At 65.0% G+C, this 57,244-nt stretch carries 55 protein-coding genes (1 of these 55 cut by a window edge); 31 read left to right on the top strand and 24 right to left on the bottom strand.

From position 1 onward, the window contains the following. From QOH60_RS23165 to QOH60_RS23155, 3 genes are all read right to left on the bottom strand, one after another. Positions 1-432, bottom strand: the 5' portion of a protein-coding gene (locus tag QOH60_RS23165; RefSeq protein WP_526424216.1) for a peroxiredoxin. The gene continues 30 nt to the left of window position 1, outside the view; the window shows 432 of its 462 coding nt (coding positions 1-432); its start codon is at positions 430-432; its stop codon lies off the left edge, out of view. Next, positions 432-860 carry a DUF3052 family protein gene (locus QOH60_RS23160; RefSeq protein ID WP_526424215.1) on the bottom strand — a complete coding sequence of 143 codons (429 nt, stop codon included), beginning with the start codon at positions 858-860 and terminating at the stop codon, positions 432-434. The genes QOH60_RS23165 and QOH60_RS23160 overlap by 1 nt, the downstream gene beginning before the upstream one ends. Positions 861-944: 84 nt before the next feature. Further along, entirely contained in the window at positions 945-1,517 is a 573-nt protein-coding gene (locus QOH60_RS23155) for an Rv2240c family protein (RefSeq protein ID WP_526424214.1), read from the bottom strand. A gap of 92 nt (positions 1,518-1,609) precedes the next feature. Between QOH60_RS23155 and aceE the strand changes: the two genes are divergently transcribed. From aceE to QOH60_RS23115, 8 genes are all read left to right on the top strand, one after another. Continuing rightward, entirely contained in the window at positions 1,610-4,399 is a 2,790-nt protein-coding gene (gene aceE / locus QOH60_RS23150) for a pyruvate dehydrogenase (acetyl-transferring), homodimeric type (RefSeq protein WP_526424213.1), read from the top strand. A gap of 42 nt (positions 4,400-4,441) precedes the next feature. Further along, positions 4,442-5,689: a PucR family transcriptional regulator gene (locus QOH60_RS23145; protein ID WP_526424212.1), complete on the top strand. Its 1,248-nt coding sequence runs from the start codon at positions 4,442-4,444 to the stop codon at positions 5,687-5,689. 162 nt (positions 5,690-5,851) lie between these two features. Further along, entirely contained in the window at positions 5,852-6,760 is a 909-nt protein-coding gene (locus QOH60_RS23140; protein WP_526424211.1) for an ACP S-malonyltransferase, read from the top strand. Positions 6,761-6,814: 54 nt separating this feature from the next. Further along, the gene (gene acpM, locus QOH60_RS23135) at positions 6,815-7,117 is read left to right on the top strand and encodes a meromycolate extension acyl carrier protein AcpM (protein ID WP_526424210.1); all 303 of its coding nucleotides are present in this window, start codon (positions 6,815-6,817) and stop codon (positions 7,115-7,117) included. Next, positions 7,114-8,364: a 3-oxoacyl-ACP synthase KasA gene (gene kasA / locus QOH60_RS23130; protein ID WP_526424209.1), complete on the top strand. Its 1,251-nt coding sequence runs from the start codon at positions 7,114-7,116 to the stop codon at positions 8,362-8,364. Before acpM ends, kasA begins: the two co-directional genes overlap by 4 nt. Positions 8,365-8,416: 52 nt before the next feature. Then, on the top strand, positions 8,417-9,670 hold the full coding sequence (gene kasB, locus QOH60_RS23125; RefSeq protein WP_526424208.1) for a 3-oxoacyl-ACP synthase KasB: 1,254 nt from the start codon (positions 8,417-8,419) through the stop codon (positions 9,668-9,670). A gap of 13 nt (positions 9,671-9,683) precedes the next feature. Further along, positions 9,684-11,105 (top strand): acyl-CoA carboxylase subunit beta, encoded by a 1,422-nt coding sequence (locus QOH60_RS23120; protein WP_526424207.1) that lies wholly within the window; start codon positions 9,684-9,686, stop codon positions 11,103-11,105. Between the two features lie 23 nt (positions 11,106-11,128). Further along, positions 11,129-11,851, top strand: coding sequence for a TIR domain-containing protein (locus QOH60_RS23115; protein ID WP_526424206.1), 723 nt, complete (start codon positions 11,129-11,131; stop codon positions 11,849-11,851). A 3-nt stretch (positions 11,852-11,854) separates the two neighbouring features. Here the strand turns inward: QOH60_RS23115 and QOH60_RS23110 are convergent, their stop codons facing one another. Next, entirely contained in the window at positions 11,855-13,393 is a 1,539-nt protein-coding gene (locus QOH60_RS23110) for a glycerol-3-phosphate dehydrogenase/oxidase (RefSeq protein WP_526424205.1), read from the bottom strand. Next, complete coding sequence (locus QOH60_RS23105) at positions 13,386-13,970, bottom strand: TetR/AcrR family transcriptional regulator (RefSeq protein ID WP_526424204.1); 585 nt, start codon at positions 13,968-13,970, stop codon at positions 13,386-13,388. The genes QOH60_RS23110 and QOH60_RS23105 overlap by 8 nt, the downstream gene beginning before the upstream one ends. Positions 13,971-14,017: 47 nt before the next feature. Between QOH60_RS23105 and QOH60_RS23100 the strand changes: the two genes are divergently transcribed. The 3 genes from QOH60_RS23100 to QOH60_RS23090 all read left to right on the top strand — a co-directional run bounded on the left by QOH60_RS23100 (position 14,018) and on the right by QOH60_RS23090 (position 17,133). Then, the gene (locus QOH60_RS23100; RefSeq protein WP_526424220.1) at positions 14,018-15,598 is read left to right on the top strand and encodes an FAD-binding oxidoreductase; all 1,581 of its coding nucleotides are present in this window, start codon (positions 14,018-14,020) and stop codon (positions 15,596-15,598) included. Continuing rightward, complete coding sequence (locus QOH60_RS23095) at positions 15,595-16,506, top strand: diacylglycerol kinase (protein ID WP_526424203.1); 912 nt, start codon at positions 15,595-15,597, stop codon at positions 16,504-16,506. Before QOH60_RS23100 ends, QOH60_RS23095 begins: the two co-directional genes overlap by 4 nt. Positions 16,507-16,617: 111 nt before the next feature. Continuing rightward, complete coding sequence (locus QOH60_RS23090; protein WP_526424202.1) at positions 16,618-17,133, top strand: hypothetical protein; 516 nt, start codon at positions 16,618-16,620, stop codon at positions 17,131-17,133. Here QOH60_RS23090 and QOH60_RS23085 read toward each other — a convergent pair. The 3 genes from QOH60_RS23085 to QOH60_RS23075 all read right to left on the bottom strand — a co-directional run bounded on the left by QOH60_RS23085 (position 17,130) and on the right by QOH60_RS23075 (position 19,621). Beyond that, complete coding sequence (locus QOH60_RS23085; protein ID WP_526424201.1) at positions 17,130-17,642, bottom strand: DUF3145 family protein; 513 nt, start codon at positions 17,640-17,642, stop codon at positions 17,130-17,132. The genes QOH60_RS23090 and QOH60_RS23085 overlap by 4 nt on opposite strands. 105 nt (positions 17,643-17,747) lie before the next feature. Then, positions 17,748-18,572, bottom strand: coding sequence for a serine hydrolase domain-containing protein (locus QOH60_RS23080; RefSeq protein ID WP_526424200.1), 825 nt, complete (start codon positions 18,570-18,572; stop codon positions 17,748-17,750). After that, complete coding sequence (locus tag QOH60_RS23075) at positions 18,569-19,621, bottom strand: class I SAM-dependent methyltransferase (RefSeq protein WP_526424199.1); 1,053 nt, start codon at positions 19,619-19,621, stop codon at positions 18,569-18,571. The genes QOH60_RS23080 and QOH60_RS23075 overlap by 4 nt, the downstream gene beginning before the upstream one ends. A gap of 42 nt (positions 19,622-19,663) precedes the next feature. Here QOH60_RS23075 and QOH60_RS23070 point away from each other — a divergent pair, with 42 nt between their 5' ends. Genes QOH60_RS23070 through QOH60_RS23060 form a run of 3 tightly spaced genes read left to right on the top strand, consistent with a single transcriptional unit; the run spans position 19,664 to position 22,460 of the window. Then, complete coding sequence (locus QOH60_RS23070; RefSeq protein ID WP_526424198.1) at positions 19,664-20,749, top strand: S-(hydroxymethyl)mycothiol dehydrogenase; 1,086 nt, start codon at positions 19,664-19,666, stop codon at positions 20,747-20,749. Continuing rightward, on the top strand, positions 20,749-21,372 hold the full coding sequence (locus QOH60_RS23065; RefSeq protein ID WP_526424197.1) for an MBL fold metallo-hydrolase: 624 nt from the start codon (positions 20,749-20,751) through the stop codon (positions 21,370-21,372). The genes QOH60_RS23070 and QOH60_RS23065 overlap by 1 nt, the downstream gene beginning before the upstream one ends. A gap of 5 nt (positions 21,373-21,377) precedes the next feature. Then, a complete protein-coding gene (locus tag QOH60_RS23060; protein ID WP_526424196.1) occupies positions 21,378-22,460 on the top strand; it encodes a class I SAM-dependent methyltransferase in 1,083 nt (360 codons plus the stop codon). An 83-nt stretch (positions 22,461-22,543) separates the two neighbouring features. Here QOH60_RS23060 and QOH60_RS23055 read toward each other — a convergent pair whose 3' ends face one another. The 3 genes from QOH60_RS23055 to QOH60_RS23045 all read right to left on the bottom strand — a co-directional run bounded on the left by QOH60_RS23055 (position 22,544) and on the right by QOH60_RS23045 (position 26,327). After that, positions 22,544-23,266: an SHOCT domain-containing protein gene (locus QOH60_RS23055; RefSeq protein WP_526424195.1), complete on the bottom strand. Its 723-nt coding sequence runs from the start codon at positions 23,264-23,266 to the stop codon at positions 22,544-22,546. Between the two features lie 20 nt (positions 23,267-23,286). Then, entirely contained in the window at positions 23,287-25,176 is a 1,890-nt protein-coding gene (locus tag QOH60_RS23050) for an Hsp70 family protein (RefSeq protein ID WP_526424194.1), read from the bottom strand. Positions 25,177-25,256: 80 nt separating this feature from the next. Further along, positions 25,257-26,327: an NAD(P)H-dependent amine dehydrogenase family protein gene (locus QOH60_RS23045; protein ID WP_526424193.1), complete on the bottom strand. Its 1,071-nt coding sequence runs from the start codon at positions 26,325-26,327 to the stop codon at positions 25,257-25,259. A 55-nt stretch (positions 26,328-26,382) separates the two neighbouring features. On the opposite strand from QOH60_RS23045, the gene QOH60_RS23040 reads away from it, so the two are divergent. Next, positions 26,383-27,660: a cytochrome P450 gene (locus tag QOH60_RS23040; RefSeq protein ID WP_526424192.1), complete on the top strand. Its 1,278-nt coding sequence runs from the start codon at positions 26,383-26,385 to the stop codon at positions 27,658-27,660. On the opposite strand, the gene QOH60_RS23035 is transcribed toward QOH60_RS23040, so the two are convergent. Further along, positions 27,661-28,080: a hypothetical protein gene (locus QOH60_RS23035; protein WP_526424191.1), complete on the bottom strand. Its 420-nt coding sequence runs from the start codon at positions 28,078-28,080 to the stop codon at positions 27,661-27,663. Positions 28,081-28,215: 135 nt separating this feature from the next. Between QOH60_RS23035 and QOH60_RS23030 the strand changes: the two genes are divergently transcribed. Continuing rightward, positions 28,216-28,974 (top strand): deoxyribonuclease IV, encoded by a 759-nt coding sequence (locus tag QOH60_RS23030; RefSeq protein WP_526424190.1) that lies wholly within the window; start codon positions 28,216-28,218, stop codon positions 28,972-28,974. Here QOH60_RS23030 and QOH60_RS23025 read toward each other — a convergent pair. The 4 genes from QOH60_RS23025 to QOH60_RS23010 form a co-directional block, all read right to left on the bottom strand. Next, positions 28,968-29,951, bottom strand: coding sequence for a hypothetical protein (locus tag QOH60_RS23025; RefSeq protein WP_526424189.1), 984 nt, complete (start codon positions 29,949-29,951; stop codon positions 28,968-28,970). The genes QOH60_RS23030 and QOH60_RS23025 overlap by 7 nt on opposite strands. Before the next feature lie 41 nt (positions 29,952-29,992). Then, on the bottom strand, positions 29,993-30,805 hold the full coding sequence (locus tag QOH60_RS23020) for a hypothetical protein (protein WP_526424188.1): 813 nt from the start codon (positions 30,803-30,805) through the stop codon (positions 29,993-29,995). Positions 30,806-30,946: 141 nt separating this feature from the next. Continuing rightward, the gene (locus QOH60_RS23015) at positions 30,947-31,453 is read right to left on the bottom strand and encodes a hypothetical protein (protein WP_526424187.1); all 507 of its coding nucleotides are present in this window, start codon (positions 31,451-31,453) and stop codon (positions 30,947-30,949) included. Positions 31,454-31,494: 41 nt separating this feature from the next. Beyond that, complete coding sequence (locus tag QOH60_RS23010; RefSeq protein ID WP_526424186.1) at positions 31,495-32,178, bottom strand: DUF4185 domain-containing protein; 684 nt, start codon at positions 32,176-32,178, stop codon at positions 31,495-31,497. A gap of 95 nt (positions 32,179-32,273) precedes the next feature. Between QOH60_RS23010 and QOH60_RS23005 the strand changes: the two genes are divergently transcribed. Next, positions 32,274-36,539, top strand: coding sequence for an nSTAND1 domain-containing NTPase (locus tag QOH60_RS23005; protein ID WP_526424185.1), 4,266 nt, complete (start codon positions 32,274-32,276; stop codon positions 36,537-36,539). Positions 36,540-36,547: 8 nt separating this feature from the next. Here the strand turns inward: QOH60_RS23005 and QOH60_RS23000 are convergent, their stop codons facing one another. Next, on the bottom strand, positions 36,548-36,997 hold the full coding sequence (locus QOH60_RS23000) for a hypothetical protein (RefSeq protein WP_526424184.1): 450 nt from the start codon (positions 36,995-36,997) through the stop codon (positions 36,548-36,550). 36 nt (positions 36,998-37,033) lie between these two features. On the opposite strand from QOH60_RS23000, the gene QOH60_RS22995 reads away from it, so the two are divergent. The 4 genes from QOH60_RS22995 (at position 37,034) to QOH60_RS22980 (ending at position 42,526) form a co-directional block, all read left to right on the top strand. Continuing rightward, positions 37,034-37,489: an SRPBCC family protein gene (locus tag QOH60_RS22995; RefSeq protein WP_526424219.1), complete on the top strand. Its 456-nt coding sequence runs from the start codon at positions 37,034-37,036 to the stop codon at positions 37,487-37,489. A gap of 58 nt (positions 37,490-37,547) precedes the next feature. Next, complete coding sequence (locus QOH60_RS22990; protein ID WP_526424218.1) at positions 37,548-38,927, top strand: FAD-binding oxidoreductase; 1,380 nt, start codon at positions 37,548-37,550, stop codon at positions 38,925-38,927. A gap of 277 nt (positions 38,928-39,204) precedes the next feature. Further along, positions 39,205-39,633, top strand: coding sequence for an MmpS family transport accessory protein (locus QOH60_RS22985; RefSeq protein ID WP_526424183.1), 429 nt, complete (start codon positions 39,205-39,207; stop codon positions 39,631-39,633). A 13-nt stretch (positions 39,634-39,646) separates the two neighbouring features. Beyond that, positions 39,647-42,526 (top strand): MMPL/RND family transporter, encoded by a 2,880-nt coding sequence (locus QOH60_RS22980; protein WP_526424182.1) that lies wholly within the window; start codon positions 39,647-39,649, stop codon positions 42,524-42,526. Between the two features lie 11 nt (positions 42,527-42,537). On the opposite strand, the gene QOH60_RS22975 is transcribed toward QOH60_RS22980, so the two are convergent. From QOH60_RS22975 to QOH60_RS22965, 3 genes are all read right to left on the bottom strand, one after another. Further along, entirely contained in the window at positions 42,538-42,693 is a 156-nt protein-coding gene (locus QOH60_RS22975; protein WP_526424181.1) for a hypothetical protein, read from the bottom strand. Between the two features lie 275 nt (positions 42,694-42,968). Further along, a complete protein-coding gene (locus QOH60_RS22970) occupies positions 42,969-44,306 on the bottom strand; it encodes a cytochrome P450 (protein WP_526424180.1) in 1,338 nt (445 codons plus the stop codon). Between the two features lie 86 nt (positions 44,307-44,392). Beyond that, complete coding sequence (locus tag QOH60_RS22965) at positions 44,393-45,211, bottom strand: SDR family oxidoreductase (RefSeq protein WP_526424179.1); 819 nt, start codon at positions 45,209-45,211, stop codon at positions 44,393-44,395. 58 nt (positions 45,212-45,269) lie between these two features. Here QOH60_RS22965 and QOH60_RS22960 point away from each other — a divergent pair, with 58 nt between their 5' ends. After that, complete coding sequence (locus QOH60_RS22960) at positions 45,270-45,542, top strand: hypothetical protein (protein WP_526424178.1); 273 nt, start codon at positions 45,270-45,272, stop codon at positions 45,540-45,542. A 229-nt stretch (positions 45,543-45,771) separates the two neighbouring features. Here QOH60_RS22960 and QOH60_RS22955 read toward each other — a convergent pair whose 3' ends face one another. Continuing rightward, on the bottom strand, positions 45,772-46,341 hold the full coding sequence (locus tag QOH60_RS22955) for a hypothetical protein (protein WP_526424177.1): 570 nt from the start codon (positions 46,339-46,341) through the stop codon (positions 45,772-45,774). A 240-nt stretch (positions 46,342-46,581) separates the two neighbouring features. On the opposite strand from QOH60_RS22955, the gene QOH60_RS22950 reads away from it, so the two are divergent. The 7 genes from QOH60_RS22950 to QOH60_RS22920 all read left to right on the top strand — a co-directional run bounded on the left by QOH60_RS22950 (position 46,582) and on the right by QOH60_RS22920 (position 55,196). Then, a complete protein-coding gene (locus tag QOH60_RS22950; protein WP_526424176.1) occupies positions 46,582-48,099 on the top strand; it encodes an ABC transporter substrate-binding protein in 1,518 nt (505 codons plus the stop codon). After that, positions 48,096-49,043 (top strand): ABC transporter permease, encoded by a 948-nt coding sequence (locus QOH60_RS22945; RefSeq protein WP_526424175.1) that lies wholly within the window; start codon positions 48,096-48,098, stop codon positions 49,041-49,043. The genes QOH60_RS22950 and QOH60_RS22945 overlap by 4 nt, the downstream gene beginning before the upstream one ends. Beyond that, the gene (locus tag QOH60_RS22940) at positions 49,040-49,858 is read left to right on the top strand and encodes an ABC transporter permease (protein WP_526424174.1); all 819 of its coding nucleotides are present in this window, start codon (positions 49,040-49,042) and stop codon (positions 49,856-49,858) included. Before QOH60_RS22945 ends, QOH60_RS22940 begins: the two co-directional genes overlap by 4 nt. After that, positions 49,855-51,459: a dipeptide ABC transporter ATP-binding protein gene (locus tag QOH60_RS22935; RefSeq protein WP_526424173.1), complete on the top strand. Its 1,605-nt coding sequence runs from the start codon at positions 49,855-49,857 to the stop codon at positions 51,457-51,459. The genes QOH60_RS22940 and QOH60_RS22935 overlap by 4 nt, the downstream gene beginning before the upstream one ends. Before the next feature lie 339 nt (positions 51,460-51,798). Then, positions 51,799-52,458 (top strand): PIG-L family deacetylase, encoded by a 660-nt coding sequence (locus QOH60_RS22930; protein WP_526424172.1) that lies wholly within the window; start codon positions 51,799-51,801, stop codon positions 52,456-52,458. 89 nt (positions 52,459-52,547) lie between these two features. After that, entirely contained in the window at positions 52,548-54,464 is a 1,917-nt protein-coding gene (locus tag QOH60_RS22925) for an ABC transporter ATP-binding protein (protein ID WP_526424171.1), read from the top strand. A gap of 102 nt (positions 54,465-54,566) precedes the next feature. After that, positions 54,567-55,196, top strand: coding sequence for a DJ-1/PfpI family protein (locus QOH60_RS22920; RefSeq protein ID WP_526424170.1), 630 nt, complete (start codon positions 54,567-54,569; stop codon positions 55,194-55,196). 8 nt (positions 55,197-55,204) lie between these two features. Here the strand turns inward: QOH60_RS22920 and QOH60_RS22915 are convergent, their stop codons facing one another. Together QOH60_RS22915 and QOH60_RS22910 are read right to left on the bottom strand one after the other, a co-directional pair. Further along, entirely contained in the window at positions 55,205-55,465 is a 261-nt protein-coding gene (locus QOH60_RS22915) for a hypothetical protein (protein ID WP_526424169.1), read from the bottom strand. Next, positions 55,462-55,920: a DUF5078 domain-containing protein gene (locus tag QOH60_RS22910; protein WP_526424168.1), complete on the bottom strand. Its 459-nt coding sequence runs from the start codon at positions 55,918-55,920 to the stop codon at positions 55,462-55,464. The genes QOH60_RS22915 and QOH60_RS22910 overlap by 4 nt, the downstream gene beginning before the upstream one ends. Before the next feature lie 120 nt (positions 55,921-56,040). On the opposite strand from QOH60_RS22910, the gene QOH60_RS22905 reads away from it, so the two are divergent. Both QOH60_RS22905 and QOH60_RS22900 read left to right on the top strand, forming a co-directional pair. Beyond that, positions 56,041-56,406 (top strand): DUF732 domain-containing protein, encoded by a 366-nt coding sequence (locus QOH60_RS22905; protein WP_526424167.1) that lies wholly within the window; start codon positions 56,041-56,043, stop codon positions 56,404-56,406. A gap of 175 nt (positions 56,407-56,581) precedes the next feature. Next, positions 56,582-56,920, top strand: coding sequence for a hypothetical protein (locus QOH60_RS22900; protein WP_526424166.1), 339 nt, complete (start codon positions 56,582-56,584; stop codon positions 56,918-56,920). 130 nt (positions 56,921-57,050) lie between these two features. On the opposite strand, the gene QOH60_RS22895 is transcribed toward QOH60_RS22900, so the two are convergent. After that, positions 57,051-57,244: hypothetical protein (locus QOH60_RS22895; RefSeq protein ID WP_526424165.1), on the bottom strand; the 194-nt coding region annotated here is incomplete at its 5' end.

Below are 57,244 nucleotides of genomic sequence, written 5' to 3'. Positions count from 1 at the left end.
CCAGAGGCTTTGGTCCCGCGCCTCGCCGGGCTGCTTCATCTCCGCGAAGCGGATGACACCTGACGGGTCGACGACGAACGTGCCGCGATTGGCGAAGCCGGCGTCGTCATTGAACACGCCATAGGCCGAAGCAACTGCGCCGTGCGGCCAGAAATCCGACAACACTGGGAAAGTGAACTCATTCTGCGTCGCCCAGACCTTGTGCGTCGGAGGCGGGCCGACCGAGATCGCAAGCGTCGCAACGCCGTCGTTCTCGTAATCGGCCAAATGGTCGCGTATCTCGTCGAGCTCACCTTGACAGATGCTGGTGAAGGCCAGCGGGAAGAACACCAGCAGCACGCTGCGGCGGTCACGGAAATCGCTCAGCGAAACCTCTTGCTGGTTCTGGTCGCGGAGCGTGAAATCCGGTGCGGCAGCGCCTACCTCGAGCATCAGTGCCCTTTCTTGGCGGCCCGAGACTTCGGTTGCACCAATCGACTCGCGCTCCAGTCACCGAGATTGGCCGAGGAGGTTTGCATCAACCCCGCAGTCGGCGCCGATTCCGAGATCTCGGCTGGCTGAACGTGACCGGGCTTGCCCGTCTTAGGAGTAAGCACCCAGATCACGCCGTCGTCGCCGAGCGGGGTGATCGCGTCCATCAACGCGTCGACGAGGTCGCCGTCATTGTCGCGCCACCACAGCAACACGACGTCAATGACTTCGTCCGCCTCCCAATCGAGCAGCTCGGCGCCGCAGGCTTCCTCGACATCGGAGCTGATGTCGACGCCGGAGTCTTCGTCCCACCCCAACTCCTGAACAACCTGACCTTTCTGGATGCCCAGCCTTTGGGCGTAGTTCGGGGCGTCACCCGCCGCGACCACCGTCGGGACCTCCTTCGTCCGTGTGCCTTCGTTCCTATCGTCGCACGCTACGGCGTTGCGCCGTAGCTTCAATGCTTGGGTATATCAGCCCGAACCTCCGCACGTATTCAACGCATCGTTGTTGGCCTGGTTGAACTTGTCGACATCAGCGTTGAATTCCGGCTGGGCGTAGCGCTCCCCGATGGCTTTGCTGACGGCACGGGTGGCGTCGACCCATCGCCGGAACGCATCGGCCATTGCAGGCAACAGCGGCGTGTTCAGGCTGCTCCCAACAGAGTCCGCCGCTCGGTTCAGCACATCCACTGCGGCTTGGGCCTTGGTCTGCACGTCGGCCTCGTCGCCCCGACCTGACGCGTTCACGTAAGCATTGATCGCGGTCACGACATCCACGCTGGAGGAACTGAACAGCTCGCACCCATTGGCGACGGCCTCGGCGGTCATCGAATCCCTGCGCGTCGATTCCCGCGCGCTTGCCTCCGACGCCGACCGCGACGACGAATCAGCCGCCCATGCGCGGTAGCTGGCGGCGTCGCCGCCGTTCACGGCAGGAGCCCCTGCGGTAATGCTGGTGCAGCCCACCACCACCAGCAGTGAGGCCGCGGTCATGCCGACTGCCTGCGCGGCGATGCGCGAGCGCTCATTGCCGGCCCCCAGCACAGCCGATGACGTTACGCCACCGTGGGGGGTGCAGATGGGGCACGATAGGGGACGATGGTAGATGCCATGCACCGCCTGATGAGGAGCGGAAGTTGACCACCGAGTTCGCGCGCCGCGATCTGGCCCAAACATCAATGAGCCCAAACGAATCCGACCGGGTACGGGTGATACGTGAGGGCGTCGCGTCATACCTGCCGGACATCGACCCGGAAGAAACCGGCGAGTGGCTGGAATCGTTCGACGATGTGCTGGCCCGGTCGGGCCAGGCGCGGGCCCGCTACATCATGCTGCGGCTGCTCGAACGGGCCGGCGAACAGCGCGTCGCAATTCCCGCCCTCACGTCAACCGACTATGTCAATACGATCCCCACCGAGCTGGAACCCTGGTTCCCCGGCGACGAGGACATCGAACGCCGCTACCGGGCCTGGATCCGCTGGAACGCGGCGATCATGGTGCATCGCGCCCAACGCCCCGGCGTCGGCGTCGGGGGCCACATCTCGACGTACGCGTCGTCAGCGTCGCTCTATGAGGTCGGGTTCAATCATTTCTTCAGGGGCAAGTCGCATCCCGGTGGTGGCGACCAGGTCTTCATCCAGGGCCACGCCTCGCCCGGAATCTATGCCCGCGCGTTTCTGGAGGGGCGGCTCACCGCAGACCAACTCGACGGCTTCCGCCAAGAACACAGTCACCCCGGTGGCGGCATTCCGTCCTACCCCCACCCGCGGCTGATGCCGGACTTCTGGGAATTCCCGACGGTGTCGATGGGCCTGGGACCTCTCAACGCGATCTACCAAGCCAGGTTCAACCACTACCTGCACGATCGCGGCATCAAGGACACCTCCGACCAACACGTGTGGGCGTTCGTCGGCGACGGCGAGACGGACGAGCCGGAGAGCCGCGGCTTGGCGCACGTGGCCGCGTTGGAGGGACTGGACAACCTCACATTCGTCATCAACTGCAACCTGCAGCGCCTCGATGGCCCAGTACGCGGCAACGGCAAGATCATTCAGGAACTCGAGTCGTTCTTTCGCGGCGCGGGATGGAACGTCATCAAGGTGGTGTGGGGTCGCGAGTGGGATGCACTGCTGCACGCCGACGGCGACGGCGCCCTGGTCAACCTGATGAACACCACGCCCGACGGCGACTACCAGACGTACCGGGCCAACGACGGCGGATTCATCCGGGAACACTTCTTCGGCCGCGACCCGCGCACCAAAGAACTGGTGAAAGGCCTTTCCGACCAAGACATTTGGAACCTCAAGCGCGGTGGTCACGACTACCGCAAGCTCTACGCCGCCTATCGCGCGGCGATAGAACACAAGGGCCAGCCCACCGTGATCCTCGCCAAGACCATCAAGGGCTACACGCTGGGCAAGCACTTCCAGGGCCGCAACGCCACCCACCAGATGAAGAAGCTTGCGCTCGACGACCTGAAGGCGTTCCGCGACACCTCGAGAGTGCCGATTTCCGATGCCCAGCTCGAGGAAAATCCTTATCTTCCACCGTATTACCATCCCGGACCAGACGCACCGGAGATTCGCTACCTGCTGGACCGTCGGCGCACTCTGGGTGGGTTTGTTCCCGAACGACGCACGAAGTCAAAGGTTTTGGCTCTGCCGTCGCGGGACACGTACAAGTCGATCAAGAAGGGCTCCGGCCAACAAGAGGTCGCGACCACGATGGCAACGGTCCGCGTCTTCAAAGAATTGTTGCGCAACAAGGAAATCGGCCCCCGGATCGTCCCAATCATCCCCGATGAAGCGCGCACCTTCGGCATGGACTCGTGGTTTCCGTCGCTAAAGATCTACAACCCGCACGGCCAGCTGTACACGTCCGTCGACGCCGAGCTGATGTTGGCGTACAAGGAAAGTGAGTCCGGACAGATCCTTCACGAAGGCATCAACGAGGCCGGGTCCACCGCGTCGTTCACCGCGGCAGGCACGTCGTACTCGACGCACAACGAGCCGATGATCCCGATCTACATCTTCTATTCGATGTTCGGATTCCAGCGCACCGGCGACGGGTTCTGGGCCGCCTCCGACCAGATGGCGCGCGGATTCGTGCTCGGCGCCACCGCCGGGCGAACGACCCTGGTCGGCGAGGGGCTGCAACACGCCGACGGCCACTCGCACCTACTCGCGTCGACGAATCCCGCTGTGGTGGCGTACGACCCGGCGTTCGCCTACGAGATCGCCTACATCGTCGAAAGTGGTCTTGCCCGAATGTTCGGCGAGGACCCGGAGAACGTCTACTTCTACATCACTATCTACAACGAGCCGTATGTGCAGCCGGCCGAGCCGGAGAACGTCGACGTGGAGGGTCTGCTGCGGGGCATCTACCGATACCGGCCCGCCGGTCAGGAACGGAAGTACGGCGCGCAGATCCTGGCATCCGGGGTTGCGATGCCCGAGGCGTTGCGTGCGGCGGACCTGCTGGCCGCGGACTGGGACGTGGCAGCCGACGTCTGGTCGGTCACCAGTTGGAACGAACTCAACCGCGAGGGCGTGGCGATCGAAAAGGAAATGCTGCGCCATCCCGACCATTCGGCGCGGACGCCGTTCATCACACAGGCGCTTTCCAACGCACGGGGTCCGGTGGTCGCGGTGTCGGACTGGATGCGGGCGGTGCCAGAGCAGATCCGCCCCTGGGTGCCTGGCACCTACGTCACGCTGGGCACCGACGGCTTCGGGTTCTCCGACACCCGGCCCGCGGCCCGGCGCTACTACAACACCGACGCAGAATCCGTCGCGGTCGCGGTCCTCGAGGGACTGGCGCGCGACGGTGAGATCGACAAGTCGGTCGCCGTAGAGGCTGCGAACACCTACAAGATCGACGACGTGCTTGCGGCGCCGGAGCAGACATCCGACCCGGGCGTCGCATAACCGTTGGAGGTAATGGCCAGAAAAGTGGCGTAGGTTTTAGGGATGACCAACAATGGTCCAGCCCCTGCCCCTCCGAAATCCACCCTCGAGCTGCTTGAGAACGTCCCCGAGTCGCTGCTCAAGAAGCTCAAGCACTATTCGGGGCGGTTCGCCACCGAGGCTGTGGCCACCATGGAGGACAGGCTGCCGTTCTTCGCGGACCTCGAGGCGTCACAGCGCGCGAGCGTCCACCTGGTTGTGCAAGCGGCGGTGGTCAATTTCGTCGAATGGATGGCGAACCCGCACAGCAACGTCGCCTACACCGTGCAGGCCTTCGAAGTAGTTCCTCAAGAGCTGACGCGGCGTATCGCGCTGCGCCAGACCGTGGACATGGTCCGCGTGACGATGGAGTTCTTCGAGGAAGCCGTGCCGCTGCTGGCGAAGTCCGAGGAACAGGCGACAGCGCTGACAACAGGGATCCTGCGGTACAGCCGCGATCTCGCGTTCACCGCGGCGTCGGCCTATGCCGATGCCGCCGAGGCACGCGGCGCATGGGACAGCAGAATGGAGTCCAACCTCGTCGATGCGCTGGTGCGAGGCGACGCCGGACCTGAGTTGCAGTCGCGCGCGGCCGCGTTGAATTGGGACACCACCGCGCCCGCGACCGTCGTCGTCGGCGTGCCCCGCGCGGAACGCATCGACCTCGCCGCGGACGACGTCCGCGAAATCGCCGGGGTGCACGGCAGATCGGCGCTGTCAGACGTGCACGGAACGTGGCTCATCGCGATCGTGTCAGGGGCAGCACTGTCGCCCACCGACAAGTTTCTGCGCGACCTCATCAACGTCTTCGCCGACGGTCCCGTCGTGATCGGGCCGACGGCCCCGACCTTCACCGCGGCACACACCAGCGCGACCGAGGCCATCGCCGGGATGAACGCCGTGGCCGGCTGGCGCAGCGCGCCGCGACCGGTTTTGGCCCGCGAACTGCTTCCCGAACGCGCGTTGCTCGGGGACGCCTCGGCCATCGCGGTGCTTGACGCCGAGGTGATGCGCCCGCTCGCCGACGCGGGGCCGGCGCTCACCGAGACGCTGGACGCCTACCTGGATTCCGGCGGGGCCATCGAGGCCTGCGCACGGAAGTTGTTCGTTCATCCAAATACCGTCCGCTACCGGCTCAAGCGGATCACCGATTTCACAGGCCGCGATCCAACGACGCCGCGAGACGCGTACGTCCTGCGAGTGGCGGCGACGGTCGGGAGGCTGTCCTCACAGGCAGCGAATCCCACCTCGGTATATTCTCCTGTCGCGTAGATCACACTGTCGCGTGGTGAGCATCGCGCGGGTGAGGGTTGCAATTTCATTTCGATGGAGTCGCATCACATGCCGATTTGTGGGTCCTCCACAAAAACATAAGACGAGGTTCATAATCTCTTACACCGCGTAAACCCGTTCTCACAGTGTTTTCTTAGAGATGTGATCGCGCTGCTCGCTCCCGGACAGGGTTCGCAGACCCCCGGCATGCTCGCCCCATGGCTCGAGCTGCCCGGGGCGTCCGAGCAGCTTGCCGCATGGTCCGAGGTCGCCGGCCTGGATCTGGTTCGCCTGGGCACCACCGCATCGGCGGACGAGATCACCGACACCGCGGTGACCCAGCCCCTTGTGGTGGCCGCGACGCTCCTGGCCCATCAGGAGCTGACGCGGCGCGGCCTGCTGGCCACCGCCGACATCATCGCCGCAGGCCATTCGGTCGGTGAGATCGCGGCCTACGCGATCGGCGGGATCCTCTCCGCCGACGACGCCGTCGCGCTCGCCGCCACCCGCGGCGCAGAGATGGCCAAGGCGTGCGCGCTGGAGCCGACCGGCATGTCGGCGGTGCTCGGCGGCGATGAAGCCGAGGTGCTGGCGCATCTCGAAGACCTCGAGCTGGTACCAGCCAACCGCAACGCGGCCGGTCAAATCGTCGCGGCGGGTCGCATCGAGGCGCTGGAGAAGCTGGCCGAGAACCCTCCTGCCAAGGCACGAGTACGTCAGCTCGCCACTGCCGGGGCCTTCCACACCGCCTTCATGGCGTCCGCACTGGACGGGTACGCGGCCACTGCCGCCGCCGTCGCGACCAGTGAGCCGAGCGCGGTCGTGGTGTCCAACGCCGACGGACAACCAGTAACCTCGGCGTCCGACGCGATGACCAAGCTGGTGGCCCAGCTGACGCGGCCCGTGCGCTGGGACCTGTGCACCGACACGCTTCGTGCGCGCGGTGTCACGGCGATCGTCGAGTTCCCGCCCGCGGGAACGCTCGTCGGCATCGCCAAACGAGAACTTCGGGGCATCCCGACGCATGCCGTCAAATCGCCGGCTGACCTGGACGGACTTACAGAGTTGTAGTCCGCGCCGATAACCGCAGTACCTAAGTAACACCATCACTAAGAAGGAGCCAGAGTGTCCACCTCGCAAGAAGAAATCATCGCCGGTATCGCCGAGATCATCGAAGAGGTGACCGGTATCGAACCGTCGGAGGTCACCCCCGAGAAGTCGTTCGTCGACGACCTCGACATCGACTCGCTGTCGATGGTGGAGATTGCGGTCCAGACCGAGGACAAGTACGGCGTGAAGATTCCCGACGAGGATCTTGCAGGCCTGCGCACCGTGGGTGACGTGGTCGCCTACATCCAGAAGCTCGAGGAAGAGAACCCGGAGGCTGCCGAGGCCATCCGGTCGAAGATCGAAGCTGACCGCACATGACCAAACCCTCCACTGCTAACGGCGGTTTCCCCAGCGTTGTGGTAACCGCCGTCACGGCGACGACGTCGATCGCCGGCGACATCGAGAGCACGTGGAAGGGTCTGCTGGCCGGCGAGAGCGGCATCCGTGTCCTCGAGGATGACTTTGTCGAGAAATGGGATCTGAACGCCAAGATCGGCGGGCACCTCGCTGAGGCGGTCGACGACCAGATGACTCGGCTGGACATGCGGCGCATGTCCTACGTGCAGCGGATGGCCAAGCTGCTGGGTGGCCGGATATGGGAGGCCGCGGGTACGCCCGAGGTCGACCCAGACCGGTTCTCAGTGGTTATCGGCACCGGTTTAGGTGGCGGCGAGAAGATCGTCGAGATGTACGACGCCATGAACGAGGGTGGCCCCCGCAAGGTGTCGCCGTTGGCCGTTCAGATGGTCATGCCGAACGGTGCTGCCGCTGTCGTCGGGCTCCAGCTCGGCGCGCGGGCCGGGGTCATCACGCCGGTGTCGGCGTGCGCGTCGGGCTCGGAGGCCATCGCCCACGCGTGGCGCCAGCTCGTCATGGGCGATGCTGAGATCGCCGTCTGTGGTGGCGTCGAGGGCATGATCGAGGCGCTGCCGATCGCGGCGTTCTCGATGATGCGCGCGATGTCCACCCGCAACGACGATCCGGAGAGCGCTTCGCGGCCCTTCGACAAGGACCGCGACGGCTTCGTGTTCGGCGAGGCCGGTGCGCTGATGACCATCGAGACCGAGGAGCACGCCAAGGCCCGCGGCGCGACGATCCTGGCCCGGCTCATGGGTGCGGGCATCACGTCGGACGCGTTCCACATGGTCGCGCCCGCGGCCGACGGCCAACGCGCCGGACACGCGATGAAGCGGGCGATGGAGACGGCGGGCTTGTCCCCCAAGGACATCGACCACGTCAACGCGCACGCGACGGCCACTCCGATCGGTGACACCGCGGAGGCCAACGCCATCCGCGTGGCCGGTGTGGAGCATGCCCCGGTCTATGCGCCGAAGTCGGCGCTCGGCCACTCCATCGGCGCGGTGGGAGCGCTCGAGTCGGTGCTCACTGTGCTCTCGCTGCGTGACGGCGTCATTCCGCCGACATTGAACTACGAGACCCCCGATCCGGAGATCGACCTCGACGTCGTTGCCGGCGAGCCACGGTACGGCGACTACAAGTACGCCATCAACAACTCGTTCGGGTTCGGCGGGCACAATGTCGCGCTCGCGTTCGGGAAATACTGAGGCACAGACGGCTTTTGAAAGCTGAACCCGCGGAAGGAATTTCGGAGCAATCATGACACGGCTGTCTACGGGGAATGGCTTCCCGAATGTGGTCGTCACCGGGGTTGCGATGACGACTGCTCTGGCAACCGACGCCGACGGCACCTGGAAGAAGCTGCTCGACGGGCAGAGCGGCATTCGCAAGCTCGACGATCCGTTCGTCGAGCAGTACGACCTGCCCGTGCGGATCGGCGGCCATCTGCTGGAGGATTTCGACTCCGAGCTGACGCGCGTGGAGCTTCGGCGGCTCGCGTACATGCAAAAGATGGCCACGGTGCTGAGCAGGCGGCTCTGGACGAGCGCCGGCGACCCGAAGGTCGACACCAAACGATTGATGGTGTCGATCGGCACCGGATTGGGCTCGGCCGAGGAACTCGTCTACGCGTACGACGACCTGCGTACCAAGGGCATGAAGGCGGTCTCGCCGCTGGCGGTGCAGAAGTACATGCCCAACTCGCCGGCCGCCACTGTCGGTTTGGAACGCAACGCCAAGGCCGGCGTGAACACGCCCGTGTCGGCATGTGCTTCGGGCTCCGAGGGTATCGCGCAGGCGTGGCGCAACATCGTGCTCGGCGAGGCGGACGTCGCGATCTGCGGAGGCGTCGAGCAGCGGATCGAGGCGGTTCCGATCGCCGGGTTCGCGTCGATGCGCATCGTGTTGTCGACGTCCAACGACGATCCAGCGGGTGCCTGCCGCCCCTTCGACAAGGACCGCAACGGGTTTGTCTTCGGCGAGGCGGGTGCGCTGATGCTGATAGAGACCGAGGAGCACGCGAAGGCACGCGGCGCCAACATCCTCGCCCGTCTGATGGGAGCGGCGATCACCTCCGATGGCTTCCACATCGTGGCGCCGGATCCCAACGGTGAGCAGGCCGGGTATGCCATGACACGGGCCATCGAGCTCGCGGGCCTCTCGCCCACGGACATCGACCACGTCAACGCTCATGCCACGGGCACTTCAGTCGGTGACGTCGCCGAGGCGAAGGCGATCCGCAACGCCCTCGGCCGCCACGACGCCGCGGTGTACGCGCCGAAGTCAGCGCTCGGCCACTCGGTCGGCGCGGTCGGGGCCGTCGAGTCGATCCTGACGGTGCTGGCCCTGCGTGACGGAATCATCCCGCCGACGCTGAACCTCAAGAACCAGGACCCTGAGGTCGACCTCGACGTCGTCGCAGGCGGCGCGCGGCCGGGCAATTACAAGTACGGGATCAACAACTCATTCGGATTCGGCGGGCACAATGTCGCTCTCGCCTTCGGGAAGTACTGACTAGGAGACACCGATGACGATCATGGCCCCCGACACGGTTGGGGAAACGCTCGACCCGCGAGACCCCTTGCTGCGCCTATCCAACTTCTTCGACGACGACACCGTCGAGCTGCTCCATGAGCGGGACCGCTCGGGCGTGCTCGCCGCGTCCGGCACGGTCAACGGTATGCGGACGATTGCGTTCTGCACCGACGGCACCGTCATGGGCGGCGCGATGGGACTCGAGGGCTGTCGGCACATCGTCAACGCCTACGACCTCGCGATCGAGGAACAGAGCCCGATCGTCGGCATATGGCATTCGGGCGGCGCCCGACTGGCCGAGGGCGTAAAGGCTTTGCACGCCGTGGGTTTGGTGTTCGAAGCGATGATCCGGGCGTCGGGGTACATCCCGCAGATCTCAGTGGTCGTGGGCTTCGCCGCCGGCGGGGCCGCCTATGGGCCCGCCCTGACCGACGTGATCGTGATGGCCCCCGACAGCCGGGTGTTCGTCACGGGACCCGATGTGGTGCGCAGTGTCACCGGCGAGGACGTCGACATGGCCTCGCTGGGTGGGCCCGAGACGCATCACAAGAAGTCGGGCGTGTGCCACATCGTCGCCGACAACGAACTCGATGCGTATGAGCGGGGCCGCCGTCTAGTCGGATTGTTCTGCCAGCAAGGCCATTTCGACCGCAGCAAGGCCGAGGCCGGCGACACCGACCTGCACGCGCTGCTGCCCGAGTCGGCGCGGCGCGCCTACGACGTGCATCCGCTGGTCGAGGCGCTGCTAGATGACGATTCGCCGTTCGACGAATTTCAGGCCAAGTGGGCGCCGTCGATGGTGATTGGGCTCGGCCGGTTGTCGGGTCGCACAGTCGGCGTGCTGGCCAACAACCCGCTGCGGCTGGGCGGCTGCCTGAACTCCGAAAGTGCGGAGAAGGCAGCGCGTTTCGTGCGGCTGTGCGACGCGTTCGGCATTCCGCTGGTGAACATCGTCGACGTGCCGGGGTACCTGCCGGGCGTGGACCAGGAGTGGGGCGGCGTGGTTCGCCGCGGCGCCAAGCTGCTGCACGCGTTCGGGGAATGCTCGGTGCCGCGTGTCACTCTGGTAACCCGCAAGATCTACGGCGGTGCGTACATCGCGATGAACTCACGGTCGTTGGGCGCCACGAAGGTGTTCGCGTGGCCGGACGCCGAGGTGGCGGTGATGGGTGCGAAAGCCGCGGTCGGGATTCTTCACAAGAAGAAGCTGGCCGCCGCGCCGGAGGACGAGCGCGAGGCGCTGCACGAGGAGTTGGCGGCCGAGCACGAGCGGATCGCCGGCGGCGTGGACGCGGCGATCGAGATCGGCGTGGTTGACGCGAAAATCGACCCCGCGCATACGCGCAGCGCGCTGACGCAGGCGCTGGCCGAGGCTCCGCCGCGGCGCGGCAGGCACAAGAACATCCCGCTGTAGCTCGCGAAGCGGTGTCGACGTCGATGAAGGTGTTCGTCAGCTATTCGCGCCACGACGACGCCGCCGTCAGAGCGCTGGTGACCGACCTGGGCCGTGCGACCGTGCGCCCGTGGCTGGACCAGGAACTGGGTGGCGGCGACGAATGGTGGAGCGCGATCCTCGCTCACATCCGCAAAGCCGAGGTCTTCATCCTGGCAGTGTCCGAACGTTCGCTTGCCTCCGAGCTGTGCCGGATTCAGTTCAAGTACGCCAAAGCGCTCGATGTACCGATCGTGGCCGTGCAGCTCGGCGACGTGGTCAGCTATTCGGTCGAATCCGTCCTGGGCACACCGGCAATCGAGTACCGCATGCCCACTCCGACAGCGGCGTTCATGCTGATGGGTGCACTGCTTGAGGGCGCGGCGAAGCGAGGCGGTCTCCCCGATCCGCTGCCAGAACCGCCGGGATTGCCCTACGAGTTCCTCAAGACCGCTGGACCACAGATTCACAACCCGGCGGAACTGGGGGCGGCCGCCCAGGCGGAGATCTTCGCCGAGTTGCGCGACGCGTTGCGCGACGCGGAGGCGCCGAGCATCGTCGCCGTGGCCCGGGAGCAGCTGCTCGCACTCCGGACCCGACCGGACCTGATCCACGCGATTGCCAACGACATCGACGTCATCCTCCACGAGGACGGAATGACCAGAGGACAGTCGAGCCAACCGATGAGCCCGCCGGCGTGGCCCACGCAGTACTTCTCCAGCCCGTAGGTTCTATATCGCCGCGGCGAGGAGTTCCTCCGCCACCGTGACCACACGGTCGCGGTCCTTCTGGACGAGGCCGATCCGGGTCCTGCGGTCGAGGATGTCGTCGATGTCCAGGGCACCTTCGTGGCTGATCGCATACTCGAATTCGGCTCGGGTGACGTCGATTCCGTCGGCCACCTGCTCCGACGGGCGCTCGCACGTGGCCTCTGCGATGACGTTCGGTGCCTCGGCGCCATAACGATCAACGAGTGATGTGGGCAACCGGCCCGAAACATGCACAGCAGAGCCAGGATTCGCGGGTGCGCCGATCAACGGTAGGTTGCGGGTTCGGCACGGCCCAGCGATCAATCCGCGAGACTCGATCACGCGATCCAGCACGTCTTCGGCCATGTGCCGGTACTCGGTGAGCTTGCCGCCGATGATACTGATCACCCCTGCGTCAGACTCGATGATCGCGTGGTCGCGGGAAATGTCGGCGGTCCGGCCCTCCCCTGTATCCACCAACGGCCGCAGCCCCGCGTACGCGCCGATCACATCCTTGGGCTCAAGGCCGACCTCCAGCGCCGTGTTCACCGTGTCGAGCAGGAAGCCGACTTCATCTGAAGTTGGTTGTGGCACATCGGGAATCGGGCCCGGGGCATCCTCGTCAGTCAATCCGAGGTACACCCGGCCCAGCTGCTCCGGCATCGCGAAGACGAAACGGTTGATCTCGCCCGGGATCGGGATCGTCAGCGCAGCGGTCGGATTGCCGAACGCTGCGGCATCGAACACCAGATGCGTTCCGCGGCTGGGCCGCAACCTGATCGAGGTATCGATGTCCCCGGCCCACACTCCGGTCGCGTTGATCACGGCGTGCACGTTGACCTCGAACGACTCACCGGAGCGCAGGTCGGTCAGCCGGACCGACTCCCCGGTGACGTCGGACGCCTCGACGTAGGTGAGGATCCGGGCGCCATGCTGGGCGGCGGTGCGGGCGACGCCCACCACCAACCGTGCATCGTCGACGAGTTGGCCGTCATAGGCGAGCAGTCCGCCGTCCAGCCCGTCGCGGCGAACCCCGGGCACCAGTTGGGCCGTGCGCTTCGCGTCGACGCAGCGTGAGCGCGGCAACACGGATCCGGGCGTGCCAGCCATCCGCCGCAGCGCGTCGCCTGCGACGAACCCGGCGCGCACCAACGCCCGATTGGCCCGGCTCATCGCCGGCAGTAGCGGCACCAGCTGCGGCATCGCGTGCGCCAAATGAGGAGCGTTGCGCGTCATGATGATTCCGCGCTCAGCCGCGCTGCGCCGCGCGATGCCGATATTGCCTGTCGCGAGATAGCGGAGGCCGCCGTGCACCAGCTTGCTGCTCCAGCGGCTGGTGCCGAACGCGAGATCGTGCTTTTCCACCAGCGTGACGGTCATGCCGCGGGCGGCGGCATCCAGCGCGATTCCGGTTCCGGTGATGCCGCCACCGATCACAAGGACGTCGACGGTCGGGCCGTCAGCGAGTGCAGAGATGTCGGCGGCGCGGCGGGCAGCGTTGAGCGCTGCGGGGTTAGCCATGGCGAAGGTATCCGTTCAGCGAGTGGGTCAGTTCGCGCGCTAATGCGTCCTCGTGGAGGATCGAGCGCACGATCTGGGCGGACTGGATGGTCGACTGGGTGATCAACAGCACCATCGCGGCAAGCTGACGCGGGTCGCCCTCGCGCACGCTCCCGTGTCGTTGTGCCGCTTCGATTTCCGCGGCCGCGGCATCGATCAGCAGCTGCTGGCTGGTGCCGAGCCGTTCGGTCACGTAGACCATCGCCATTTCCGGCGACGAATGCAACACGGACATGATCAGCTCGTCGCGGCGTAGCCGGCCGGCCGCCGCGACGATCCTGTCCACCAGCGCTTCCCGGCCCACGCCCCGCACCGGCAGGTCTCGCCACGCTCCGACAACGCGCCGGGTGAGCAATGCGGCCAAGATCCCCCGGGTATCGGTCCAGCGCCGATACACCGTAGGGCGGCTGACGCCAGCGCGGCGAGCGATCTCGGCGAGAGTCACCCGGTCGACGCCGTAGGCAGTGACACAGCTCGCCGCGGCATCGAGGATGCGCTCCCCGATGTCTAGGTGGATGTCGTTACTGGTTGACAGCATGTGTAATACTGTAACGCATGTCGACGAACTCCGCACTCCTGCCCCCGATGAGATGGAACGGCTGGGGTGACCCGGCCGCTGCGAAGCCGTTGTCCGACGGAATCCGCTCGCTGCTCGAGCAGGCGCTTTCAGTGTCGGACACGGAGATTGCCGCACCGGAGATCGACGAGGTGCACGTACGTCCGTCGGCGTTGACGGCCGCAGACCGCGACGCGCTTTCGGCGATCGTCGGCGACGAGTTCCTCCTCGTCGACGACGAGGCCCGGCTGCTGCATGCGGGCGGCAAGTCAACACTGGACCTGCTGCGGCGCAAGGACATTGAGCAGGACGCGCCCGACGCGGTCGTGGTCCCGGCGGACGAGGACGAGATCAGTGCGATTCTGTGCCATTGCTCTGCGCAGCGCATCGCGGTCGTGCCCTTCGGCGGCGGCACCAGCGTGGTGGGCGGGCTGGACCCGCTGCGCAACGGATTCGACGCCGCGATCACGTTGGACCTTCGCCGCCTCGACGAGCTGCACGCACTCGACGAGGTGTCGGGGGAAGCGACACTCGGCGCGGGCGTCACAGGTCCGGATGCGGAACGCCTGCTTGGCGAGCACGGGTTCTCGCTCGGGCACTTCCCGCAGAGCTTCGAGTTCGCCACGATCGGCGGATTCGCCGCGACTCGGTCGTCGGGCCAGGATTCAGCGGGCTACGGACGGTTCAGCGACATGATCCGCGGCATCCGCGCGGTCACTCCCGCGGGTGTGGTGGACTTCGGCCGAGCGCCCGAATCGGCGGCCGGGCCTGACCTGCGGCACCTGATCATCGGCTCCGAGGGCGTGTTCGGCGTGATCACGCGGGTACGTCTGCGGGTGCACCGGGTACCGGAGTGCACGCGTTACGAGGCGTGGTCGTTCCCCGACTTCGACAGCGGCGCAGCCGCGTTGCGCGCCGTCGTGCAGACCGGCGCCGGGCCCACCGTCATCCGGCTCTCCGACGAGGCCGAGACCGGGGTCAACCTCGCCACCGCCGACAGCATCGGCGAGGACCGCATTACCGGCGGCTGCCTGGCGATTACCGCGTTCGAGGGCACCCCCGACCACGTGGAGAGCAGGAGCACAGAGACCAGCGCGGTGATGCGGGCCCATGGAGGCACGTCACTTGGCGAGGGTCCGGCGCGCGCGTGGGAACACGGCCGGTTCAGTGCGCCCTATCTGCGTGACTCGCTGCTGTCAGCAGGCGCATTATGCGAGACGTTGGAGACGGCCACCACGTGGTCGAACATCCCTGCATTGAAAGCTGCTGTCACACAGGCGCTTACCACGTCGCTCGCGGAATCGGGAACACCCGCGCTCGTGCTGTGCCATATCTCGCACGTGTACCCCACGGGCGCGTCGCTGTATTTCACGGTCGTCGCCGGCCAGCGTGGCAACGTGATCGAACAGTGGCTGGCAGCGAAGACCGCTGCGACCGATGCCATGGTCCGGACGGGCGCGACGATCACGCATCACCACGCCGTCGGCGCCGACCATCGGCCGTGGATGCGCGACGAGATCGGCGACCTCGGCGTCGAGGTGCTCAAGGCGGTCAAGGCCACGCTCGATCCCGCGGGAATTCTGAACCCGGGCAAGCTAATTCCGTCATGAACCGGCACGAGATCGGCTGGGTGACGCTGCTGACCAATCCCGCGTCGGGGCACGGCCATGCGTCGCACGCTGCGGAGCGAGCAGTTGCGCAGTTCCAGCGCCGAGGCGTCGACGTTGTTCAAATCGTCGGCCGCGACGCGGAGCACGCCCGTCGTCTGATTGACGAAACGATGGCCAAAGGCACCGATGCGTTGGTGATCACTGGCGGCGACGGCATCATCTCGATGGCACTGCAAGCGTTGGCGCGCAGTGACGTTCCGCTCGGCATCATCCCGGCCGGCACGGGCAACGACCATGCGCGCGAATACCGGCTTCCCACCGACAGTCCCGAAGCCGCAGCCGACGTCGTCGCCGACGGCTGGGTTCACACGGTCGACCTCGGAGTCATCCGCGCCGACGACGGTTTCCAGAAGTGGTTCGGCACGGTGATGGCCGCAGGGTTCGACTCGTTGGTGACGGACCGCGCTAACCGAATGCGCTGGCCGCACGGACGGATTCGCTACAACATCGCGATGCTCGCGGAGCTCTCGCAGTTGCGGCTGCTGCCGTTCCGTCTCGTGCTCGACGGCGAGCGGGAAATCGTCGCCGACCTGACGCTTGCCGCGTTCGGCAACACCAGAAGCTACGGCGGCGGAATGCTGATCACCCCCAAGGCCGACTACACCGACGGGCAGCTCGACATCACGATGGTGCATACGGCGTCACGCATCAAGCTGATTCGGCTGTTCCCGACGATCTTCAAAGGCACACACATCGACCTCGACGACGTGACCACCGACCGCGCGAAGACGGTGACGGTCGAGTGCCCGGGCATCAACGCCTACGCCGACGGCGAGTTTGCCCGCGCACTGCCGGTCGAGGTGTCCGCGGTCAGCGGCGCGCTGAAGGTTCTTGCTCCGGCGCGATAGCGGCTGGCGCCGGGACAATCGCGCCGAAATCTGCACCAGGGTCGTGGTTCTACAAATTCAACAGCCCTAGTGCAGAAATCGACGATCACGGTGCGCTGCTAGCATCCCCGGGTGGTCCGCACCCTGGCATTACCCGTGACCCTCGCCGCGATCGCACTGGCTGTGACGCCGGCGGCGGCCGTCGCGGATCCGCCCGCGACCACCACCTACGCGATCGGCAAGTGCGTCGTCAGTCAGGATCAGCCGGCCCAGGCGCGGCCCGCCCGGTTCGACTACAACTGCGACGGCACCGGCGTGATGGACACGATGACCTGGACGTCGTGGAACAGCGACGGCGCGAAGGGAACGGGCACCGACACTTCCGTCGAGTGTCAGCCGAATTGCGCGCAGGGCGCCAAGCTGACGAATCCGATCGTCGTGCATGCGTGGAACGCGATGCCCGCGTCCGACCCCGCATGCCCTCAAAACGTCAACTTCTACTCCGACATGACCATCGCGTATCCAAAGGCGGCCCCGCCGTGGATCAAGCCGGGCACGAACTGGGATGTCGGAACGGACTTCGCGACGGTCGACGGCATGCCCGCGGTGCACTTTTCAGGGCTGAAGCCCAACTGCCTATCGGGCTAACCCACTCCCCTGTTCAGCCAGCTCACCTCGGCACCGTGACCGCCATCGCGGTACGGCTCCAACGCGTCGTCCCACGCGGTTCCGAGCACCGAGTCGAGCTCGGCCAGCAGCGTGTCGGCGCCTGAGGCCATCAGCGCGCGCAGCCGCATCTCCCCCACCATGATGTCGCCGTTGGCGCTCATCGGCCCGCTCCACAACCCCAGCTGCGGGGTATGGCAGAACCGCTGTCCGTCGACGCCGGCGCTCGGGTCCTCGGTGACCTCGAAGCGCAACACCGGCCAGGACCGCAACGCGTGCGCCAGCCGGCTACCCGTCCCGACCGGACCGATCCAGTTCGTGACCGCGCGGAGTTGGCCCGGCATGACCGGCTGAGGGGTCCACTTGAGGTTCGCGTGTGCATTCAGGGTCGACTGCAACGCCCACTCGACATGCGGGCATACCGCGGCCGGCGAGGCGTGGACATAGACCACACCCGTCGTCGCGTCGGCGAACTGGTTCGACGCACGCATCTTCAGCTCCTTCGGCTCCACGAGGGACGTCTTCCCCAACGACCTGGCGAAACCGGCAAGCTTGGTTCGTGCGTTTCTATTGTGCCCTGTGTGGCACATGTTGCGCTAGTCTGCGGCAAATTCCGCCAGCACCGTGTCTGAGAATCCTGGCCATCGCTCGCGCGCCCAGTCCCCGAAGTCGCGATCCGTCAGCACGACGAGAGCCAGGTCCACGTGCGGGTCCACCCAGAGGAACGTGCCACTCTGCCCGAAGTGACCGTAGGTGGCCTGCGAGTTCTTCGAGCCCGTCCAGTGCGGCGACTTGTCGTCCCTGATCTCGAACCCCAGCCCCCAATCGTTGGGCCGCTGCACCCCGAACCCCGGCAGCACGCCGTCCAGGCCGGGAAACTGCACGGTCGTCGCCTCCTCCTGAGTCGATGGCGCCACCAGCTCCGGACGCAGGAGCTCACCGGCGAACAGGACCAGATCGGCGACCGTCGACACCCCGCCGTAGCCCGATGCTGCCGCGCCACCGTCGAGCATCGAGTCGGACATGCCCAGCGGAGCGAATACGGCGTCGTGCAGATAACGGTCGAAGGCGATGCCGGACTCGTCCCGTAGCGCCTCGGCCATCAATTGAAAGCCGTAGTTGGAATAGACGCGGCGATGGCCCGGCTCGTTGATCCGATCGCCGGAATGCATCCCCAGCCCCGACGCATGCGCCAGCAGGTGGCGGATCGTCGACCCGGGCGGGCCTGCCGGGGTGTCCAACTCGAAGACGCCCTCTTCGACGGCGACGTGCGCCGCGCGGGCCGCGAGCGGCTTCGTCACGGATGCCAGCGGGAATGGGCGGCCCTGGTCGCCGAAGGAAGCCAGCACGCCCGACGGCCCGACGACCGCCGCCGCCGCGTTGTCCACCGGCCAGTCGGCGATCGCGTCGAGAGCGCTCACTTCGTGGCGACGTAGTAGTAATTGATCGGGTCGGTGTCGACCTCCTCGACCCCCACCTGGGTGAAGCCGGCGTCACCGAGCATCGTCAACGCGAGTTGGCGGCCCCACGCCGTGCCCAGTCCCGCACCGTCGAACGCTAGCGAAACGCTCATGCAGTGCATCGTGGACACGGTGTAGATGTACGTCGCCAACGGAACGCCGATGTTGTCCTCCAGCTGGCTGGATGCCTTGATGTCGACCATCAGGAAGACGCCGGCGGGCCGTAACGCCTGATAGATGTTGTGCAGCACACGATCCGGCTGAGCCTGATCATGGATGGCGTCGAACGCGGTGATCACGTCGTAGGCGTCGGTGATGTCCATGTTGGCGAGATCGCGCTGCTCGAAGGTCGCGTTCGTCAGGCCGAGGCGCTTGGCTTCCGCGGCGCCGACGGCCAGACCCTCGTCGGAGAAGTCGAGTCCGGTGAACCGGCTGGCCGGGAAAGCCCGCGCCATCACATTCACCGCATGTCCACTGCCGCAACCGAAGTCAGCAACATCGGCGCCTGCTCGCAGCAGTTCCGGCAACCCGGACGCGAACGGCAGGATGGTGTCCACCAACGACGCGTCGAACACCTCGCCGCTGTTTTCGGCCATCAGCGCATGAAAGCGGGGGTATTCGGCGTAGGACAGCCCGCCGCCGTCGCGGAAACAGCCGATGACCTTCTGCTCGACCTCTCCGAGCAGAGGGATGAACTGAGCGGTCCGCGCAAGATTGTCCGGTCCGGCCGCTCGCGTCAGCAGGGCGGCGCGTTGCGGCGGCAACGAGTACAGGGCAGCCACCGGCTCGTATTCCACCACACGGCCGGACGTCATGCCGCCCAACCATTCCCGCACATAGCGTTCGTTGAGCCCGGCCGCCTCGGCGATCTGAGCACTGGTCGACGGCGGCAGATGGGCCATCGCATCGAGCAACCCGGTTTGATGGCCGATGGAAAGCAAGATCGCCAGGCTCGCGTTGTCAATCGTCCCCACCACGCGGGCGGCGAACTCCTCTGTGGTCTCGGTCATGGGATGAAAACCTACGCCGACGCTGCCGGTAAGTTGACCGGCATGAGCCAAACAGTGCGCGGCGTCATTTCTCGAACCAAGGGCGAGCCGGTCGAAGTGGTCGACGTGGTGGTGCCCGATCCGGGTCCGGGTGAGGTGGTGGTTGACGTCATCGCCTGCGGGGTGTGTCACACCGACCTGACGTACCGCGAGGGCGGTATCAACGACGAATTCCCGTTCCTGCTGGGGCACGAAGCAGCCGGCACGGTCGAGGCCGTCGGGGCGGGTGTGACATCCGTCGAGCCGGGCGATTTCGTGGTACTCAACTGGCGCGCGGTGTGCGGTCAGTGCCGCGCGTGCCGGCGGGGCCGGCCGTGGTACTGCTTCGACACGCACAACGCGCAGCAGAAGATGACGCTGACCGACGGCACCGAGCTGACGCCGGCGCTGGGTATCGGCGCGTTCATCGAGAAGACGTTGGTGCACGAGGGGCAGTGCACGAAGGTCGACTCGGCCGCCGACCCGGCGGTGGCCGGCCTGATCGGGTGCGGCGTGATGGCGGGCCTCGGCGCGGCGGTCAACACCGGGGCCGTCAGCCGCGACGACACAGTCGCTGTGATCGGGTGCGGCGGCGTGGGCGACGCGGCGATCGCGGGGGCGGCTCTCGTGGGTGCCAAGCGGATCATCGCCGTCGACACCGACGACGCAAAGCTCGCCTGGGCCAAGGATTTCGGCGCCACCGATACGATCAACGCCAAGACCACCGACGTCGTCGAAGCCATTCAGGATCTCACCGACGGGTTCGGGGCGGACGTGGTGATCGACGCGGTCGGGCGGCCCGAAACGTGGAAACAGGCCTTTTACGCACGGGATCTGGCCGGAACCGTCGTGCTCGTCGGGGTGCCGACGCCCGACATGCGACTCGACATGCCATTGATCGACTTCTTCTCCCGCGGCGGATCATTGAAGTCGTCGTGGTACGGCGACTGTCTGCCCGAGCGTGACTTCCCCACGTTCGTAAGCCTTTACCTACAGGGACGCCTGCCACTGGAGAAGTTCGTCAGCGAGCGGATCGGAATCGACGAGATCGAAGACGCCTTTCACCGGATGCATCGCGGCGAGGTACTGCGCTCGGTGGTGATTCTCTGATGGCCGGCATCGATCGCGTAGTCACGCACGGAACCTTCGAACTCGACGGTGGCAGTTGGGAAGTCGACAACAACATCTGGCTCGTGGGCGACGACGATGACGTCGTCGTGTTCGACGCTGCCCATGTCGCCGACCCGATCGTCGAAGCCGTGCGCGGCCGCAACGTGGTCGCTGTCGTGTGCACGCACGGTCACAACGACCACGTAACCGTCGCGCCTGCGCTTGGCGAGACACTCGACGCGCCAGTGCTGATGCATCCGGCGGACGAGATGTTGTGGCGAATGACTCATCCCGACAAGGAGTTTCGCGCGCTGGAGAACGGCGCAGTGCTCAACGTCGGCGGAACGGAACTGCGGGCGATCCATACCCCAGGCCACTCACCCGGCTCGACATGCTGGCATGCACCCGAACTGGGCGCGGTATTCAGCGGCGACACCCTTTTCCAGGGCGGACCCGGGGCGACGGGACGGTCGTACTCCGACTTCCCGACGATCCTCGCGTCGATCTCCCAACGGCTGGGTCAATTGCCTGGTGACACCGTCGTATACACCGGTCACGGCGACACCACGACGATCGAAGGCGAGCTGGTGAACTACGACGAGTGGGTGGCGCGAGGACACTGAACGACATGGCCGGCGACGCCCCGGGCCGACCCGCCCCGCTGGAGGCGACGGGAACCTGGACAGGCAGCTCACGAGTGCAACCGGCGTCGCTGCCTGCCGTAGAGCTGCTGCAGCGCGCAGCCCATGACGTGGAACTCCCGCAGTTTCCGAACACGATCGTGATCGCCGACTACGGCGCCTCGGCCGGGCACAACTCGCTGCTGCCGATCGGCGCCGCGATCTCCATCGTTCGCCATCGAGCCGAGTCCGGCCGGGCGATATATGTATTCCACGCCGAGGTCGCCGAAAACGACTACGAAGGACTGTTCCGTTCACTGAAGGCCGACCCGCAGAGCTACCTGCGTCACGACCCAGCCGTGTTCGCGTCGGTCATCGGACAGTCGGTGTATCAGCAAGTGGTACCGACCAATATCGTCACGCTCGGCTGGAGCTCCTGGGCCGTGCATTGGCTCAGTTCTGTGCCCACCGTCATTCCGGACCACGTGCACATTGCGGGCAGCCGCAACGAGGAGGCAATCAAAGCCTTTGCGCGCCAAGCCGCAGACGATTGGATCTCGTTCCTGTCCGCCCGCAGTCGCGAGCTGGTTCCCGGTGGTCGGCTCGTAGTGCTGACCATGGCGCGCGACGACGGCGAGGCTGGGTACCAGCCGCTTCTCGAGGCCCTTGCCGAGGAGCTGGGGGTGATGGTCCGCGAGAGTGTGGTCACCGCGAGTGAGGTGCTGAACATGGCGATACCGTCTGTCGGTCGCACCGAGACCGAACTCACCGCGCCGTTCGCGCCGAAGAACCGCTTCGCGGGGCTGACCGTCGAGCATATCGAGATCGTCGACGCCGACGACCAGTACTGGACCAGGTTTCAAAAGCACCGCAACGCAGATACTTTCGCAAAACAATGGACGGCATTCGCCCGGAAATCAGTGTTCCCCACCCTGATGACCGCCCTCGAGGCAGGGCCGACCGGTGCGCGCGCCGAGGATGTCGTCGCCCGCCTCGAGTCGGGCCTTCACCGACGGCTGGCGGGCAATCCGAGACGCATTCGCATTCCGCTGGCGATGATGCTGTTGGACAAGAGCAGTTGGCCGCGCTGAGTCTCTGCGGACGCGAGGAGCAAAAACAGTTTCTGCGGACGCGAGGAGCGGGACAGTTTCTGCGGACGCGAGGAGCGGGACAGCTACTGGCCGAGGATTCTGCGCTTCTCCGTCTCGAACTCCTCGTCCGTGAGTGCCCCTGATTCATGCAGTGATGCAAGGGTTTTCAGCTGTTCAAGACGGATTCCCTGATCGGTCGGCACATGGGGGTCCGCCGCGGGTGGCGGCAATGGCGGCCCGACCGAGAAGGTCGTGCCGACGCCGAGAGCCGACGGCCGGCGCGAGGTGCGCCAGAAGAAGATGGTCGCCAACAGGGCGAGCAGGCTTGCGGCGCCCAGGCCGCCGAAAACCCACGGGAGGAATCCGTAGGAGCTGTCGTGCCCGAATGCCAGCCGGGGGCTGATGAACGCGGTAACCGATCCTTTGGTCCGGATTGCGTAGTCGCCTGCCTTGGCGACGTGCACGGTCCATAACTGGCGGCGCGCGTCGTTGTTGACTGTGGTTGTGCCACCGACGGTGTCGCTGACTGAGGGATCTGTAACACCTTCTGGCGGAACGATCACGAACTCGAGATTCGATGGAACGGGCAGGCCGCCGCCGCTGGTGCTGCCGATGATCTGCGTGTGAAAACTCACCGTCACGTCGCCTGCGGGCAGTGTCACCGTGCCAGAACCCGGAATCGGCACCTCGCCATAGGCGTCGTACTTGTCGAACACGAACGCGTTGAGCGCCAGCGAGACGACGAATCCAATGATCGAGACGACGAGCAGTATCGACGTGACGCCGATGACGACACCCTTGCGCATGCCGTTATCTTGCGGTGCGGCTAGTGATTGCGCGAGGGATTCGACAGACCTGGGATCTTCGGGATACGCGGGATGGTCACCGTGACGGGTGACTGTGACGGCGGCGCGGCTGGCTGGCTCGCCGGCGGCTGCGAGGCAGGCGGCTGTGAGGCAGGCGGCCCCGCGAAGGCGGGCGGCTGCGCGGGCTGCGTGACGGTCTCGGTGACCGGCGCTGCCGTCACGGTCGTGGTTTCGGCGGGGGGCGGAGGTGCCTGCGAACTGGGCGCCGGATCGGCGGCCGCGGGCGGCGGAGCCTCGGCGGCGGGAGCGTCCGCTGGCGGCGCGGCAGGTGCTGCCTGAGGTGCTGGCGCCTGCTGTTGAGCCACCGGCGCCTGGAACCCCGCGGCAGGCGGGTCCGCCGGAGGAGCGGCTTCCTGAACCGGCCCAGCGGCGGCGGCCGGCGCCTCGGCGCCGCTGGCCGGCGCGCTCGCCGGCGGGGTCAGCGGCGTCGTCATCACCGTCTTCTCGGACTTCCCGAACGCGACTACCGCACTGGCTGCCAGCAGCAACAGCGCGGTCGCGCCGACCCCGGCCAGCGTGGCGCCACGCCGGTACCACGGCCGTTCGACGACGGATCGCTTACTGCGGCCGGCCGCGAACTCCATCTTCGGGCGCGCGCTGGACAGACCCGTCGGCTCCTGCTCGGGCACGTCCTCGGCGACCGCGACTTCCGGCTCAGGCACAAGTGGGGCGAGTGGCGGCACGTCGTGCGCCTCTGACCAGGCCAGCGCCTTGAACGACGTCGAGCGCGCGTCGGCGTCGGCGAATGCGGGAGCGGCCACGATGGCCGGCGCGGCCACCGTCGCCCTGTTGTCGGCAGGGCCCCGTGCTACGCGCAGGGCCGCCCCGGTCGCGGCGGCCAGCTCGGGCCTGGGCATGGTGATCACGGGCACGCGGAAGTGCTCGGACAGCGTGGTAGTCACCAGCGGGATGCGGGCGCCGCCGCCGGCGGACGCCACAGCGACAAGCTCATCGGAGTGAATCCCATTGCGGTCCAACGTTTCTTGCACAACGGCGACGAAGTCGGCCAGCGGTTGGCTAATCACGTCGTCAAGATCGGCTCTGGTCAGGCGGACGTCGCCGCGGAAGCCGGGAAGGTCTGCGGTCAACGACGTCACAGTCGCCCCCGACAACCGCTCCTTGGCGACCCGGCACTGTGCGCGCATCCGGTGAAGCGAGCCCAGCGCCGAGGTACCGGTCGCCTCGGCCGGAGCGAAGCCAGGCAGGTCCGCAACCACGCGGCTGAGGAGGGCCTGGTCGATGAGGTCGCCCGAGAAGTCAACGTGGCGAACCGTGGGTGCCAGCGGCGCGTAGCCGCGCGACGCGTCCAGCAGCGTGAGGCTGGTGCCGGATCCCCCGAAGTCACACAGCGCGATGACGCCCTGCGCAGGGACGCCGGCTTCCGATTGCAGCGCGGTGATCGTCGCGGCGGCGTCGGAGATCAACGTGACCGGTTCGCCTGTCCGCGACCATTCGGGCAGCTGCCGCAACGCGGCGCGCAGCGCGTCGACGGCGCTTTCCCGCCAATGGGCCGGATAGGTGACCACGGCGGGTTTGGCTGGCGGCTGGTCGCCGGTCGCGGTGTGAAGCAGCTCGCGCAGCGCGTCAGCGACCAGCAGCTCACCGCGGTAGACGGTACCGTCAGCGGCCACGATGCCGACCGGATCGCCCACCCTGTCCACGAACCCCGTCATCACCAGACCGGCTTCGGTCAAGCGCGGGTTCTCGCCCGGAACGCCCAGCTCGGGCGCCCGGTGCTGAAAGAGGGTCAGCACAGCTCGCCGCGCCACCGGCGTACGCGCCAGTTGCACGCCCGCGAACCGCGTTGCTCCTATGGACAGACCTGTGGCCTGCGGATCAGCCTTTGCCATCTCCCCATCCCAGATTCAGCGCGCCGCACCGACGCATAACCCTTCGATAGGTGAATCGCCGGCGGCGGCCGATCAGTTACTCAGCGAATCGTTCCCGCTCCGGGAATCAATGGCAAGTCGAGAGGTGTGACCCAGCCCGGCGCCAGGTCGTTGACGGCAGGCACCGCGTTCAATGCGCGCAGGCCAGTGGCCAAACACCCTGCTGCGGCGGCATCTCGGCCGGACCCGTCGGTGAATCGAAAAGCCGTCTCTTGGAAGATACTTGGAGTTCCCTCGATATCTACTCTGTACACGTCGTCCTCGGTGCCCGACGGCCAGTCGGGCGCGGCGTCGTGGCCGATCCTGTTGACGTGCTCGAGCTGAATTCGGGTCTCGCCCCTGTACACGCCGTTCACGGTGAAGCGGACCGCAGCAACGTTGCCGGGTGTGATGACGCCCTTGGCCGTCTTGCGTTCGACCGGCGTCACCCACTTCTCCCAGGTCGTGGTGATCTCGTCGAGCATGATGCCCGCGGCGTGCGCGATCATCGGCACCGTCGCCCCCCACGCGAAGACCAGGATGTCGCTGTTCTCGAGCAGCGGCGTGAACTCCGGCGGCTTGCCGATCCCCATCTCGTTGTCGTAGTCGCCGTCGTAGTTCGTGTAGTCCAAGAGCTCCGAAGCGCGCACCTTGCGGACCTCCGAGCACAGGCCCATCAATGTCATCGGGAACAGGTCGTTGGCGAAGCCGGGGTCGATGCCGGTGGTGAAACACGACGACTCGCCCAGCTCGCACGCCTCGGTGATCGGGACGATCCAGCTGGGCGGGTTCAGGTGCATGGTGGGCCACACGAACGGGGTCATCGACGTCGAGCAGACGTCGATGCCCGCACGAAGGAACCGAGACATCAGCCGAATGTTGTCGTCCGCGTGGGCAGCGGTCGGGCCGTAGTGCACCAACGCGTCCGGCTTCAACGCGATCAGGGCGTCGACGTCGTCGGTGGCGGCGATGCCCACCGGATCGACGCCGCAGATCTCACCCACGTCGCGGCCGACCTTGTCGGGGTTGCTGACTCCGACGCCCACCAGCTCGAAGTTGGGGTGCTTGACGATCTCGGGAATCACCATCTTGCCGACGAAGCCCGTACCCCACACCACGATCCGCTTGGTCATCGCTTCACCTTAGGTTGTGACGCTCAGCGCGCCCGACGGGTCTAGGCTCGCGAGCATGGGCATCGCGACCCGGCGCAACGGTGCGCCACCTTCCGACGTGCCACTGGCCGACATCGACCTTGCGTCATGGGAGTTCTGGGCGGAGGACGACGACTTCCGCGACGGCGCCTTTGCGACTCTGCGCCGCGAGGCGCCGATCTCGTTCTGGGCCGAGCCTGAATCGCCGGGCTTCGAGCCGGGCGCCGGGCACTGGGCGCTATCGAAGTTCAACGACGTCCACTTCGCCAGCCGGCATCCCCACCTGTTCAGCTCGGTACCCAGCATCGTGATCAACGACCAGAACCCGGACCTCAACGAGTTCTTCTCGTCGATCATCGTGATGGACGATCCCAGACACCTGCGTCTGCGCAACATCGTCAGCCGCGCGTTCACCCCCAAAGTCGTGGCCCGCGCGGATGAATCAGTACGGCAACGGGCTCGCCGGCTCGTCGATGACATGATCCGCAATCACCCAGACGGCAAGGGTGATGTCGTCTCCGAGCTCGCTGGGCCGCTGCCGCTGCAGGTCATCTGCGACATGATCGGGGTGCCCGAAGAAGATCACGAGAAGGTCTTTCACTGGACGAACGTGATCCTCGGCGCCAGTGATCCAGACCTCCTCAAGGACTACGACGATTTCATCGCGGTGTCCACGGAATTCGGCGCCTACTCGATGGCGTTGGCCGAAGACCGACGGGCCCATCCGCGCGACGATCTGACCACGGCACTCGTGCAGGCCGAGGTCGACGGTGAGCGGCTGACGTCAACCGACATCACGTCGTTCTTCATGCTGCTGGCGATCGCCGGCAACGAGACCACCCGCAACGCGATCAGCCATGGCGTTCTCGCGCTGACCCGATACCCCGAGCAGCGCGAGAAGTGGTGGGCGAACTTCGATGCGTTGAGCCGTACCGCGGTCGAGGAGATCGTGCGGTGCGCGGCGCCGGTGGTCTACATGCGCCGGCGCGTGACCGAGGACATCGAGCTGAGCGGCGTCAAGCTCAAGGCCGACGACAAGGTGACGATGTGGTACTGCTCGGCCAACCGCGACGAGGACAAGTTCGCTGACCCGCACTTGTTCGACGTGGCCCGCGACCCCAACCCGCATCAAGGCTTCGGCGGCGGGGGGGCCCACTTCTGTCTCGGCGCGAACCTGGCACGCCGGGAGATCGCCGTCATGTTCGAAGAACTTCACCGCCGGGTGCCCGACATCGTCGCTACCGAAGAGCCGGCGCGGTTACTGTCGCCGTTCATCCACGGGATCAAGCAGATGCCCGTGGAGTGGAGCGTCTGATTAACCGCCCGGAATGCTCATCCCCGGCTGCGGTCCGACCGGCGTCGGCGTGACGGTGGTGACGCCGTTGGACCCGACGTGCGGCGGGCCCGGCGGCTGACCCGGAACCCCTTGCCCCACCGGTGTGTTCTCCCCCGGCGCGGGCTGCGCGGCCTTGGTGCAGTTCAGCATCAGCGAGACGCGGTACATCGGCAGCATCTTCTGGCTGTCGACGATGCATTGGGCCTGTGGAACGTCGCTGCCGACGGAGCCACCGAACACCGGCCGGTAACGCTGCGACTTCAGAATCTTGACCGCCTGGGCGTACGTCTGTCCCGACACGTCGAGGGTGCCGTTGTCGCTGCTGGCCTGGCTGGCGCAGACGAACGCCATGGAACCGAGAGCCACCGATCCGGCGGCGATGGCGACGATCTTTTTCACAGGACCTCCGTAGGTGGCTGTCGGTGCGAAGATAGCGTACAAACGCGGGCAGCAAAACCGACAGACCCGTGCAGTGACCGGTTCGTCACCGGGCGCACTGGGACTCTCCCACCCAGCCGCCCCTAGACTAAGGCCGTGCTCATTGGTTCGCACGTCAGCCCCGAAGACCCGCTCGCAACCGCCGAATCCGAGGGCGCGCAAGCAGTACAGATCTTCCTCGGAGATCCGCAGAGCTGGAAGAAGCCGAAACCCCGCGACGACGCCGCTGCGCTGCGGGAATCACCCATTCCGATCTACGTGCACGCGCCCTACCTGATCAACGTGGCATCGGCCAACAACCGGATACGCATCCCGTCACGAAAGATCCTGCAGGACACCTGCGACGCGGCCACCGACATCGCGGCCCAAGCCGTGATCGTGCACGGCGGCCACGTCGACGACGACGATCTCGATGCCGGTTTCCAGCGGTGGGCCAAGGCGCTCGACCAACTCGAAACCACAATCCCCGTGTACTTGGAGAACACCGCGGGCGGTGACCATGCGATGGCCCGCCACTTCGATGTCATCGCCCGGCTGTGGGACCACATCGGCGACAAGGGCATCGGCTTCTGCCTCGACACCTGCCACGCTTGGGCCGCGGGCGAGGGGTTGATCGACGCCGTCGAACGGATCAAGGCGATCACCGGCAGCATCGACCTGGTGCACTGCAACGACTCCAAGGACGCCGCAGGGTCGGGACGCGACCGCCACGCCAACCTCGGTGCCGGCGAGATCGACGTGGATCTACTGGTCGCGGTGGTCGAGGCGGCGGACGCCCCGGTGATCTGCGAGACGGCAGACGAGGGCCGCAAGGACGACATCGCCCTGCTGCGCGATCGAACCTCGCGTCAGTAGCCGTACGGCGCCGTCGCGAGCGCGGCGGTGCGCTGGCCGGTCTTAGCCATCATCGCCGCGATCAGCGCAACAACCGACACCAGCGTCAGCACACCGACTGCGATGCATTGGATGATGAAGTTGGTGTTCAGGGTGTCCATGACCTCTTTCGGCGGCGGTCCCTCTGCATCTGCCGCCTTGCGAAAGTCGCCGCTAAACCACCAGAAGACGCCGTTGTAGGCCCACATCGCGTCGGTGAACAGCTGCTTCGCTGGACCGACTACTTTGTCGATCACTTCCTGCTCAATATCGCCCTGACTTTTCGCCTCGGCTATTTGTGAGTTGAGTTTGTCCAACATCGCATTACGCGCAAGGAAGCCGATGACAGCGGAACCGACGGTGATGCCGATCAATACCACCAGCGACAGGCTCGCCAGCACACGGCCGCTCCCGCGCCGCCCGATCAACAAGAACCCGGCGATCAGCAACAACAATCCGAACGCAACCTGCACGATCGAGGAGGTGAGCAACCACGTCCAATGCCAGTCGCTCCTGAAGTCCTTGAAGATCAAGTGCTTGGTATCGTCTGCGTGCTTGAACCGCTGAATCAAAAACGGCACTGACCACGCCGTGTGCGCGAGGCCGGCCAAGATGGCCAGAATTCCTGCGAACATGCCGCCGCCGCCCCCACCCGACGAACCGGGCTGGTAGCCGGGCGGTGGAGCCGAATACTGCTGTGGCGCTTGCCCATACTGCGGTGGCGCTTGGCCATACTGCGGTGGCGGCGCGTACTGGGCGGTGGGTTGTTCGTACTGGCCACCGGCGTATGGATCAGGTCCTTGCGGATACGTCGGGTATGCGGTCGTCGGCGCGTTTCCCGGGCCGGCGTCGTATGAGGGCGGCGGGGGCGGCTGCTGGATCCGCTGCGTCGGTTCCGGCTGATCGCCGCCGTAGGTGTAGCCGGCACCGAACTTGCTCGGTGGTAGTTGGTCGCTCATTTGCTCTCCCGCTCTCCCGCTGTCCCGCTCAATAAATGTGGTCAGTAGGTGTACTGGGCAGGCATGGCGCGTTGACACCATCGCGACGTGGACGGCGTCAAAACCAAGATGAAAATGATCAGCTCCACAACCAACGGTAATCCATACGCCAGCAACGCTATCCGAGTCACTTCTGACTTCGTATCGGCACCGAACGACGTGCCGCCGCCGACGGTATCCCCGAACGATGTCAGCGCCTTCATTGCACCGTAGATTCCAACCAAAACGAGTGCGTTGTAGGCAATCCCCAGAATGGACGCAATGGCGATCATGGTCCTGCCGCTGCCGCGGTGGCGGAACAACTGAATAGCGCCTATCAAAGACAACAGGCTGACGAGGATAACTCCGACCCCCATCGCGATCAGGAGGAAGACGGATCCGTTGTTCCCACCCGAGTATCCCGACGTCAGAATCTCTATTGCGTACCTCAGAACTTGTACCCAGCTCACCGACAGATATCCGAACCAAAGTGCGATGACGAGGCTCAGCACCGCGGCGGTAATCGCGGTGCCGCCACCGCCGGATCCACTCGCCGCCGATGGCGTGGAGTACCCGCCCTGGGGTTGACCGTAGGACTGCGGTTGACCGTAGGACTGCGGTTGTACATACGACGAGGGCGCGCCATATTGGCCACCGGCGTATGGAGTAGCCCCCTGCGAGTACGTCGGATACGCGGTAGTCGGTGCGTTCCCGTGGCCCGCGTCGTATGAGCTTGGCGGCGGGGGCGGCTGGTGGATTTGCTGCGTCATGTCAGGTTGATCGCCGCCGTAGGTGTAGCCGGCGCCGAACTTGCTTGGCGGCAATTGGTTACTCATCTGCTCTCCTGATCGGTTTAAGAACCGTACGGCGCGGACGCAAGAGCCGCAGTCTGGTTCCCCGCCAGGGGGGACGCGCTCGGTGGAATTTGATTGCTCATTGCATCCCCCTGCTTGCTGAATTCTGCGCGCGATCGCTCGTCACCACAGCTCCGGTATCTGGTTCAGCGGATCCAGGATCACCGGGATCGGCAGCGGTTCTTTGAACGTGAGGGTGAACGGATGCCTGGTCATTCCGGGGCGCAGCCCGCAAACGTCACCGTTGGCCACCGTCAGCGAGCCTGCAAGCGTGGCCTGGTCCCAGGCGTAGGTGTAGTTCACCGGCGCCCAGGTGCCGTCCGCACATTTCGCGCCCTTGTCCTTCTTGATCGGCAATGTCCACAGCCCGTTGACCTTGTGCGCATCTTGGACGTACGGGGGGAAGTCACTTGCTGGCCCCAGGTGTGGAGAAACCATGGTCTCGGTGTGCAAGACGCACCCCGCCACGACACATGTCGGATATATGGTCCACGTTTCGTCGGGTGCACCGTCTTGGTGATAGGTGTAAATGCCCTGCATCGGCTCCTCGACCGCCGAGGCGGGGCTGGCGTTTGCCACGGCACACGCACCCGCAATGATGATCGCGGCCAGCACTCGTGTAGTTCGCACGACGCTAAGTATCACAGCGTTTGGCGTGCCTTGACAGGGAATCACAGATTGATTGGATTCGCTGGATCGGTGGCTCTGGTCGTGTCCTTCAGCGAAGCCGTGAACTGCATTGCGCGATAAGGCCACCCAGTGGTGGTATTCCATTGCGACACCACGAGGCCACATCCTCCGACGACGTCGAATCGCGAACCCGGCAGGACATATCCGCCATAGAGCTGGGCGACCTTGCTGGCCTCGTGGTCCTTGTCCGCCCACCCTGAACCGATGATCGGCATCTGGATAGGGGTCGTGTGCATGTTGGCCACGGGCGAATCCACCACCCGGTACCCAAGGGCGTATTTGGACGAGAGGAAGCCGCCGAGGATCCAGCTGCCCTTCCCTTGCCTGCGGAACGTCAGCTCCCCCCAGGTCTCCCCGCCCGGCGTGATCGGGGTCGGATCCCCTCCGCCCCATTCCCATTGCCCGCCGGCGAACCGCCAGGCCACGTATCTGGACATGTTGCCGATGTCCTCGGGCCTGACGCGTCGCAGAATGATTCCCTTGTCCCGCTGAACCGGTGAGCGCCAATCCCCTTGTCCCACTGAGCGACCCGAGAAGGTATCGCCGAAAACGGATACCAGCTTCCCGTTCGGGGCGAGCGTCGAAGCGCTCAAGTCCGTGGACGTGACACCCCAACGCTCGGTGAGGTCCGGACCCGTCACATCCGCCAACTTGCCTGTGAACATAAGGACAATCCTTGCATCACAGGGCACGATTCGAGAGATGATCTCGACTGGCGGCCGCACGGGCGCCAGAACATTCACCGTCGTTGGAGGTCTCCTTGGCTCGGATCTTCTTGAGTCACTCGAGCCTCGATTCGCGCGAGACAGTCGCGCTGTACAAATGGCTGATCGAGCAGGACCCATCGCTCGACGGTGAGATCTTCCTCGACCTCGACCCGAGGACCGGAATCGCGACGGGTGCGAACTGGCGCGAAGAGCTGAAGCGGGCCAGCAAGCGCTGCGAGGCCGTCATCTGTCTCTTGTCGGCAGCGTGGGACCGATCCGAAGAGTGCCGCCGCGAGTACTGGATCGCCGAGCAACTGGACAAGCAGATCTTCTGCGCCCGCCTGGAACCATCGGCCGGCGAAGAGCTGATGGCCAAGTGGCAATCGTGCGACCTGTTCGGAGGCACCGACAAGGTGTCGATCGAGGTCCCCGGCGGCGAGCCCGTCACATTTGCGCGCGAAGGGCTGCGGCGACTGAGCACGGGGATTCGTCGGGCCGGCATCAGCGTCACGACGTTCCCGTGGCCGCCGAACGACGATCCGAACCGGGCACCCTACCGGGGCTGGGAGCCGTTCGAACCCGTCGACGCCGGCATCTTCTTCGGCCGCGACGGCGAACTCGCCCGTGCGATGGACGAGTTGCGCGAGATGCGCTCCTCAGCCGAGGAGACCTTGTTCGTCGTGCTCGGCGCGTCAGGGGCCGGGAAGTCGTCGTTCTTGCGCGCGGGCATCGTGCCCCGCGTCCACAAAGACGATCGCCATTTCTTGGATCTCGGGATACTGCGCCCCGAACGGCATGCACTGACCGGTGAAACTGGTCTGGCGCAGTCGATTTGGACTACTCGGAATCGACTGGGCATGACGAGCCCGCCGTTGGGCGAGATCAAGGCGGCCTGCGTCAACGCAGACGCGGCGCAAATCCGTGGATGGCTGGTCGAATGCCGCGACGCGGCGGCGGCCCGGCTTCTCAACGTTCGCGAAACCGACACGCCGCCAACCGTCGTGCTGCCACTCGACCAAGCCGAGGAGCTGTTCGCGGTCGACGCCGGGGCCGAGGCCACGCAACTACTCGAGCTCATTCGCGAGATCGCGACCGGCGAAGACGGGTTCCCGCTGATCGTCGCGGCGACAATCCGGACCGACAGCTACCCCGTCATGCAGACAGCCCCAGAACTGGAGGGACTGCTGACACGTCAGTTCGACCTGTTGCCGATGCGAACGGTCCAATTCAAAGAGGTGATCACCGGACCGGCACGGCGACTCACTGCCGCGGGGTTCCGGCTGGCCGTGGATGACACGCTGGTTGAACGCCTGCTGAGTGACTGCGCGTCCGGCGCCGACATGCTGCCGCTGCTGTCGTTGATGCTCGCCAGCCTGTACCGCGACTACGGCTCCACCCACCGTCTGACCGTCGCTGCTTACGAGGCGCTGGGCGGGCTCAACAGAGTCGTGCAGATGAAGGTCGATGAAGTCCTGTCACCGGATCCCGGGCAACGTAAACGTCAACTCAACTCGCTGCGATCGGCGTTCATTCCATGGCTGGCGACGATCAACCCCACGAGTAATCAAGCGATGCGACGGATCGCCCGATACGCCGACCTTCCCGAGCCCAGCCGCCCGCTGATCGACGCTTTTGTCGCTCAACGACTGCTGGTCAAGGACGTCCACGGCAGCGATGTCGTCGTCGAAGTAGCTCTCGAGATCCTGCTGCGGCAATGGGATGACCTCGCGTCATGGCTCACCGAGGAGCGGGACAACCTCAAGGCGGCCGACGACCTCGAGTATGACGCCGCCGAATGGCGCAACAGCGGACAGGACACGTCGTGGCTGCTCGAGGGAACGCGGCTGGCCAATGCCGAAAAGCTGCTCGCCACACCGGGATTCCGCGAACGACTCGTCCCAACGAATGACTACGTGCAGGCCTCGCGGGACAAGGGGCTCGAGGAAGCACTCGAGAAGCAACGCGCCGCCGAGAAAAGCGCCCGCCGGTTGCGGTCGTTGCTGACCCTGACAGGATTCGTGGCACTGCTGGCGGTGGCAGGCTTGGTATTTGCATTGATCTCGCAACGGCACGCCCTCGCAAGCCGCAACGACGCGCTAGACAAGAACAGAGACGCGACAGTACGGAACTTGGTGCTGCAAGCGCAGGCGATGCTGGCGGACACAGCCGAGGGCAACGACAGACGGGCATTCCAGCTGTTGCTCGCAGCAAACAAACTGGCGGCCAGCGACGGAGTGCGCAAAGACAGCACCCGCGCAATGGCCGACGCACTCGTCCAGCGGTTCAGCACAGTGCGCATCAACACCGATCCCGTGCCCGTGATCGGCGCCGCCGTGTCTCCGAACAGTCGCTGGCTCGCTGTGGCCACCGGCAACGGGCTGATCCGTATGTGGGACACGGAGTCTGCAGCCTGGGGTGACAACCCACTTGACGGCGCGCGCCTTCTTCGCGCCCAAGTGCCGCTGGCCAGCGTCGCCATCAGCCCCGACGGCACTCGGGTGATCGGCGGGACCGGGGACGGCAAAGTGCTGGAATGGAATACGACCGAGACGAACCCATCCGATCACATCGTGGGACGCCATACCGGCACCGTGACGAGCGTCGTGTTCAGCCCCGACGGCAAGCAGGTCGCCTCGGCGGGCGCCGACGGGTGGATCCACATCTGGCGCCCCGGCGAAGAGCCCTACCAGTCGATCCGTACCGGCGGCCCCACGTTCTCCTTGGCCTTTGACCCGGTCCGAAACCGCCTCGCCTCGGCGAACACCGAGGACACCTTGAGGCTGTGGAACACCGACACCGGTGAGTCTGAGGCCGAGGTCCATGCGGACACCGCCGGCGTCATGAGCGTGGCGTTTAGCCCCGACGGAGCGCTCATCGCGTCGGGTGGCGCCGACGGCACCGTCCGGTTATGGGACGCCCTCTCCAGGAAGGACATTAAAGACATTGGACCGCTGACCACCGCATCCGGCCATGGGCACACGGAGGCGGTGATGAGCGTGGCCTTCAACGCCGACGGAACTCGACTGGTGTCATCCGGCGTCGACCTCACGGTGCAAATGTGGGATGTAGCCCGCCGCGAACGGATCGGAGATCCGCTGACAGGACACGAGGGCGTGGTCTGGAGCGCCGTGTTCGTCGACCGCGGTGACCAAATCGTCAGTGCAGGAAACGATCACGAAATCCGAGTATGGAATGCCGCTGTGGGACAGCCGATTTCGGTGCCGCTGGCACCCAAGCGTGGTGCGGTGTCCAGCGTGGCGACCAGCGGCAGCCGGATCGCGTCGGCAACGGCTGACGGCACCGTCCAACTGTGGGACTCGCAAACAGGGAAGCTGATCGCGACCCTTCCCCGCGATGACGGGGTAGTCAACACGGTTGCGTTCAGCTCCGACGGGGGCCAGCTGGCGACCGGCAGCACCTCCGGAGCGATCCGGCTGTGGCATGCCGGCGACGGTGCACCCATCAGCGAACTGCACACCGAGGGACCGGTTTACGCCGTGGCCTTTGCCGGGCAGGGCAACCGACTGGCTTCCGCGAGCGGCGATGGCCAGCTGACGATCTGGGATGTCGGGTCCGGGTTGCCGAGGAGACTCGAGAACAAGGATCACGCGGTGATTTTCGGGATAGCGTTCAGTCCCGACGGCAAGCGTCTCGCATCGGGAGGCGCAAGCGGGATACTGCGCCTCTGGGATGTCGACAACAGCAAGCAACTCTGGGAGCGGGACGTGGTCCAAGAGTTGCCCACCGACAAGCGACAAGCGTGGGCCACCGGCAGGCCCGGTGTCATCACGGGTGTCGCATTCAGCCCCGACGGCCGTCATCTCGCGTCCGGGGGTGCGGTGTGGTCTCCGCCGGACGGGTGGGCACTGGGCGTGATCCAGCGCTGGGACACGTCATCGGGCAAGCCTGTCGGGCAGCCGATCAAGGCGGTCGACAAGGGTGGCGCGGTGATGAGCGTGGCGTTCACCCCTGATCATTCCGACACGACCGGCGACCGCATCGTGTCGGGCGGCGTCGACCGTAAGGTTCAACTGTGGGACGCCGATTCGGACGCAGGCGACCCGATCAACAGCGCGCTTCTGGGCCACAGCGACACCGTGGGTTCCGTGGCCGTCAGTCCCGACGGTCACCGGATCGTCACGGGCAGCGCCGACGGCACCGTGCGCATCTGGCCGGATCCGCCGGCGGTGAAACCCACGGATGCGTTGTGCAAGAAGCTGACAGACAACATGAACCAGACCCAATGGCAGAACGCGGCAGGCAAGGATATCCCTCTCCCCGAAGGATGTCCGGGACTGCCCCTCAGCCCCGACAAATAGCTCGGGTCTCACGGCCCCCGGTTGTAGAGGTAGATGATCGCGCCCTGGCCGCCGGTGCACGTGATGTAACCGGTAGCGCGGAAACATGCGACGGTGTATCGCTTGCGGGTGGCCGGGCTCACGACGTCGACCTGGACTGTTTGGTCGGGCGGGGACCGCGTGGCCGCGTAGGCGCGCCGCACCTCTTCGACGAACATGCACGACGTCATCGGGGTGCCCCTCGCGCCGGCGTTGTACGTGTTGTACGAAGTCCCGAGGTCCGTGTACACCGACTCGCATGCCGCCGCTCCGGGAGGCAGGCCCGGTACGGGCGGGATCGGGACGGCCGCCTGCGCAGTGCTCGGCTCGCCACCCGGGGTGGGACGGGGCCACAGTACGATCGCGACCACGATGACTAGCGCGATTAGGCCCCCGAGCAAGACTCGTGAGGCCGTGCGGCTGATCTTGACTGCTGGCATCCCGACGCATCATGACATGGGATCGCTGTGCCGTTGCTGAGTTGGTGGAAGTCCCGCACCGAACGGACGGTGGATCAGTTCGTGCCCGCGTCGGTCGAGGAGGTTCGCGCCTTCTACGTCGATCTGGACAAGATCAAGCTGGTCCATCCGCTCGTCGTCTCCGTGCGAACCGTCGCGAGGACCGAGAGGCGTGACGGCTACGTTCAGACGTATCAGATTCGTGATCGAATTCCCTTGGGCCCGTTCACATTGAACACCCGATACGTGGCGGTCTTGGATGTCCCGGTGGCCGGTGACGTGATCGCCGATTCGCGCCAGTCCCCCGGCGTGCGGCTGCATACGGTGGTGTCGTTCGACGACGTCGAAGGGGGCACCCACGTCACCGAGAAGATGCACATCGAGGCGCCGAGACCCCTCGCCGCATTCACGGTTCGCGAGGCGGTCCACGCGCACGCCGAGATGCTGTCGAACATCGCTCGCCACTTCGCCTGATCGGGGGCGCCCGGCGACTACGCTGCGATTGACGCGACGGAGCGCAGGAGGTCTCGTGATCGTTGACGTGGCAGAACAGTTCGCGAAGATTGTCGGGGCAGGGAATCTGCTCGTCGACGACGCGATCTCGGAGGATTACGCGCACGACGAGGCGCTCGGCGTGACACCGCAACAGCCTGGGTTCGTCGCCAAGCCGGCCAGTGCGGAGGAGGTGGCGGAGCTGCTCAAAGTTGCTACCGCGCAACGCATACCGGTGACGGCGCGGGGGTCCGGATGCGGACTGTCAGGGGCCGCGCAGCCGGTGACTGGCGGGCTGGTGATCTCGTTCGAACGCATGAACGCCGTCCTCGAGGTCGACGCCGACAATCACGTCGCCGTGGTCCAGCCGGGGGTGACGCTGACCCAGCTCGACGCGGAAACGGCCAAAGCGGGACTCTCCTACACGGTCTATCCGGGCGAATTGTCGTCGAGCGTCGGCGGAAACGTCGGGACAAACGCGGGCGGGATGCGCGCGGTCAAGTACGGGGTGACCCGCAACAACGTGCTCGGTCTGCAGGCGGTCTTGCCCACCGGCGAGATCCTCCGCACCGGCGGCAAACTGACGAAGATATCGAGTGGCTACGACCTGACCCAATTGATCATCGGTTCGGAGGGCACGCTGGCACTGGCCACCGAAGTGATCGTCAAGCTCGTTCCCCGACTGGCGCACAGCGCCACCGTGCTCGCTCCTTTCGGCGATTTCGAACAGGTGATGGCTGCCGTCCCGAAGATCATTTCCAGCGGGCTCGGGCCGAGCATCCTCGAATACATCGACACCATCACGATGGCAGCGCTCGTCAACCGCGAGAATTTGGAGCTCGGCATTCCCGAGACGATCAGGGACATCTGTCAGGCGTATCTCGTTGTCGCACTGGAGAACCGGGATTCGGAGCGGTTGTATTCCGACGTCGCGAGCGCGGGCGAGCTGCTGACGGAGCTGGGCGCGCTGGAGGTCTACGTTCTCGAGGGCGGCTCGGCGCGCAGGTTGATCGAAGCGCGCGAGAACACGTTCTGGGCGGCGAAAGCGCTCGGCGTGGACGACATCGTCGACGTCGTGGTCCCCCGCGCCTCGATGCCCGAGTTTCTTAGTAAGGCAAGGGATTTAGCGCTGGCCGTCGGCGCCAACGCGCTGGGCTGTGGGCATGCCGGCGACGGCAACGTGCATCTCGGGATCTTCTGCAAGGACCCAGACGTCCGCAAGGCGTTGCTCACCGACATCTTCGCCTGCGCGATGGAGCTCGGCGGCGCGATCTCGGGCGAGCACGGGCTCGGGCGAGCCAAGTCGAGCTACTTCCTCGAGCTGGAGGACCCGGCAAAGCTCGCCCTGCTGCGCCGGATCAAAGAGAGCTTCGATCCCGCGGGCATCCTCAACCCGGGGGTGATCCTGGCTGGCGGCTGACCCTGCCAAAAGTTTGAGTCAACACCGCCTGATTTCGCCCAGATGAGGCGAGGCCTCAGATGGTGTCCCCGGACGCGATAAGCTCCTCTGGATTCTGTTATATGAGCTAATCTGTCAGTCAACTGTCGCGACCGAAGGAAGGGGGTGAGTAGACATGGCACGGACAGGCCCTGACACCTGGAACGTTGCCAGCTCTGTCGAGCCTACGACGCCTGAGGCACCGGCCGCGCCTCGACCTTCGCCTCGTCGCGCATCGCGGCGCCGCAAGTGGACCGCCATGGGCCTGCTGAAGAAGATCTGGCTGCCGCTGGTCATTGTGTTTGCCGTGGCTGTCGCGACATTTTGTGTCGACCGTCTGCACGGGCTGTTCGGCAGGACGGAAACCACGCGGGCGGGTAGCGGACTGGCCAACGACACCAAGCCGTTCAACCCCAAGACCGTGAAATACGAGATCTTCGGGGAACCGGGAGCGACGGCGACCATCAACTACTTGGATCTGGATGCGCAGCCGCAGGAAGTCCTCAACGTGACGCTTCCCTGGGACATCACATTGACCACCACAGCTCCGGCGGCCAGTGCCAACATCGTGGCCCAAGGCAACGGGAGCAGCATCAGTTGCCGGATCACGGTCAATGGTGAGGTCAAGGACACGAAGACCACCGACGGGCTGAACGCGCAGACGTTCTGTCTGGTCAAGTCCGCATGACGGAGAAGTCCGCATGACGAACACGCACGTCGGCGCACATCCGATGATTCCTCGCTTCATCCGGCTATTCGCGGTGCCGATCCTGTTGGGATGGCTTGCGGTCACCGTCCTGGTCAACGTCTTCGTACCGCAGATCGAAAAGGTCGGCGAGGCGCACGCGGTATCGCTTGCGCCCGACGATGCACCGTCCATGCAGGCGATGAAGCGCGTCGGCAAGACTTTTCAGGAGTTCGACTCCAACAGCTCGGTCATGGTGGTGCTCGAGAGCGACAACCCGCTGGGCGACGACGCCCACCATTTCTACGACGAGTTGGTCAAGAAGCTCGAGGCGGACAAGAAGCACGTCGAGCACATCCAGGACTTCTGGGGCGACCCGCTGACCGCCGCAGGTTCCCAGAGCGCCGACGGCAAGGCCGCCTACGTCCAGCTTTACCTCGCCGGCAACCAGGGCGAGAGTCTCGCCAACGAATCTGTGCAGTCGGTCCGCGACATCGTCGCGGATGCACACCCGCCGCCGGGCATGAAGGCGTTTGTCACCGGTCCTGCCGCCCTCACATACGACCAGCACAAGGCCGGCGACAAGAGCGTGCAGCTGATCACCATGGTGACGATCGGCGTGATCTTCCTCATGCTGCTGTTCGTCTACCGGTCGATCTCGACGGTCCTGCTCGTTCTCGTGATGATGTTCATCGAGTTGGCGGCAGCTCGCGGAATCGTCTCCGCGCTGGGCTATTACAACCTGATAGGCCTATCGACGTTCGCGGTCAACCTGCTGACCACGCTCGCGATAGCTGCGGGTACTGACTACGCCATATTTCTCGTAGGGCGCTATCACGAAGCACGCGGGAACGGCGAGGACCGCGAAACCGCGTTCTACACCATGTATCACGGTACCGCGCACGTCATTCTCGGCTCCGGGTTGACGATCGCCGGTGCGACGATGTGTCTGCACTTCACGCGACTGCCGTACTTCAAGACGCTTGGTATTCCACTAGCAATAGGAATGCTCGTCTCGGTATTCGCCGCGCTCACCATGGCGCCCGCGTTGCTCACCATCGCAAGCCATTTCGGGCTGATGGACCCCAAGCGGGTGATGAAGAAGTCGTTCTGGCGCAGGGTGGGAACGGCCGTGGTGCGTTGGCCGGGGCCGATTCTGGTCGCGTCGATGGCGCTGGCTCTCATCGGCCTGCTCGCGCTGCCGGGATACCAGCCCAGCTACAACGACCGCGAGTTCCTGCCGCCTGACATTCCTGCCAACGTCGGGTACGCGGCCGCCGACCGGCATTTCCCGCAGGCGCGGATGAATCCGGAACTGCTGCTGATCGAGACGGACCACGACGTGCGCAATCCGGCCGACATGCTCGTCGTCGACCGAGTTGCCAAGAACATCTTCCATGTCCCGGGCATTGGGCGCGTTCAGACCATTACCAGGCCGCTGGGTACGCCGATCGAACACACCTCTATCCCGTTCCTCATCAGCATGAACGGGACCACTCAGACGATGAACAAGACGTATCTGAAGGACCGCATGGCGGACATGCTGGTTCAGGCCGACGAGATGAACAAGACCATCGACAACATGCGCCACATGCTCGCGTTGATGACTCAGCTCAACGCGATCACGCACTCGATGGTGCAAAAGACGGACCAGACCGTTGCTGATACCAACGAATTGCGGGATCACATAGCGGATTTCGACGATTTCTTCCGGCCTGTCCGTAACTACTTCTACTGGGAGCCGCACTGCTTCGACATCCCGGTGTGCTGGTCGATTCGGTCGATCTTCGACACGCTCGACGGGATCGATCTGCTCAGCGACGACCTCCAGAGCCTCACGGGCGACCTCCACAAGCTCGATGAGCTTATGCCCCAACTGCTTACGATCATGCCGCCGATGATCGAGACCATGCAGACCATGCGCAACATGATGCTGACGATGTATCAGACGCAGAACGGCCAGCAGAACCAGATGGATGCCTTGCAGCAGAACGCCACGGCGATGGGCCAGGCATTCGACGCGTCCAAGAACGATGACTCGTTCTACCTACCGCCTGAAGTGTTCGACAACCCTGACTTCAAACGCGGCCTGAAGATGTTCGTCTCCCCGGACGGCAAAGCTGTCCGGTTCATCATCTCCCATGAGGGGGATCCGGCGACGCCTGAAGGCATTTCGCACATCGACAAGATCAAGAACGCCGCGTTCGAGGCGATCAAGGGCACGCCCCTCGAGGGCTCGAAGATCTATCTCGGTGGCACCGCTGCGACCTACAAAGACATGCAGCAGGGCTCGAACTACGACCTTCTGATCGCCGGAATCGCGTCAATCTGCCTGATTTTCATCATCATGCTGATACTCACGCGAAGTGTGGTCGCGGCGGCCGTCATCGTCGGTACCGTGCTGCTATCGCTGGGCACGTCGTTCGGGCTTTCGGTGCTTATCTGGCAATACATCCTTGGCATGCATCTGCACTGGATGATCATCGCGATGTCGGTCATCATCCTGCTCGCCGTGGGATCCGACTACAACCTGCTCCTCGTGTCCCGGTTCAAGGAAGAGATCCACGCCGGTCTGAAAACGGGAATCATTCGGTCGATGGCGGGTACGGGCGCCGTGGTGACGTCGGCCGGGCTCGTCTTCGCGTTCACGATGATGTCGATGGTGGTCAGTGATCTGCGCGTGGTCGGGCAGGTCGGCACGACGATCGGTCTCGGCCTGCTGTTCGACACGCTGATCATCCGGTCCTTCATGACGCCGTCGATCGCGGCTCTCCTGGGAAAGTGGTTCTGGTGGCCACAGCGGGTGCGGACTCGACCGGCGCCTTCCAGGCACCTGCCTCGCCCCGACGACACGGCTCCGATCCCCGCCGGGAGTCCGGGAGGATCGCAACCGTGACGGCGAGCGGCCTACAGCTGGCCTGAGGGGCCGTAGATCACGTGGTTCGGATCGGTTCCGTCGGGCACGCCGGGGTCGGCGCCCGGTGCGCCGGAGTCCAGGTCATCGGCGGGACCACCGGTGATGTCCTGCGTACCAGGCTCAGTGCAGGTGCCTTCTGAAGTCACGGGCGCATTCTCAGGGCACGGTGTCCTGCAGTTGTCTTCCGCCGGGCTCTGGTCACCTTCGCACAACGGGAGTAGATCGTTTGGGTCGGCAGACGCCATCGGTGCCAGTGCAATGGGCGGTACCACGGCGAAAGCCGCCGCGATCCCAGCTGCCGCCAGTACTCGGGCAATAGTCGTTGACATGGGTGTTTCCTCTTTCTCCCCGAAGTCAAGTTAACTCGTAGGGACGGGTTAATGCTGCGAATTCACTTGGAAAGTGCCGGGAGCGCGGCGGGTCAGAAATCGATGACAACAATCTCGCGACGTTCTGTCACCGGCCTCGCAAGGCCCTGCTCGTCGCAGATCAGTTGCAGGTGGGCCAGCGTTTCATCCAGCCCTGGACCAATTCTCGGGCCGGGCGTAAACGTCGCGGGCAGGTGCCGCATGCCCTGGATCACGCCGATCGTCTCGTAGTGAACAGCGCCGTCGGAATCGCACCGGTAGTCCGGCATCCGTTCGAGAACGGCACTCAGCATCCGCTTGAAAACCGTTCTCGCCACGTTGGATCCGATGCATCGGTGAATGCCGAGCCCGAAGCTGAAATGGCGATTCGCCCCGCGATCCAGGCGCAGGCAGTCAGGCTCGTCAAACACCCCGGGGTCGCGATTGGCCATCGCCCATGACAGCCAAAGACGCTGGCCCTCTTTGAGTTTGAGACCATCGATTTCGAGGTCGGCGTTGATGGTGCGGCCGTCGCCGGGCGCGGGAGTGAAGAACCGGAGAAACTCCTCGGTCGCCGAGTCGATCAGGCCATCGATGTCACTGATCAGACGGGCACGCTGATCCGGGTTCTCCGAGAGCCATTCGAGCGAATGGGCAGTCAGCGCGGTGGTGGTGTCGAAGCCACCACCGATGAGAAGGATCAGCACGCCGAGGATCTCGAGCTCGGGAGCGGGCTGACCGTCGATCCGCAACTGCATCAACGCGTCGACGAGCCCCGGGCGCGGGCTTTCCCGGATCTCGCCCATGTGGGTCATGAGGTCCATCGCCATCGTCGCGTACATCTGCGCGACTCGCGGCTCGTCAGGAGATCCCGCGGGCGTGTAGACCTGCGCGTGCGCGGGCTCGTTGTACAGGTCCCACTTGTGCAGCGGGACGCCCATCAGCGCCAGGGTGAGCACCGCGGGGACGATGTTGGCCAGATCGTCCACGAAATCGATTCGGCCGCTTTCGATTTTTTCGTTGATACAGGCCCTGACGACTTCGTCGACAACCGGTGTCCACCGCCGCACCGCGGCGGGCGACAGGTAGGGATTGAGCACGGACCGATAGATCCGGTGTTCTGGATCGTCCATTTCCAGGAAGCCGCCGCGGATGCCGCCGCTCTCGTAGTCGTGCGACGGGATCTCGATGCCGGTGTAGCCGTTGCGTTCTCCCTTGAGGTCGTTGTCGTTGGACAGATACCTGCCACGGGCGAGCTCGAACACCTCGCCGGCGCCTGCGGCCACCCAATGCCCGCCATATGTGTCCGTCCACGCGAGCGGGCACCTGGAGTGCATCTCCTGCGTGATCGCCTGGAATCGTTCGCGGTACTCCGGGGTGTGACGGTCGAAGTGGTACGCGACGTTGTCCATCGTTGCCTCGCTTGCGCTTCTCAGGGCAGCTAGTGAGGCGATCGTAGCGCTTCGGACCAGCTCAGATCAGGCGTTGGCGGACAGCCCTAGACCTCGTCGGCCCACTGGGCCTGCTGCCTGCCCATGACCATCGCTCCGCTCCAGCCGCCGTCTGTCGACAGCACCGCGCCGCCGACGTAGCTCAGCCGTGGGCTGCCCAAGCACACGAGCGGCCAGGCCTGCTCTTCGGGCGTCGAGTAGCGCCCGACAGGTCCTATGGCCGTGTCCACCAGTTCCTTGCCTGCCGAGGCGTGAAACGCCGGCATCATCGCGGTGTCGGTGGGGCCGGGATTGATGCAGTTGACCCTGATGCCGCGCCTTGCCAGGTCCGGATACCACCAGCCGACCCATGCGTCGATGACGTACTTCGAGTACGCGTAGCCGCTCCAGGACCAGGCGTCCTCGTGTGCGCCCAGCCATTCGATCGCTTCGTCAAAACCCTTGGTGGCCAGCAGTTCTGAGATCACCGGAATGTGGTTCTCCCATCCGATCGCCGCCGACGACGAGATGACGCTGATCGCCGATCCTTCGGCCATCTTCGGTACCAGCGATTCCGCGAGGTGGCGTGCACCGACGAAGTTCACGATCATCGTGTCCAACTCGCTGAACGGCGCCCCCGGAAGGCCCGCGCAGCTGAATAGGCCGTCGATGGGCCCGTCGACGGACGCGGCGACCTCTTCGATGTTCGGGCGGTCGCGGAGATCGATCTGGAGGCTGCGGGCGACCGGGACAGTGGTGGGGTTGATGTCCAGCGCGGTGACCGACGCGCCGAGGTCCACGAGGATCTGAGCTGCCGCCTGGCCCATTCCAGAGGCGGCTCCCGTTACGACGACGGACTTGCCCTGATAACCGAGCACATCATCCATTTCGCTGTCCTTTGCTCAACCACATGGATTGGTGGGGCCACCGCAAGTCTTGCCGCTCGTGGAACCCGACGAGGACCCACTACTCGTCGACCCGCTACTCGTGGACCCGCTGCTCGTCGACCCGCTGCTCGTGGACCCGCTGCTCGTCGACCCGCTGCTCGTGGATCCACTACTCGTGGACCCACTAGTCTTTCCGGTCGTCTGCCCGTTCGACGAACCTGTCGTCTGGCCAGTCGATGCGCCCGTGGTCGCCCCCGTCGTCTGGCCAGTGGTCTGCCCGGTGGTGGGCGTCCCGGTCGTCTGGCCAGTCGTTGTGCCGGTCGTGGTCTGAGGCAGCGGGTCAACCGGGACCGGGTCAACCGGTACCGGGTTGACAGGGACGGGTTGCGGAATCACCACAGGAGACGGTGGCGGCCCATTGTTCGGCGCGATGGCGGGTCCTGGCCCGGTGTTGGACGATCCCCCGCCGCTCGGAATAGGGGCCGGTCCGGGGGCAGATTGCCCGGCGCCGTTATCGCCGGGCGCCGGATCCACGGCCGGGGCCGACGGCGGATCCCCGGTCACCGGTGCCGCCGGAGACTGAGGCGCGTTCTCGTTTTGCGGGGGCACGGGCTTGGCCACGGACGCCGGTGCCGCCGGCTTGGCCGGGGGTTGTTCGCCGTTGTAGAAGTCAACGAATACGCAAGGCCGCCGCCCGCGAGGGCCACGACGATCACGCCGGACGCGACAAGAGTGGACGTCCCGCGGTACCAAGGCATGCGCGGCCGCGCGCCGTCGTTCCATGGACCATTCGGAGCGAAAGGCTGGCCTTGCGTCGACTGCGGGTACTGCTGGTACGCGTCGCTGCCGAAGTACTGGGTAGGTTGCTCGCCGCCCCAATCTTGCTCGCCCACATACTGAGTAAGCTCCTCGCCCTGCGCGGGATCCTCTTGGGACCACGCCAGGGCATTGGCCTGGCTGGTGGCGAGTTCACTCACGTCGGCTTGTTGTGTCGGCGGTTCAAAACCGTCGGCTAGTTGCGTTGGAGGCGCGGAATCGTCGTCGTAGTGCGCATATCCCATCTGGGTGGGCGCGTTCTCGCTGTGCTCGAGGTCGGGCGAGTTGGCACCTGACACGGGTCGATCAGTCATCCGAAGTTTCCTTCAATGGTTATTGCCGCACTGCCGCTTTCGCGCCGGCGAACGTTATGGATCAGGTGGTTACTCGCGAGCCAGCATAGAACGCCCAGGGACCGATCGCGACCAAGTTGCTCAGACCCACCGACTCAGACGAACACTGCGCAGCCGGGACATGGCATGTTTGCCCATGTGGGCGATCAGGGAAACCAGCCAGGCGGTATTGGCCTGGGACATCCCGAAGGTATCGGTGCAATGGTCACAACGCGACACGTGATTTCGCTTCTCGCCGTCATCGTTTTGTGCCTTGTCGGGTGTTCGACCGGCCGACACGTCAACCTCGGCGACGAAGCGTCGGGCAGTCTCATCGCAGCGATCGCCGGTGAGCCAGACCAGCTCGACCCGCAGAAGACCAGCGCCTACTTCTCCTTCGAGGTTCTCGAGAACGTTTACGACACCCTCGTCGAACCAGACGCCGACCTCGAGATGCGCCCGGCACTCGCCGAATCGTGGGATGTCAGCCCCGATCAACTCCACTGGACGTTTCACCTGCGCAAGGGAGTCGCCTTTCACGACGGCAGTCCGTTCTCGGCGGACGACGTCGTCTATTCGTATCGGCGCATCATCGACGAAAAGCTCAGCAACTCTTATAGGTTCAGCTCGGTCACCGCCGTGGACGCGATCGACCCAGCGACGGTCAGGATCACGGTCAGCAAGCCCACCCCCAATCTGCTGGTGAATATCGGCGGGTTCAAGGGAATGGCGATCGTGCAACGCAAAAACGTTGAGAGCGGCGCGATTGCGACGCATCCGATCGGTACGGGGCCATTCGCTTTCAAGGCCGCCAAGAGCGGTGACTCGATCACCCTCGTCGTCAACAAGAACTACTGGGGAGGTGCGCCTGCGATTTCCGGCGTCACGTTCAGGTTCATCCCTGAGGCCTCGACCGCACTCTCTGCACTGCAGGCTTCAGAGATCGATTGGACGGATTCTATTCCGCCGCAACGGGTTGACGAGCTCAAGGGCGACGACTCGATCACGCTGGGCGTGACGCCCAGCAACGACTACTGGTATCTCACCCTCAACGAAGCACGCCCACCGTGGAACGACGTGCGCGTGCGGCAGGCCATCGCCTCCGGGATCGATCGCGGTGCAATCGTGCAGGCGACCAGCTACGGCACGGCCACTGCCAACCAACTCGCGATCCCGGCGGGCAGCCCGTGGTTCACCGAGTACCACCGCTATTCCTACGACGTCGACAAGGCGAAAGAGCTTCTCGCCCAGGCAGGCGTCAAGAATCCGACGCTCGACATGATGGCGACGACCGAGTATCCGGAGACGGTGACCGCGGCACAGATCATCGCGGACAACCTTGCGCCGTTGGGTATCACGGTCAAGATTCGCACTGTGGACTTCGCGACATGGCTCGACGAGCAGAGCAAGGGCAACTTCGACATGCTGATGATGGGCTGGCTCGGCAACATCGATCCCGACGACTTCTACTACAACCAGCACCACACCGGGGCCAAGAGCAACGCGCAGAAGTTCTCGAACATCGACGTCGACGCTCTCCTCGATTCCGGGCGCACCGAGACCAACCGAGAAGTGCGCAAAGAGGACTACGCGAAGGCGGCCACGATCATCGCGGACGAGGTGAGCTACATCTATCTGTACAACCCATCGGTGATCCAGGCGTGGAGCAAGCGCCTGTCGAATTACGCGGCGCGGCGCGACGGCGCTGTCCGGTTCAAGACGGCAAGGCTGAGTTCGTGATCATCCGCTTTCTTGCGCGCAGGCTGCTGTACTCCGTCGTCGTCCTGTTCGGGGTTCTCGTTCTCGTCTTCGCGCTGATTCACCTCGTCCCGGGCGACCCGGTTCGGATTGCGCTGGGCACCCGCTACACCCCTGAGGCCTACGAGGCGCTGCGGTCGGCCAGCGGGCTAGACCGGCCCCTTTACCAACAGTTCTTCAGCTATCTCGGCTCCGCGCTGACCGGCGATCTTGGCGTGAGTTTCCGCAACGGCGATCCGGTGACGGTGACGCTTCTCGACCGGTTGCCTGCCACCGTGTCGTTGGCCGTGGTCGCCATCGTCATCGCGTTGGTGATCGCACTGCCTGCCGGAATTTTCGCTGCGCTGCGTGAGGGCAGGTTCGCCGACGTAATCATCCGGATTTCCAGCCAATTCGGGGTGTCAGTGCCCGATTTCTGGATGGGCATCCTGCTCATCGCGTTGTTCGCGACGACGCTGCACTGGCTACCGACCTCCGGTTACCAACCTCTCATGGACAATCCTGTCGGCTGGTTGCGTCACGTGATTCTGCCCGGGTTCACCGTGGGCCTCGTCGCGGCAGCGATCATGACGCGCTACATCCGGTCTGCGGTGCTCGAGGTCGCGTCGATGGGCTACGTGCGCACGGCGCGGTCAAAGGGGTTGTCCCCAGCGGTCGTGACGGTGCGCCACATTCTGCGCAACGCGGCAATCCCCGTGCTGACCATCACCGGAATCCAACTCGCGACGATCCTCGGCGGAGTGATCGTCGTCGAAGTGGTATTCGCGTGGCCGGGCCTCGGTCGCCTCGTGTACACCGCCGTTGCCGCACGGGACTATCCGCTGATTCAGGGCGCAGTGCTGCTCATCGCCCTTCTGTTCTTGCTGATCAACCTGATTGTCGACGTGCTCTACGCCGTGGTCGACCCGAGGATCCGGCTGTCATGACAAAGATCAGCGCCGTCGTGCTCGCCGCCATCGCCATAATCGCGGTGACGGCCCAATGGATCGCGCCGTACGGGGTCAACAAGACCGACGTCCCCGATGCGCTCAAACCGCCCAGCGGACAACATCTTTTCGGCACCGACGAGCTCGGCCGTGACATCTTCTCTCGGGTTCTGGCGGCCTCGCAGTCGTCGCTGCAGATTGCGGTCGTTAGCGTTGCGTTGGCGTTCGTCCTCGGCGTGACGATCGGCATCGTCTCCGGCTACCGCGGAGGGTGGCTGGACACAGTCCTAATGCGAGTCGTCGATGTGATGTTCGCATTTCCCGTGCTGCTCTTGGCCTTAGCCATCGTGGCGGTGTTGAGTCCGGGCACCACGACGACGATCCTGGCGATCGGCATCGTCTACACGCCGATATTCGCTCGAGTCGCCCGCGCGAGCACGCTGGGCGTGCGGGTGGAGCCGTTCGTCGCGGTGTCGCGGACGATCGGCACCGGCGACACCTACATCCTCGCCCGGCATATCCTGCCCAACATCGCCGGCCCGGTGATCGTCCAGACCTCGCTGTCGCTTGCGTTCGCCATCCTCTCGGAGGCCGCGCTGTCGTTCTTGGGGCTCGGCATCCAGCCGCCCGAACCATCTTGGGGCCGAATGCTTTTCGATGCGCAGGGCTTCGTCCATCGGGCGTGGTGGATGAGCGTGTTCCCGGGGGCGGCGATCTTCGTCACCGTGCTCGCGTTCAACCTGCTGGGTGACGGGCTGCGCGACGCGCTCGATCCCAAGCAGCGCACGCTGATCGAGGCTCGGAGCGATCAATGACCCCCGCGCTCAGTGTTCAGGATCTTCGCGTGCGAATCGGCCGGCGCGACATCGTGCGTGGCGTTTCGTTCGACGTGTACCGCGAGCAGACGCTCGGCATCGTCGGCGAGTCCGGATCCGGCAAGACGATGACCGTGCTCGCGGCGACCGGGCTGCTCGACGCCCCGGGCGCGACGGCGACGGGAGCCAGCACGCTCGCGGACGGCATCGGACTGATCGGGGCGTCACCGCGAATGCTGCGACGAGTGCACGGCGACCGGATCGGGTTCGTGTTCCAGGACCCGGGGACGTCGCTGAACCCGCTGCTGACGCTGGACCGCCAGATCACGGAATCACTTGAGGCACATCGCGGTCTGACGCGGCGCCAGGCGCGGGCGCGGGCCGTCGAGTTGTTGGAGGCGGTACGGCTGCCCGATCCGCAGGCGCGGCTGAACAGCTATCCGCACCAGCTGTCGGGCGGCCAGCGCCAGCGCGTGATGATTGCGATCGGGTTGGCATGCGAGCCGGAGCTGTTGGTGGCCGATGAGCCGACGACCTCGCTCGACGTCACCACGCAGGCGCAGATCATCGAGCTCGTCGAAGATCTCCAGCGCGACCACGGAACCGCCGTGGTGTGGGTCAGCCACGACCTCGGAGTCATCGGGCAGGTGGCCGACACCGTCACGGTGCTGCACGATGGCCAGGCCGTCGAACAGGCGCCCACGCTCGACGTCTTCGACCACCCGCACCATGAGTACACCCGTGACCTATTGCAGGCTCGGCCCCTCATTGCCGGCGACGGTCCCCCGCCGCCGCCCGACGACGCGCAAGCACTGCTCATCGTCGACGGACTCGACGTGCGGTACCCGGTCAGCACGCCGGTCGGCACCTCGACAGTCCATGCGGTCAAGGATCTTTCGTTTGAAATCCGGCGTGGCACAACGCTGGGTCTGGTCGGCGAGTCGGGATCGGGCAAGTCGACGGTCGCAGCGGCACTCACCGGCCTGGTCAAGCCCCACGCAGGCACCGCATCGCTGGACGGAGTCGACATGTTCGCCGTCCGCCGACGGGACAAGAAATCGCTGCGGCAACGAATCAGCCTCGTCATGCAGGACCCGTACTCGTCGCTGAACCCGCGGATGCGAGTCGGTGCGTCGATCAGTGAGCCTGTGTACGTGCACCGACTTGCCGACGGCGCACAGGCACGTCAGCGCCGGGTGACGGAGCTTCTCGAAATGGTTGGACTCTCGGCCGATTTCGTGTCCCGGTATCCGCATCAGCTGTCGGGCGGACAACGTCAACGGGTGAGCATTGCCCGCGCACTCGCCGTCGAGCCCGAACTACTCATTCTCGATGAATCGACCGCGTCGCTGGACGTGTCGGTGCAGGAACGTGTGCTGGAGTTGCTCGCAAAGTTGCAGCGCGAACTGGGACTGACGTACCTGTTCATCGCGCACGACCTTGCGGTGATCCGGCAGATGAGCCACGACGTCCTGGTGATGCGCAACGGCGAGGCAGTCGAATATCGCTCGGCAACCGACCTTTTCACAGCACCAGAGCACGAATACACCCGTGCCCTGCTTGCGGCGGTACCGCCTGACCGGCCCCGAATGAGACGTTGATCGCAACATTCCTGGCAGTTCACTGCAAGCGAATTCAGTAAGTGCTGAACGACTTTCGCTGTGTTTGGTTCGAGGGCGGCCGGGTATTGATTATGAGTAGACCCCGCCGACGAATGCGACAAGTCCTCAAAGCCAGGCGACGCCGCAGTGGCATGCAAGCCCAACGCGTTGGACCGCAGGGAGCACCGAGCGAAACTGATCTGACCGACTCGAACTCGGGCATCGACTACAGCCCGAAAGCTCCGCCAGAGAAGTAGTCGCAGGCTGCGGCGAAACCTTCGCGGCAACGGCAGTTCGATGCCACGATAGGTGCGGCGGACGGTCGGAAGGGGACGTTTCATGGCGCCTCCACCTGAGCTTTCGACCGTCCTGGTGGTATCGCCGCACCTCGACGACGCGGTTCTCTCCGCAGGCCAGTTCCTCGCCGGCGCGCCTGGCGCGGTGGTGGTGACCATGCTGGCCGGCGCCCCCGACCCGCCTGTCACGACGCCGTGGGACCTCAAGAGTGGATTCGAGACGTCGCAGGAAGCGATCGCAGCGCGTAGAGCCGAGGACGCCGCCGCGCTAGCCCTGTTGAAGGCGACGCCCGTCCACCTCGATTTCCTCGACGGCCAGTACGCGCCAGTGGATTCCGCTGCCATGGCCGAAACACTCACCGAATTGGTGGCACAGCACCGACCCGCATTCGTCGTCGGCCCACTGGGTGTGCATCACTGCGACCATGAACGCGTCCGCGACGCGGTGCTGGCAGCCGAACTCGACGTGCCGCTGTGGCTGTACGAAGACCTGCCCTATCGCGTCTACACACCCGAGGCCGCAGCGGCAGCCGTCGAGACGATCCGCCGCCGCGGCTACGCGATGGAACTGGGGTTCATCGGCAGCGGGCCGGCTGCGTCAAAGACCCTGGCCCTGTGGTGCTACCGATCACAGATGCGGCATCCCGAGTTCGACAACATCCACAGCATGCTTGTTCCCGAACGATTTTGGCGGGTCGGCTGACCGGGTGCACATAGCCCCGCGGTGGAACCACGGAACTGATCCGTGATGCACTGTCGCATCAAGCGACGAAAGGGGGACCATCACCGATGGTGACAACAGCGAAAACGCCTCTTCAGCCGCCGCCGGTGACGGGTGTGCGAGCGGTGATGGGGCGCAGCGTGCCGATGCTCGGCGCCGTCCGCCTACCGGTCGTGGCCACGATCGTGCTCGGGCTCGTCGTTTCGGCGCTGCCGTACATCTCCAACGCCGTGTTCGGTCCTGTGATGGAAGCCATTGCGCACGCGGGTTCGGCCGGAAACCTCGCAGGAGTCTGGGACCTCTACGGCTCGTTGCTCAGCCGCCGTGATGGCACGTCGCCCTCGCTCCTCGGTTGGCTGGCGACGCCGCTGCCGTTCGCGCTGCTGCTCGGCATCTGGGCCGCGTCACTGGTGGCGGCCCAGATCGTCGCATTCGTCAAGTCCTGGATCGACTCACAGCTGCAGTGGAGGCTGCTGACAGAGGTGCGTCAACGCGCCCACGATCACATGCAATCCCTGTCGCTGGACTTCTTCACCGGCGCGCGTAGTGGCGCGCTGATGCAGCGGGTGCAGTTGGAGGCCTCCAGTGTTCAACGACTGCTCACAGATTGCCTCATCGCACCCACCGTCGACGCTGTTGTGCTCGTGATCGCGCTGGTTTATCTGCTGGTGCTCTCGTGGCAGATGACGATCGTTTCGCTGATTCTCTCCCCGTTCGCGTTGATCGCGCTTCGATTCGCCGGCAAGAGACTCCAGGCGGCGAACCACAAGGCGTTGCTGTTGCACCGCCAGATGGCCGGCGAGCTCGAAGAGTCGATCAGCGGCATCTCCGAGATCCAGGTCTTCAACGCCCAGGCGCAACGTGGCGAGCTCTTCCGCAATGCATCCAAATCTGCCGCGAAAAGTGTTGCGCAGATGATGGTTTGGATTCAGGCGGCCACCACGAGCGCTCAGGTGTTCATCGCGCTGAACACAGTGCTCGTGTTGATCGCGGGAGTCGCGTTCAGCCCGAGCTTCGGCCTGAACTTCGCCAGCCTAGTGGTGTTCGTCGGGTTCGTGCCGACAATGTTCGCCTCGGTGCAGCGAATCATCACCGCCTACACGACATACAACTCGATCCTGCCGAGCGTGCTGTCGACATACGAGTTGCTCGACACGAAGCCAACCGTGCACGAGCGCGCCGACGCGGTCCCCCTCGGCGACGTCCGCGGCCACGTCGTGTTCGAGGACGTCGCGTTCGGCTACTCAGCTGAGCAGAACGTGCTCGATGGCCTGTCGTTCTCGATCCGAGAAGGCGAAACCGTGGCGCTGGTCGGCCCGATCGGGTCTGGCAAGTCGACCATCTTCAACCTGATGCTGCGCTTTCTCGATCCGCAGGGCGGCCGGATTCTGCTGGACGGCCATGAGATCAGCGCCGTAACGCTGGAGACGTTGCGTGAACAGGTCTCCAAGCTCGCTCAGTTCCCGTTCTTCCTGAAGGACACCATCCGTGAGAACGTCCGATTGGCACGAGAAGATGCAAGCGACGTTGACGTCGAGGAAGCCTGCGAGCTGGCCCACATCCACTCGATCATCGTCGACCCGGGCAAGGTGCCTAACGGCTACGACACCATCGTGGACGTCCAGGTGCCGTCGGGAGGCCAGAAGAGGTTGATCGCCTTGGCCCGCTGCTTGCTGCGCAAGCCGGAAGTGCTGCTGCTCGATGAGCCGACCGAGAATCTGGACGCCGACCAACGAACCCGGTTGACGCGGGTCATCCGCGAATACGCACGCGATCGAACCTGCATCGTCATCAGTCACGACATGGATTTCATTGCGGCGGTATCAGATCGGATCATCGTGCTGGATGGCGGGCGGGTGGCCGAGGTAGGCACGCACGAGAAGCTATTGGCCGACGGCGGCCTCTACACCAAGCTGTACCGGGCCCAGGACGTCGACCCAACACTCGTGCGAAGGCCCGCGACGCCGCCCGCACTCGGCCCCAAGTAGTGGCTCGAAGAATCAGCGCCGAACAGCCTCTCAAGACCCTTCGGTTGTCTACAGTCAGTTGCGTTCAGTCAGCTCGTAATTCGTCACGTCGGAGCGCAACTCATGATCATCGCAATCGGCCTGTACCAAGGCTTTACCACGCTCGACGCCATCGGGCCCTATGAGGTGCTCACCTACTTGCCCGACGCCGAGGTCGTCATCTGTGCCGAGCACACCGGCGTGGTCGACGATCAGTACAACCTTGTGCACCTGCGCGTCGACACATCGTTTGCCGATGTGCCCCGCCCGGATGTGCTGCTCGTGCCCGGCGGCCCCATCGCCGCCCAGTACGCCGCCGACGGGCATCCGATCGTGGAGTGGATACGCCAGGCTCACCCGCACACCACGTGGACGACCTCGGTATGTACCGGCTCACTGCTGCTGGGCGCCGCCGGGGTGCTCAAAGGCGTGCCTGCCACCACCCACTGGAGCGCCTACGACGACCTGGCCTCCTACGGCGCCGAACCAACCGAAGAACGGGTAGTCACCTCCGGGCGCATCGTGACGGGAGCCGGCGTCTCCGCAGGCATAGATCTCGCGCTCACCCTCGCCGCAGATATCGCCGGACCTGAACTGGCGCAGACCATTCAGCTCGCGATCGAATACGACCCTCATCCGCCATTCGACACCGGCTCCCCGTCGAAGGCCCCAAAGGCGATCTACGACACTGCCGTTGCGGCGCTTGGCAGTTGATCCGGTTCTTAGCCGCCGCCGGTGTTGATGTTCGACGACAAGGTGATGAACATCCCGTTGATCCACACGCCCCAACGGCCGCCCCAGCCCGAGGTCCACACCACAGGCTGGCCGTCCCAGCGCTCGGCTGGCTTCGGCGGAGCATTTGGTGGCGGCACCTCACCCTGTCCGGGCGCCGGAGGCGGCGGTTCTGCGCTCGCCAGCGGAGCGCCCACACCTAAAAGCGCGGTCGCGACTGCCAGAGCGGACAGAGCGGTCTTGACGGTCATCGGTTGACGGGCCATGCCCACACGGACATGTCGCCACGCGGGTAGTTCATGCACACGTCGGTGGCGTGAGCGACGACGCCCTTGTTGTTGAAGAACACCTTCGCCCAGTTGCCCCAATGCGTGGCGACCTGTTCGTAGTAGACATTCGTCGCGGTGTCCTCGGAGTACTGGCGCCGCGCCGTCGCGTCCAACGAGAAGAACCAATGGATGCGGTCCTCAGCCATTTGTTGAATGTCTGGCGGGCGGTTGCTCTTGTCGATCATGTACCGCTCGAAGTAGATCGGGTTGGTGTCCCGCACGGCGGCGAGGTATTGCTCGGCGTCGCACTGCGTCTGGATCATCCGCCGTGGGATGGGGTAATCGTCCCCCGCGTCGGCCGATGCCGGCGCGGCCAGGACCACCGCGGAAGCAATAGCCAGGCCCGCAAGACCACTACGAACTATCGACCTGCGCATATCCATCACGGTAGTAGGCCCTCCATACTCACTACAACCTTAGCTCATTTAACCTTATGATGGAGAACCACCGCAGTGACAAGTGGAGGACGCGAGCCGCGCATGAAGACGATCCGCCGAATGGCATCCGCGACGATCATCGCTGCGTTCGCGCTGGCGGGTGCCGCGCCCGCGAACGCCGACCCCGATACAGACTTCGCCAATGAGCTGCACATCTACGGGATCTACGGCCCGAAGGACAAGAACGCCTGGCTAGGCAAGATCATGTGCAAGCGGCTGGGCACGGGGCTGGACGCCAATGCCGCCGAATCGGCGACATTCCTGCACACCAACCTGGCGCGGGGCTCGAGCGAGCAGCAGGTCTACGAGTTCATGTCGGCAGCGATGAACTACTACTGCCCCGAGCAGCGGCCCGTTCTCGACAGACTGGCGGGAGTGAACCCGGCGCCAGCGCCTGCAGGGCCCCGCCTTCCCGCCGAGCAGTAGTTCTCCCGCCCGGGCGTAGTCACGGGCTGCGAGGGCTGCCGACTTCCGGGTCTTCCTGGCCTACTGCGGTGGCCAAAATGTTCTTACCGAGCCGCGCTTCGATTTTGCAGAACCAACCCCATGGGGTGACACGGGCAGAATCTCTCGATTCTTTGGACTTACCACCGAACCTGCCTTGGATATCGAATCGGCGGCGCAGCAGTATGTCGGGCGCATCCCCGACGAGACCATTCCGGTCGCAGCCGATCCCGCCGATAACCTCGTTCTCCTGGGCGTGGAGGGGATGGTGCGCAACCGCGTGATGTTCTGGGACCACGAACATCGAGAGCTGCGCCGGTCAACTGCTGAGATGGCCGACGATCTCGAGGCCGCGGGCGAGGACCTCGGACGCGCAGATGTCGATGCGATAATCGCCCTGTGGCGCAAGCGATTCGGCGACCGAAGCAATGGCTACGAGAATGTTTACCGTGTCGCTGCGACCTTCTCCGACTTCTTGGCTCACCTGGCGCAGTGAGGCCCGTCACCGCATGCAATTGCGGCGAGGGGCGCAGTTTGTTTCCTTTTCAGACGCGACGGGTATGTCTCGCAACGCCACACATTGTCGAAACTAGGACAGCAGGATGGTTCAACGCTTTTCAACGCTTTCACTCATCCTCAATGTCGTGTGTGTCATCGCTGCGGGGCTGTGCGTCATCGGGTTGGGGATTGAAAACCCAGCGGTTTCCACTGTTGCTGGTGTCGTTGCTTTGATGACGTTCGTAGGAAGTTTGCACCTCGTGGTGTCTGGCGACAGAAGAATTTCCAGCTCTTAGGCGCGTACCGCGATCATCGATAGGAG

Source organism: Mycobacterium sp. (assembly GCF_032159765.1).
GTDB lineage: Bacteria > Actinomycetota > Actinomycetes > Mycobacteriales > Mycobacteriaceae > Mycobacterium.
Note: the sequence above shows the minus strand (reverse complement) of the source record. Positions and strands in the feature narration are given on the sequence as shown.

Excerpts from the sequence above, each read along its gene's own strand:
- QOH60_RS22955 (WP_526424177.1), bottom strand. The coding sequence starts at position 46,341 with ATGACTGATCGACCCGTGTCAGGTGCCAACTCGCCCGACCTCGAGCAC.
- QOH60_RS23100 (WP_526424220.1), top strand. The coding sequence starts at position 14,018 with ATGAGATGGAACGGCTGGGGTGACCCGGCCGCTGCGAAGCCGTTGTCC.
- QOH60_RS22935 (WP_526424173.1), top strand. The coding sequence starts at position 49,855 with ATGACCCCCGCGCTCAGTGTTCAGGATCTTCGCGTGCGAATCGGCCGG.
- QOH60_RS22950 (WP_526424176.1), top strand. The coding sequence starts at position 46,582 with ATGGTCACAACGCGACACGTGATTTCGCTTCTCGCCGTCATCGTTTTG.
- QOH60_RS23050 (WP_526424194.1), bottom strand. The coding sequence starts at position 25,176 with ATGGCAAAGGCTGATCCGCAGGCCACAGGTCTGTCCATAGGAGCAACG.
- QOH60_RS23115 (WP_526424206.1), top strand. The coding sequence starts at position 11,129 with ATGAAGGTGTTCGTCAGCTATTCGCGCCACGACGACGCCGCCGTCAGA.
- QOH60_RS23065 (WP_526424197.1), top strand. The coding sequence starts at position 20,749 with ATGGCCGGCATCGATCGCGTAGTCACGCACGGAACCTTCGAACTCGAC.
- QOH60_RS23095 (WP_526424203.1), top strand. The coding sequence starts at position 15,595 with ATGAACCGGCACGAGATCGGCTGGGTGACGCTGCTGACCAATCCCGCG.
- QOH60_RS23105 (WP_526424204.1), bottom strand. The coding sequence starts at position 13,970 with ATGCTGTCAACCAGTAACGACATCCACCTAGACATCGGGGAGCGCATC.
- QOH60_RS23145 (WP_526424212.1), top strand. The coding sequence starts at position 4,442 with ATGACCAACAATGGTCCAGCCCCTGCCCCTCCGAAATCCACCCTCGAG.
- QOH60_RS22970 (WP_526424180.1), bottom strand. The coding sequence starts at position 44,306 with ATGGACAACGTCGCGTACCACTTCGACCGTCACACCCCGGAGTACCGC.
- QOH60_RS22980 (WP_526424182.1), top strand. The coding sequence starts at position 39,647 with ATGACGAACACGCACGTCGGCGCACATCCGATGATTCCTCGCTTCATC.
- QOH60_RS23120 (WP_526424207.1), top strand. The coding sequence starts at position 9,684 with ATGACGATCATGGCCCCCGACACGGTTGGGGAAACGCTCGACCCGCGA.
- QOH60_RS22965 (WP_526424179.1), bottom strand. The coding sequence starts at position 45,211 with ATGGATGATGTGCTCGGTTATCAGGGCAAGTCCGTCGTCGTAACGGGA.
- QOH60_RS22915 (WP_526424169.1), bottom strand. The coding sequence starts at position 55,465 with ATGACCGTCAAGACCGCTCTGTCCGCTCTGGCAGTCGCGACCGCGCTT.
- QOH60_RS23000 (WP_526424184.1), bottom strand. The coding sequence starts at position 36,997 with ATGCCAGCAGTCAAGATCAGCCGCACGGCCTCACGAGTCTTGCTCGGG.
- QOH60_RS23075 (WP_526424199.1), bottom strand. The coding sequence starts at position 19,621 with ATGACCGAGACCACAGAGGAGTTCGCCGCCCGCGTGGTGGGGACGATT.
- QOH60_RS23055 (WP_526424195.1), bottom strand. The coding sequence starts at position 23,266 with ATGCGCAAGGGTGTCGTCATCGGCGTCACGTCGATACTGCTCGTCGTC.
- QOH60_RS22910 (WP_526424168.1), bottom strand. The coding sequence starts at position 55,920 with ATGCGCAGGTCGATAGTTCGTAGTGGTCTTGCGGGCCTGGCTATTGCT.
- QOH60_RS22940 (WP_526424174.1), top strand. The coding sequence starts at position 49,040 with ATGACAAAGATCAGCGCCGTCGTGCTCGCCGCCATCGCCATAATCGCG.
- QOH60_RS23085 (WP_526424201.1), bottom strand. The coding sequence starts at position 17,642 with ATGCGTGCGTCGAACCAGTTCGCCGACGCGACGACGGGTGTGGTCTAT.
- QOH60_RS23045 (WP_526424193.1), bottom strand. The coding sequence starts at position 26,327 with ATGACCAAGCGGATCGTGGTGTGGGGTACGGGCTTCGTCGGCAAGATG.
- QOH60_RS23020 (WP_526424188.1), bottom strand. The coding sequence starts at position 30,805 with ATGAGTAACCAATTGCCGCCAAGCAAGTTCGGCGCCGGCTACACCTAC.
- QOH60_RS22930 (WP_526424172.1), top strand. The coding sequence starts at position 51,799 with ATGGCGCCTCCACCTGAGCTTTCGACCGTCCTGGTGGTATCGCCGCAC.
- kasA (WP_526424209.1), top strand. The coding sequence starts at position 7,114 with ATGACCAAACCCTCCACTGCTAACGGCGGTTTCCCCAGCGTTGTGGTA.
- QOH60_RS23110 (WP_526424205.1), bottom strand. The coding sequence starts at position 13,393 with ATGGCTAACCCCGCAGCGCTCAACGCTGCCCGCCGCGCCGCCGACATC.
- QOH60_RS23060 (WP_526424196.1), top strand. The coding sequence starts at position 21,378 with ATGGCCGGCGACGCCCCGGGCCGACCCGCCCCGCTGGAGGCGACGGGA.
- QOH60_RS22985 (WP_526424183.1), top strand. The coding sequence starts at position 39,205 with ATGGGCCTGCTGAAGAAGATCTGGCTGCCGCTGGTCATTGTGTTTGCC.
- kasB (WP_526424208.1), top strand. The coding sequence starts at position 8,417 with ATGACACGGCTGTCTACGGGGAATGGCTTCCCGAATGTGGTCGTCACC.
- QOH60_RS22905 (WP_526424167.1), top strand. The coding sequence starts at position 56,041 with ATGGCATCCGCGACGATCATCGCTGCGTTCGCGCTGGCGGGTGCCGCG.
- QOH60_RS23025 (WP_526424189.1), bottom strand. The coding sequence starts at position 29,951 with ATGAGCGACCAACTACCACCGAGCAAGTTCGGTGCCGGCTACACCTAC.
- QOH60_RS23010 (WP_526424186.1), bottom strand. The coding sequence starts at position 32,178 with ATGTTCACAGGCAAGTTGGCGGATGTGACGGGTCCGGACCTCACCGAG.
- QOH60_RS22920 (WP_526424170.1), top strand. The coding sequence starts at position 54,567 with ATGATCATCGCAATCGGCCTGTACCAAGGCTTTACCACGCTCGACGCC.
- QOH60_RS23040 (WP_526424192.1), top strand. The coding sequence starts at position 26,383 with ATGGGCATCGCGACCCGGCGCAACGGTGCGCCACCTTCCGACGTGCCA.
- QOH60_RS23070 (WP_526424198.1), top strand. The coding sequence starts at position 19,664 with ATGAGCCAAACAGTGCGCGGCGTCATTTCTCGAACCAAGGGCGAGCCG.